Source organism: Halosimplex halobium, from assembly GCF_051414055.1.
Classification (GTDB): Archaea; Halobacteriota; Halobacteria; order Halobacteriales; family Haloarculaceae; genus Halosimplex; species Halosimplex halobium.
The window spans coordinates 55,811-112,177 of the sequence record NZ_JBLKNX010000018.1; the positions used below are offsets into that span (position 1 = coordinate 55,811).

Annotated in this window: 52 protein-coding genes and 1 pseudogene (2 of these 53 only partly in view); 25 read left to right on the forward strand and 28 right to left on the reverse strand. The window is 69.1% G+C overall.

From position 1 onward, the window contains the following. Window positions 1-229, forward strand: the 3' end of a protein-coding gene (gene serB / locus ACMGFG_RS18375; protein ID WP_436931769.1) for a phosphoserine phosphatase SerB. 410 nt of this gene lie to the left of the window's left edge; only the last 229 of its 639 coding nucleotides appear in the window; the start codon falls outside the window, past its left edge; it ends in the stop codon at window positions 227-229. A gap of 32 nt (window positions 230-261) precedes the next feature. Here the strand turns inward: serB and ACMGFG_RS18380 are convergent, their stop codons facing one another. Then, on the reverse strand, window positions 262-1,554 hold the full coding sequence (locus ACMGFG_RS18380) for an O-acetylhomoserine aminocarboxypropyltransferase/cysteine synthase family protein (RefSeq protein ID WP_436931770.1): 1,293 nt from the start codon (window positions 1,552-1,554) through the stop codon (window positions 262-264). Between the two features lie 231 nt (window positions 1,555-1,785). Here ACMGFG_RS18380 and ACMGFG_RS18385 point away from each other — a divergent pair, with 231 nt between their 5' ends. Both ACMGFG_RS18385 and ACMGFG_RS18390 read left to right on the forward strand, forming a co-directional pair. Continuing rightward, window positions 1,786-2,082: a hypothetical protein gene (locus ACMGFG_RS18385; protein WP_436931771.1), complete on the forward strand. Its 297-nt coding sequence runs from the start codon at window positions 1,786-1,788 to the stop codon at window positions 2,080-2,082. Window positions 2,083-2,144: 62 nt separating this feature from the next. Continuing rightward, window positions 2,145-2,441: a hypothetical protein gene (locus ACMGFG_RS18390; protein ID WP_436931772.1), complete on the forward strand. Its 297-nt coding sequence runs from the start codon at window positions 2,145-2,147 to the stop codon at window positions 2,439-2,441. Between the two features lie 41 nt (window positions 2,442-2,482). Here the strand turns inward: ACMGFG_RS18390 and ACMGFG_RS18395 are convergent, their stop codons facing one another. Beyond that, the gene (locus tag ACMGFG_RS18395) at window positions 2,483-4,234 is read right to left on the reverse strand and encodes a DNA-directed DNA polymerase II small subunit (RefSeq protein WP_436931773.1); all 1,752 of its coding nucleotides are present in this window, start codon (window positions 4,232-4,234) and stop codon (window positions 2,483-2,485) included. Window positions 4,235-4,340: 106 nt separating this feature from the next. On the opposite strand from ACMGFG_RS18395, the gene ACMGFG_RS18400 reads away from it, so the two are divergent. After that, entirely contained in the window at window positions 4,341-5,633 is a 1,293-nt protein-coding gene (locus tag ACMGFG_RS18400) for a S26 family signal peptidase (RefSeq protein ID WP_436931774.1), read from the forward strand. A 50-nt stretch (window positions 5,634-5,683) separates the two neighbouring features. Here ACMGFG_RS18400 and ACMGFG_RS18405 read toward each other — a convergent pair whose 3' ends face one another. Further along, window positions 5,684-7,471, reverse strand: coding sequence for a Cdc6/Cdc18 family protein (locus tag ACMGFG_RS18405; RefSeq protein ID WP_436931775.1), 1,788 nt, complete (start codon window positions 7,469-7,471; stop codon window positions 5,684-5,686). 1,062 nt (window positions 7,472-8,533) lie between these two features. Between ACMGFG_RS18405 and ACMGFG_RS18410 the strand changes: the two genes are divergently transcribed. From ACMGFG_RS18410 to ACMGFG_RS18430, 5 genes are all read left to right on the forward strand, one after another. Next, entirely contained in the window at window positions 8,534-9,175 is a 642-nt protein-coding gene (locus ACMGFG_RS18410; RefSeq protein WP_006882467.1) for an Era-like GTP-binding protein, read from the forward strand. Between the two features lie 5 nt (window positions 9,176-9,180). Continuing rightward, window positions 9,181-9,570 (forward strand): DUF2073 domain-containing protein, encoded by a 390-nt coding sequence (locus ACMGFG_RS18415; RefSeq protein WP_123535269.1) that lies wholly within the window; start codon window positions 9,181-9,183, stop codon window positions 9,568-9,570. A gap of 7 nt (window positions 9,571-9,577) precedes the next feature. Continuing rightward, entirely contained in the window at window positions 9,578-10,471 is an 894-nt protein-coding gene (locus ACMGFG_RS18420; RefSeq protein WP_436931776.1) for a Zn-ribbon domain-containing protein, read from the forward strand. A 133-nt stretch (window positions 10,472-10,604) separates the two neighbouring features. After that, window positions 10,605-12,125 (forward strand): aldehyde dehydrogenase family protein, encoded by a 1,521-nt coding sequence (locus ACMGFG_RS18425; protein ID WP_436931777.1) that lies wholly within the window; start codon window positions 10,605-10,607, stop codon window positions 12,123-12,125. Between the two features lie 230 nt (window positions 12,126-12,355). Further along, window positions 12,356-12,484: a hypothetical protein gene (locus tag ACMGFG_RS18430; protein ID WP_436931778.1), complete on the forward strand. Its 129-nt coding sequence runs from the start codon at window positions 12,356-12,358 to the stop codon at window positions 12,482-12,484. A 96-nt stretch (window positions 12,485-12,580) separates the two neighbouring features. On the opposite strand, the gene mdh is transcribed toward ACMGFG_RS18430, so the two are convergent. Beyond that, window positions 12,581-13,504, reverse strand: a complete 924-nt coding sequence (mdh, locus tag ACMGFG_RS18435) for a malate dehydrogenase (protein WP_436931779.1) — start codon at window positions 13,502-13,504, stop codon at window positions 12,581-12,583. Between the two features lie 173 nt (window positions 13,505-13,677). Here mdh and ACMGFG_RS18440 point away from each other — a divergent pair, with 173 nt between their 5' ends. Continuing rightward, complete coding sequence (locus tag ACMGFG_RS18440) at window positions 13,678-14,541, forward strand: Sjogren's syndrome/scleroderma autoantigen 1 family protein (RefSeq protein ID WP_436931780.1); 864 nt, start codon at window positions 13,678-13,680, stop codon at window positions 14,539-14,541. Between the two features lie 95 nt (window positions 14,542-14,636). On the opposite strand, the gene ACMGFG_RS18445 is transcribed toward ACMGFG_RS18440, so the two are convergent. The 17 genes and pseudogenes from ACMGFG_RS18445 to hemB form a co-directional block, all read right to left on the reverse strand. After that, window positions 14,637-15,179, reverse strand: a complete 543-nt coding sequence (locus ACMGFG_RS18445; RefSeq protein ID WP_436931781.1) for a redoxin domain-containing protein — start codon at window positions 15,177-15,179, stop codon at window positions 14,637-14,639. 132 nt (window positions 15,180-15,311) lie between these two features. Further along, entirely contained in the window at window positions 15,312-17,900 is a 2,589-nt protein-coding gene (locus ACMGFG_RS18450; RefSeq protein WP_436931782.1) for a DEAD/DEAH box helicase, read from the reverse strand. 87 nt (window positions 17,901-17,987) lie between these two features. Further along, complete coding sequence (locus tag ACMGFG_RS18455; protein ID WP_436931783.1) at window positions 17,988-18,317, reverse strand: DUF8593 domain-containing protein; 330 nt, start codon at window positions 18,315-18,317, stop codon at window positions 17,988-17,990. Window positions 18,318-18,457: 140 nt separating this feature from the next. After that, window positions 18,458-19,039 carry a dolichol kinase gene (locus ACMGFG_RS18460; protein WP_436931784.1) on the reverse strand — a complete coding sequence of 194 codons (582 nt, stop codon included), beginning with the start codon at window positions 19,037-19,039 and terminating at the stop codon, window positions 18,458-18,460. Between the two features lie 34 nt (window positions 19,040-19,073). Next, window positions 19,074-20,906, reverse strand: coding sequence for a glycine--tRNA ligase (gene glyS, locus ACMGFG_RS18465; RefSeq protein ID WP_436931785.1), 1,833 nt, complete (start codon window positions 20,904-20,906; stop codon window positions 19,074-19,076). Beyond that, window positions 20,903-21,751, reverse strand: coding sequence for a CBS domain-containing protein (locus ACMGFG_RS18470; RefSeq protein ID WP_436931786.1), 849 nt, complete (start codon window positions 21,749-21,751; stop codon window positions 20,903-20,905). Before ACMGFG_RS18470 ends, glyS begins: the two co-directional genes overlap by 4 nt. A gap of 168 nt (window positions 21,752-21,919) precedes the next feature. Then, complete coding sequence (locus tag ACMGFG_RS18475) at window positions 21,920-22,378, reverse strand: winged helix-turn-helix transcriptional regulator (protein ID WP_436931787.1); 459 nt, start codon at window positions 22,376-22,378, stop codon at window positions 21,920-21,922. 13 nt (window positions 22,379-22,391) lie between these two features. Next, window positions 22,392-22,826: pseudogene (locus tag ACMGFG_RS18480) on the reverse strand (P-II family nitrogen regulator); the annotation flags it as partial. Between the two features lie 78 nt (window positions 22,827-22,904). Next, a complete protein-coding gene (locus ACMGFG_RS18485) occupies window positions 22,905-24,326 on the reverse strand; it encodes an ammonium transporter (protein ID WP_436931788.1) in 1,422 nt (473 codons plus the stop codon). Window positions 24,327-24,703: 377 nt separating this feature from the next. Further along, a complete protein-coding gene (locus ACMGFG_RS18490; RefSeq protein WP_436931789.1) occupies window positions 24,704-25,168 on the reverse strand; it encodes an Lrp/AsnC ligand binding domain-containing protein in 465 nt (154 codons plus the stop codon). Between the two features lie 6 nt (window positions 25,169-25,174). Continuing rightward, window positions 25,175-25,528: a nitrogen regulatory protein GlnK1 gene (gene glnK1 / locus ACMGFG_RS18495; protein WP_436931790.1), complete on the reverse strand. Its 354-nt coding sequence runs from the start codon at window positions 25,526-25,528 to the stop codon at window positions 25,175-25,177. Next, window positions 25,521-26,942 (reverse strand): ammonium transporter, encoded by a 1,422-nt coding sequence (locus ACMGFG_RS18500; protein WP_436931791.1) that lies wholly within the window; start codon window positions 26,940-26,942, stop codon window positions 25,521-25,523. Before ACMGFG_RS18500 ends, glnK1 begins: the two co-directional genes overlap by 8 nt. 339 nt (window positions 26,943-27,281) lie before the next feature. After that, window positions 27,282-27,767 carry a DUF7519 family protein gene (locus tag ACMGFG_RS18505; protein ID WP_436931792.1) on the reverse strand — a complete coding sequence of 162 codons (486 nt, stop codon included), beginning with the start codon at window positions 27,765-27,767 and terminating at the stop codon, window positions 27,282-27,284. Further along, the gene (locus ACMGFG_RS18510; RefSeq protein ID WP_436931793.1) at window positions 27,764-29,041 is read right to left on the reverse strand and encodes a DUF58 domain-containing protein; all 1,278 of its coding nucleotides are present in this window, start codon (window positions 29,039-29,041) and stop codon (window positions 27,764-27,766) included. The genes ACMGFG_RS18505 and ACMGFG_RS18510 overlap by 4 nt, the downstream gene beginning before the upstream one ends. After that, complete coding sequence (locus ACMGFG_RS18515) at window positions 29,038-29,571, reverse strand: DUF7269 family protein (RefSeq protein WP_436931794.1); 534 nt, start codon at window positions 29,569-29,571, stop codon at window positions 29,038-29,040. The genes ACMGFG_RS18510 and ACMGFG_RS18515 overlap by 4 nt, the downstream gene beginning before the upstream one ends. Then, window positions 29,571-30,281 carry a DUF4129 domain-containing protein gene (locus ACMGFG_RS18520; RefSeq protein ID WP_436931795.1) on the reverse strand — a complete coding sequence of 237 codons (711 nt, stop codon included), beginning with the start codon at window positions 30,279-30,281 and terminating at the stop codon, window positions 29,571-29,573. The genes ACMGFG_RS18515 and ACMGFG_RS18520 overlap by 1 nt, the downstream gene beginning before the upstream one ends. A gap of 126 nt (window positions 30,282-30,407) precedes the next feature. After that, the gene (gene hemB / locus ACMGFG_RS18525) at window positions 30,408-31,388 is read right to left on the reverse strand and encodes a porphobilinogen synthase (protein ID WP_436931796.1); all 981 of its coding nucleotides are present in this window, start codon (window positions 31,386-31,388) and stop codon (window positions 30,408-30,410) included. A 158-nt stretch (window positions 31,389-31,546) separates the two neighbouring features. On the opposite strand from hemB, the gene ACMGFG_RS18530 reads away from it, so the two are divergent. The 3 genes from ACMGFG_RS18530 to ACMGFG_RS18540 are packed head-to-tail and all read left to right on the forward strand — an operon-like array spanning window position 31,547 to window position 33,425. Then, complete coding sequence (locus tag ACMGFG_RS18530) at window positions 31,547-32,194, forward strand: DedA family protein (RefSeq protein WP_436931797.1); 648 nt, start codon at window positions 31,547-31,549, stop codon at window positions 32,192-32,194. Window positions 32,195-32,253: 59 nt separating this feature from the next. Further along, window positions 32,254-32,820 (forward strand): GNAT family N-acetyltransferase, encoded by a 567-nt coding sequence (locus ACMGFG_RS18535; RefSeq protein WP_436931798.1) that lies wholly within the window; start codon window positions 32,254-32,256, stop codon window positions 32,818-32,820. Beyond that, window positions 32,820-33,425: a GNAT family N-acetyltransferase gene (locus ACMGFG_RS18540; RefSeq protein WP_436931799.1), complete on the forward strand. Its 606-nt coding sequence runs from the start codon at window positions 32,820-32,822 to the stop codon at window positions 33,423-33,425. Before ACMGFG_RS18535 ends, ACMGFG_RS18540 begins: the two co-directional genes overlap by 1 nt. 43 nt (window positions 33,426-33,468) lie before the next feature. Here ACMGFG_RS18540 and ACMGFG_RS18545 read toward each other — a convergent pair whose 3' ends face one another. After that, window positions 33,469-34,221 (reverse strand): competence/damage-inducible protein A, encoded by a 753-nt coding sequence (locus ACMGFG_RS18545; protein WP_436931800.1) that lies wholly within the window; start codon window positions 34,219-34,221, stop codon window positions 33,469-33,471. Between the two features lie 105 nt (window positions 34,222-34,326). After that, window positions 34,327-34,743 (reverse strand): DUF5802 family protein, encoded by a 417-nt coding sequence (locus ACMGFG_RS18550; RefSeq protein ID WP_436931801.1) that lies wholly within the window; start codon window positions 34,741-34,743, stop codon window positions 34,327-34,329. Window positions 34,744-34,917: 174 nt separating this feature from the next. On the opposite strand from ACMGFG_RS18550, the gene ACMGFG_RS18555 reads away from it, so the two are divergent. Both ACMGFG_RS18555 and ACMGFG_RS18560 read left to right on the forward strand, forming a co-directional pair. After that, window positions 34,918-35,649 (forward strand): DUF1405 domain-containing protein, encoded by a 732-nt coding sequence (locus ACMGFG_RS18555; protein ID WP_436931802.1) that lies wholly within the window; start codon window positions 34,918-34,920, stop codon window positions 35,647-35,649. Window positions 35,650-35,730: 81 nt separating this feature from the next. Next, complete coding sequence (locus tag ACMGFG_RS18560; protein WP_436931803.1) at window positions 35,731-36,378, forward strand: ArsR/SmtB family transcription factor; 648 nt, start codon at window positions 35,731-35,733, stop codon at window positions 36,376-36,378. A gap of 30 nt (window positions 36,379-36,408) precedes the next feature. Here ACMGFG_RS18560 and ACMGFG_RS18565 read toward each other — a convergent pair whose 3' ends face one another. Both ACMGFG_RS18565 and ACMGFG_RS18570 read right to left on the reverse strand, forming a co-directional pair. Beyond that, a complete protein-coding gene (locus tag ACMGFG_RS18565; protein WP_436931804.1) occupies window positions 36,409-36,777 on the reverse strand; it encodes a hypothetical protein in 369 nt (122 codons plus the stop codon). 25 nt (window positions 36,778-36,802) lie between these two features. Next, window positions 36,803-37,411, reverse strand: coding sequence for a DUF8526 domain-containing protein (locus tag ACMGFG_RS18570; protein WP_436931805.1), 609 nt, complete (start codon window positions 37,409-37,411; stop codon window positions 36,803-36,805). Between the two features lie 141 nt (window positions 37,412-37,552). Here ACMGFG_RS18570 and ACMGFG_RS18575 point away from each other — a divergent pair, with 141 nt between their 5' ends. From ACMGFG_RS18575 to ACMGFG_RS18585, 3 genes are all read left to right on the forward strand, one after another. After that, on the forward strand, window positions 37,553-38,401 hold the full coding sequence (locus tag ACMGFG_RS18575) for an alpha/beta fold hydrolase (RefSeq protein WP_436931806.1): 849 nt from the start codon (window positions 37,553-37,555) through the stop codon (window positions 38,399-38,401). A 600-nt stretch (window positions 38,402-39,001) separates the two neighbouring features. Beyond that, window positions 39,002-39,826 carry an MBL fold metallo-hydrolase gene (locus ACMGFG_RS18580; RefSeq protein WP_436931807.1) on the forward strand — a complete coding sequence of 275 codons (825 nt, stop codon included), beginning with the start codon at window positions 39,002-39,004 and terminating at the stop codon, window positions 39,824-39,826. 68 nt (window positions 39,827-39,894) lie between these two features. Continuing rightward, the gene (locus ACMGFG_RS18585; protein ID WP_436931808.1) at window positions 39,895-40,260 is read left to right on the forward strand and encodes a DUF7968 family protein; all 366 of its coding nucleotides are present in this window, start codon (window positions 39,895-39,897) and stop codon (window positions 40,258-40,260) included. Between the two features lie 46 nt (window positions 40,261-40,306). On the opposite strand, the gene ACMGFG_RS18590 is transcribed toward ACMGFG_RS18585, so the two are convergent. Next, entirely contained in the window at window positions 40,307-43,396 is a 3,090-nt protein-coding gene (locus ACMGFG_RS18590) for an outer membrane protein assembly factor BamB family protein (RefSeq protein WP_436931809.1), read from the reverse strand. A 4-nt stretch (window positions 43,397-43,400) separates the two neighbouring features. Next, window positions 43,401-45,245: a hypothetical protein gene (locus ACMGFG_RS18595; protein ID WP_436931810.1), complete on the reverse strand. Its 1,845-nt coding sequence runs from the start codon at window positions 45,243-45,245 to the stop codon at window positions 43,401-43,403. A gap of 325 nt (window positions 45,246-45,570) precedes the next feature. Between ACMGFG_RS18595 and ACMGFG_RS18600 the strand changes: the two genes are divergently transcribed. The 4 genes from ACMGFG_RS18600 to ACMGFG_RS18615 all read left to right on the forward strand — a co-directional run bounded on the left by ACMGFG_RS18600 (window position 45,571) and on the right by ACMGFG_RS18615 (window position 54,111). After that, window positions 45,571-48,951: a tubulin-like doman-containing protein gene (locus tag ACMGFG_RS18600; RefSeq protein WP_436931811.1), complete on the forward strand. Its 3,381-nt coding sequence runs from the start codon at window positions 45,571-45,573 to the stop codon at window positions 48,949-48,951. 11 nt (window positions 48,952-48,962) lie between these two features. Next, window positions 48,963-50,408, forward strand: a complete 1,446-nt coding sequence (locus ACMGFG_RS18605; protein WP_436931812.1) for a hypothetical protein — start codon at window positions 48,963-48,965, stop codon at window positions 50,406-50,408. A 101-nt stretch (window positions 50,409-50,509) separates the two neighbouring features. Then, window positions 50,510-52,561, forward strand: coding sequence for a DEAD/DEAH box helicase (locus tag ACMGFG_RS18610; RefSeq protein ID WP_436931813.1), 2,052 nt, complete (start codon window positions 50,510-50,512; stop codon window positions 52,559-52,561). 293 nt (window positions 52,562-52,854) lie between these two features. Further along, window positions 52,855-54,111, forward strand: coding sequence for an RNA-guided endonuclease InsQ/TnpB family protein (locus ACMGFG_RS18615; RefSeq protein ID WP_436931814.1), 1,257 nt, complete (start codon window positions 52,855-52,857; stop codon window positions 54,109-54,111). Window positions 54,112-54,437: 326 nt separating this feature from the next. Here the strand turns inward: ACMGFG_RS18615 and ACMGFG_RS18620 are convergent, their stop codons facing one another. Continuing rightward, window positions 54,438-54,860 (reverse strand): hypothetical protein, encoded by a 423-nt coding sequence (locus ACMGFG_RS18620; protein WP_436931815.1) that lies wholly within the window; start codon window positions 54,858-54,860, stop codon window positions 54,438-54,440. A gap of 12 nt (window positions 54,861-54,872) precedes the next feature. Between ACMGFG_RS18620 and ACMGFG_RS18625 the strand changes: the two genes are divergently transcribed. The 3 genes from ACMGFG_RS18625 to ACMGFG_RS18635 all read left to right on the forward strand — a co-directional run. Continuing rightward, window positions 54,873-55,022 carry a hypothetical protein gene (locus ACMGFG_RS18625; protein ID WP_436931816.1) on the forward strand — a complete coding sequence of 50 codons (150 nt, stop codon included), beginning with the start codon at window positions 54,873-54,875 and terminating at the stop codon, window positions 55,020-55,022. 109 nt (window positions 55,023-55,131) lie between these two features. Continuing rightward, on the forward strand, window positions 55,132-56,001 hold the full coding sequence (locus tag ACMGFG_RS18630; RefSeq protein WP_436931817.1) for a CehA/McbA family metallohydrolase: 870 nt from the start codon (window positions 55,132-55,134) through the stop codon (window positions 55,999-56,001). A gap of 141 nt (window positions 56,002-56,142) precedes the next feature. Next, window positions 56,143-56,367: the 5' end (the start) of an SLC13 family permease gene (locus tag ACMGFG_RS18635; RefSeq protein WP_436931818.1), read on the forward strand. The gene runs 1,650 nt beyond the window's last position; 225 of the gene's 1,875 nt are visible here — the first part of the coding sequence; the start codon lies at window positions 56,143-56,145; its stop codon lies beyond the right edge, outside the window.

The window sequence follows — 56,367 nt, forward strand, 5'->3', positions numbered from 1 at the left end:
CGAGGGGACGAAAGACGACGCGCTGGAGGTGCTGACCGCGGTGGTCGGCGCCGACCGGGGCGACACCATCGCCGTCGGCGACGGCGCCAACGACCTCCCGATGCTGCAGGTCGCGGGGCTGGCCGTCGGCTTCGACCCGAAACCCGCCGTCGCGCCCGCCTGCGACACCATCGTCGAGACGATGGCCGAACTGCAGGACGTGCTCGAAGGCGAGGACGTGCTGGACTGACCCCGGTCGAAACGGGACCGCGACTCCCCTTCTCAGTTCGTCGCGGCGTCGATGGCCTGGTCGAGGTCGGCGACGATGTCGTCGACGGATTCTAGACCCACCGAGAGGCGAACCATGTCGTCGGTGACGCCGGCGGCCTGTTTCTCCTCGTCGCTCAGTTGCTGGTGGGTCGTCGAGGCGGGGTGGATGATCAGCGTCTTCGCGTCGCCGACGTTCGCCAGCAGCGAGGCGATCTCCGTCGACTCGACCGTGGTCCGGGCGGCGTCGTACCCTTCCTCCAGGCCGAAGGTGATCATGCCGCCGTAGCCGCCATCGAGGTACTCGCTGGCTTCCCCGTGGGTCTCGTGGTCGTCGAGACCGGGGTAGGTGACCCAGGAGACCTCGGGGTGGTCCGCGAGGTGCTCGGCGACGGCCATCGCGTTCTCGCAGTGGCGGTCCATCCGCATCGGGAGCGACTCCAGCCCCTGCATCGTGGTCCACGAGTCGAACGGCGACTGCTGACAGCCCAGATCGCGCAGCCCGCGGGCGACCGCGGCGTAGGTGAACGCGGCGTCGCCGAACCGTTCGCGGAAGTTGACGCCGTGGTAGGCGGGGTTCGGCTCGGCGATCTCCGGGAACCTCTCGGCGTGCTCGTCCCAGGGGAAGGAGCCGCCGTCCACCAGGATGCCGCCGACGGTCGTGCCGTGGCCGTGGATCCACTTCGTGGTGGAGTTCCAGACGAGGTCGGCGCCGTGGTCGATCGGCTGGCAGAGATGCGGCGTCGCGAAGGTGTTGTCGACGAACAGCGGGACGCCGTGGTCGTGGGCGATGTCGGCGATCCGCTCGATGTCGGGCGTGACCAGCGCGGGGTTGCCGATGGTTTCGAGGTGGACGTAGGCGGTGTCGTCGTCGATGGCCTCCTCGTAGGCCTCGTAGTCGAGCGTGTCGACGAACCGCGCCTCGACGCCCATCCGCGGCGCCGTGTGCGTGTAGTAGGTGTAGGTGCCGCCGTACAGCGACGACGCGGTGACGACGTTGTCGCCCACGTCCGCGAGCATGAAGGTGGCGAGGTTCAAGGCGGCCATCCCGGAGGCGGTGGCGACCGCGGCGGCGCCGTTCTCCAGGGAGGCGAGCCGCTCCTCGAGCATCGCGTTCGTCGGGTTCATCAGCCGCGAGTAGATGTGGCCCGGCTTCTCCAGCGCGAACTGCTGGGCGGCGTCGTCGGCGTCCTCGAAGACGTAACTCGTGGTCTGGTAGATCGGCGGCGCGCGCGCGCCGGTCGCCGCGTCGGGTTCCTCCTGGCCAACGTGCAGTGCCTTCGTCGCCGGGTCCCAGTCGTCGGACATGGGATCGACTGACGGCCGCCGCTCACATAAGTCCCCTCGGCCCGGCGAGACCCGCCCGCTGTCGCCGCTTCCGGCAGGATTTCGGCCCGGCCGAACTCGTTCGCTCCCGACCGCCGCTCCCGCCGACCCGGTCCGGGGGGATTCCGATCCGGAGGGTGTCGACCGGACCGGGGGCGCCCCCTGTCGTATCTAACGCGCAGTTAAGTTCCTGGAAGCCGTACGTATCCGGCAATGAGTTCCTCCGGTCTCTGGTCGCGGCTGGTAACGACGGTTAGCGCGCACGTGCTGCGGGTCGTCGGGTCGCTCATGATCGTCCTGTCGATCGGAGTCGCCGCGGTCAGCGTCTCCACGGGAAGCGCCTCGGGCAGCGGGGAGACGGCCGGCGGAACCGCCGCCTTCCTCGCCGACGCGGGCGCGGTCGCCGCCCTCGTCGAGTTCGGCGCCGCCCACCCCGCCTACCCGGCCGCGGTGGTGGTCGGGCTCGTCCTCGTCGCCGCCGGCGATGAGACGCCGCTGATCGGGGGCTGAGACGGTCGCAGCGATAGGCGTCTGACGTAGATTTATCCGGTCGTGACGCCTGCCCACGTTCGATGGCGCGACTCGGCGGGAACCCCGGAACCGGAACGGTCCTCGACGGACAGACCCTGCGGATCGCCGGGCTGGTGACGCTCGTCTGTACGGCGGCCGTCACCGCCGCGAGTCTCGGCACGCCCCAGGGGCTCTCGGTCCCCGGCCAGTCCGGGTCGAACGCCGCGACGACCCTCGCCGACAGCGGCGCCGCTGCGGCGCTCGTCGAGTTCGCCGCCGCTCACCCCGCCTACCCGGTGCTCGCGCTCGTCGGACTGATCCTGGTCGTCGCCGGCGAGGAGACGCCGCTGCTCGGGTGAGCGGGTAGTTCCACCCGAAGTGAGGGGGTGCGCGCGCCGGCCTACTCGAAGTCGTGGATCCGCAGGTCGAGCGTGTCCAGCGAGACGATAGGGGCGAAGGCCACGTCGGGGTCGATGTTGACGCTCTTCTGGAAGTCCGTCTGGGCCTGCCAGCAGCCGGAGTTGATGGTGAGGACGTTGTGGTACTTGCCGTACCCCAGCTTGTGGACGTGGCCGGAGTGGAAGATATCGGGGACCGTCTCCATGACGAGGTGGTCCTCCTCTTCGGGGGCCAGGCGGGTCTGCCCCCCGAACTGCGGGGCGACGTGGCGTTTCTTCAGCAGCTGGTACATCGGCTTGTGCGGCTCGTCGTAGCTGGCCTTCTCGTCGGGTAGCTCGGCGATCACCTCGTCCAGCGAGACGCCGTGGTACATCAGCACGTCGACGCCCTCGACGGTCACGGTCGAGGGGTTGCCCGAGATACGGGCGTCGTGGGCGCTCATGATCGACCGGAGCTCCTCGTCGAAGGCGGGCTGGGGTTCGGCCAGCCGGACCGCGTCGTGGTTGCCCGGGATCATGACGATCTCCACGTCCCCGGGCACCTCCTTGAGGTACTCGCTGAACCGCTCGTACTGCTCGTAGATGTCGACGATGTCGAGCTCCTCGTCCTGGTCCGGGTAGACGCCGACGCCCTCGACCATGTCGCCGGCGATGAGGAGGTACTCGACCCGGTCGGCGTCGGCGGTGTGCAGCCAGTCGGTGAAGCGGTGCCACGCGTCGGCTTCGAACTCCTGGCTGCCGACGTGCACGTCGCTGATGAGCGCCGCCTCGACCTCGCGGTCGGCGGTCGACGGTTCGTAGGTGCGCGGGATCTCGGGGAAGTACAGCGAGTCGACGAAGAGGATGCCGCCGTCGTCGGCGAGCGTGCCGTCCACGGCGATCACCTCGTCGAGCAGGAGTTCGTTCACCAGGTCGGCGATGTCGCGGTCTTTCATCACCAGACAGGGGAAGGTGCCGTTGGTGTCCTCCAGCTCGACCAGCCAGTGGCCGCTCGCGGTCGAGCGGATGTCCGAGACCATGCCGACCAGCGCCGCCTCGCTGCCGCCCGGCATCGACTCGATGGCGTCGGTTGGCCGGTGGTTGACCCGCCCGCGCAGCTGCTTCGAGAGCGTCTCGTAGCGGTCGCGGAACACCGCGACGAAATCGGAGTACTCGCCGGTCCCCGTGCTCTGGAAGTCGCCCTCGATCGCGACCGACTGCTCGTCGGGGTCGGCCGGCGTCCGACCGCCCCCCGCGCCCGTCCTGTCCGTCGGGCCCGGATCGGCTGTCGCATCCGTCCGGTCCGGATCGGTTCCCCCGCCGGACCCGGATCCCGACGGAACCCCGGAGCCGGCCGGTGACGCCCCGTCCGGATCCGCCGGTGACTGTCCCTGTTCGTCGGTCGCGGCGCCGTCCTCGCCCGTGGCGGACCCCTTCGTTTCGACTGCAGGGTCCCCGCCCCCGTCCGCCGGTTCGGGGGCGTCGTCTCCAGTTGAAACAGAGGGGTCTTCCGTCGGCGGTTCGGCGGCACTTTCAGCGGTCGGGTCCGGTTCGGTTCCGCTGGCCGGATCGCTGGACCGCGAGCGGGTATCGACGACCTCCTTGACGTGGTCGGCGGTGAGCTTGACCGCGTCGTCGGGGACGGTTTCGAGTGTACGGTCGAGGGCGCCGGCGGGGTCGGGGGTCCCGGCGAGGAGGGTGACCGCCTCGGGTTCGGCGTTGTACCCCCGCCTGGCGAGCTCGTTGGCGACGTGAACCGGCGTCTCGAGCGGCACAGTCGGTGATCGGCGGCAGTCCGCAAAAGCGTAGCGGACCGCGGGGCCGCGGCCGGTCGGGGGCGGGTCAGAACATTCAAACCGCCACTGACCCAACGGGCCGGCAATGAGTCCGCCCCGCGACGACGAACCGCCGTCCGAGGATCCCGACCGGCCCGTCGACGGCGGTGACCGACCGGGTGGGGACGACGGGACCGGCCCCGGCGAGACCGACGACGGAAGCGGACCGGCGGAGGCCGGCCCGGATCCCGGGGGTGTCGACGACGCACCGTCCGATCGAGACGCGACCGCCGAGGAGGAACCGGACGCCGAAACCGACGACGGGCGGGGTCGGGCGGGGTCGGGCGGAGTCCCCGAATCAGGGGAGAACCGGGCGTCCGAAACGGAGGGGGGTCGGGCGTCCGAAACGGAGGGGGGTCGGGCGTCCGAAACGGAGGGGGGTCGGGCGTCCGAAACGGAGGGGGGTCGGGCGTCCAAAACAGAGGAGAGTCGGGCGTCCGAAACGGAGGGGAACCGGGGCGATCCCCCGGGAACCCGGGCCAGCGACGGGACCTCGGGTGTCGCCGTCAACCGCGGCGAGGCGGCGGCCGACGCCCCCGCCCCACACCGGTCGAGTGCCGGCGAGGAGACGGCCGGGGGGAGCGGGCTGCGGACCTTCGTGGTCGACGTGGTGTCGAGCGCGCTGGCCGTGTTGCTGGTCGGCGCCCTGCTGTTCGCGGTCAGCGGCGTCTGGCCGCCGATGGTCGCGATCGAGAGCGGGAGCATGGAACCGCACATGAGCACCGGCGACCTGGTGTTCGTGATGGAAGAGGAGCGGTTCCCGGGCGACGGCGCGGTCGACGGGACCGGCGTCGTCACGCTGCAGTCGGGCCAGGACAGCGACTACCGGAAGTTCCAGCGAGCCGGGGACGTGATCGTCTACAAACCGGACGGGAGCGCGAGCGCCACGCCGATCATCCACCGGGCGATGTTCTACGTCGAGGAAGGCGAGAACTGGTACGACGAGGCCGACCGGCAGTCGATCGGCCGCTACAGCGAGTGCGGCGAGACGGCCGACGAGGCGCTGCCGACCTGCCCGGCGCCCCACGCCGGGTTCATCACGAAGGGCGACGCGAACGGCGCCTACGACCAGGCGCAGGCCGACCCGCTCAGCGGCCCGGTCAAGCCCGGGTGGATCGTCGGGACCGCGGAGGTCCGGATCCCGAAGCTCGGCTGCATCCGGCTGCGCAACGAGCGGTGCGCCGACGGGTTCCGCGCCGCACCGACCGGCGCGACCGCCGCGGTACCGGACGGGACGGGCGACCCGGTACCGGACGGGGCGGCTGACCCGGTACCGGACGGGACGGCCGACCCGGCGCTGGCGGCCGGGTCGGGGAACCGCAGCGCCGTCGCTCCGTAGTCGGTCCGCAGGTAGGGGCGAAATCCCCGGTGAGAGGTCTCGGTGTCCGCTCAGTTGTCGCTGTCGAACCGGGTCTGGACGAACGGCTGCGTGTCCTCGATGTCCGAGAGCCGCGAGTCCGACAGGAGCACGGCCTCGGTCTCCTCGATGGGGACCGACAGGGAGATCTCCTTGGTGCGGCCGTAGCGGCCCTTGCTGACGACGACGGCGTTGACGATACCGAGCATATCGAGTTCGGAGATGAGGTCGGTGACCCGCCGCTGGGTGAGCGTGTCGACGTCGATCTCCTCGCAGAGGCGCTGGTAGACGTTGTACACCTCGCCGGTGTTGATGTTGTGGACGCCGTTCTTCTCCAGCATGATGATCGCGAACAGGACGAGCTTCGACTGGGTGGGGAGGGTGCGGACCACCTCGACCACCCGGTCGAGCTCGATCTTCTCCTGGGCCTTGCGGACGTGGTCCTCGTTGACGTCGTCGGTCTGGTCGCGCTCGGCGAGTTCGCCCGCGGTCCGGAGCAGATCGAGCGCTCGGCGGGCGTCACCGTGTTCCTGGGCGGCGAAGGCCGCACACAGGGGGATCACGTCGTCGGTGAGCGCGTCACCCTCGAAGGCGACCTCGGCGCGGTGTTCGAGGATGTCCCGCAGCTGGTTGGCGTCGTAGGGCGGGAAGACGATCTCCTCCTCGCCGAGGCTGGACTTGACGCGGGGGTCGAGGAAGTCGGTGAACTTCAGGTCGTTGGAGATGCCCATGATCGAGACCCGCGACCGCTCCAGCTCGGAGTTCATCCGCGAGAGGTTGTAGAGGGTGTCGTCGCCCGATTTCTCGACGAGCTTGTCGATCTCGTCGAGCATGATGACGACCACCCGCTCGTGGTAGTCGACGGCGTCGAAGAAGGTGCTGTAGACCCTGTCCGTGGGCCAGCCGGTCATCGGGACCTGCTCGAAGGAGTCGCGGTCGTCCTCCAGCTGCTCGATGCGGTCCTCGACGGCGGCGGCCGAGTCGTACTCGGTGTCCGCCAGGGCCGTCGGATCGTCCCGTGCGCGCTCGCGCAGGTCCGCGAGCTCGTCGAGCTCCTCGTCGATGACCGCCTCGTTTTTCTCGATGAACTTGTTGGCCAGCTGGGCGAGCACGCGGTACTGCGTGTCCGTGACCTCGCAGTTGATGTACTCGACCTCGCAGGGGACCTCGTACTTCTGGGAGGTAGATTCCAGTTCCGTGCTGACGAACTTCGCGCTGGCGGTCTTGCCCGTCCCCGTCTTCCCGTAGATGAGGATGTTCGACGGGGAGTCTCCCCGGAGCGCGGTCACGAGGATGGTCGCCATGTTGTTGATCTGCTCCTCGCGGTGGGGAAGCTTGCGCGGCGTGTAGGACGGTCGGAGGACCTCCTTGTTCTCGAAGATGGGGTCGCCGGCCAGCAGGTCGTCGAACAGCCCCTGGGAGGCCTCCTCGGTGTCCTCCGAGCCCACGTCGTCGAGCATCACGTCGTCGAGCACCGACGAGTCGACCCCATCGCCCCCGGCGTCGAGGTCGACGTCGGCGGACCCGACGCTCCCCCGGACGCTACTCGACGGGTCGCCCCCTTCGGGGGACGCCGGGTCAGCGTCCGACGAGTCGTCGCCGGGTGAATCGTCCCCCGGCGAGTCGTCTCCCTGGGAGTCGCCGTTCCCCGAGTCGCCGTCCGTCGAACTCCCCCCGTCGTCTGTCTGTCGGTCGCCGTCGCGCCCGGTCGATTCTTCCCCGTCCGCCGTCGGGGGTGCCTGTTCGCCGTCCTCGCCCGCTCCATCCACGAACCGCTGTGAATCGAGCGTCGTGTCCTGGTCTGTGTCGTCCCCGTTCATCGTAGTCGTTGTAGTACCGCGTATCCGAACCCCTCCGTTTCGCCTGGAAGTGTCGCCGCGCACCCGCAGAGCGCGACTCCAGTCGATGATATCGCCGTGTTCAGTCGATCTCGAAGATTACGGCGAGTCCAGTTGAACCACAAGAACCCGTGGTTGATACGATATTAAATATTTCGGTGACCGTCGCAGGGGTGATCGGAGTCCAGCCGCGATCGTCCAGCGAACGGACGTTAGCGCGTATATTCGGGCGATTTCGTCGGTCGAACCGACAACCGGAGTGACCGGGAGATCGGACGGCGGTCCAGCCGCCGCGATCTGTGACTGGTATCGAACACGAACCGGCGGAACACCCCCACCCCTTCGTTTCGGGTGGAACGCGACAAGAGGGGGTGGGGGGTCCCAGCGGGATCACCCGAGCCTGCTAGAGAGAAAGATTTACTATCTAGACCGTAAAACCAAACCCGCACCAGAGAGAAAACAATATTTCGTCTACGTTCGTGTCTAGTTGTAGAGGATCTATACCCTCTAGTTATCCTGAAATCACCACAGGTTATTCTAGACAAATCTAGAATGACCGACACGCATCCGATTCCGACCCCGAAGTAGCAACGGGTTCGACCGCTCCTCGAACCACCCCCACGGGCGGCCCCCGTTCCAGTTGAAACGAAGGGGTGGGGGTCGGGTTTCCGCCCGTCGAATCGTCCGATCCCAGCTCGTTCGGTCACCGGAGCGGTCGGTCAACCATCCGAACCGGTCTCGGCAACCGTTCGACCCGTTCTCGCCCAACCGTCGGACCCGTTCTCAGTCGACATTCCGGACCGCTCCTCGGCGGGCGGTCCCTTCTGGTCTCCGTCCGATACCCAGACTGGTGGCTTCCTGCTGTAGTCGCGGTTGACCCGGAAAGAGCGGCAGTCGCGGCCGACTCCGTAAATCAGCGGAAGGGACCGTAAATCGAGCGAATCCCTCCGTTCTATCCGGATATTTATATATGTCTGACGTAGGCTTAAGTGAGTCGGAGCGGCTTATTCGCTCAGATGCGCCGCCGCGGCGCAGGAGGATAGGATGGGACTGTTCACAGAGCTCAAAGACAGCATTTCGAGGGCGGCGTCGACGCTGTTCTCGGAGGAGGACCCGAAACGTATCGGCATCTACGGCCCGCCGAACGCGGGGAAGACGACGCTGGCCAACCGCATCGCCCGGGACTGGACCGGCGACGCGGTCGGCCCGGAGAGTCACGTTCCCCACGAGACGCGCCGGGCTCGCAGGAAGGAAGACGTCGAGATCGAGCGCGACGGCAAGACGGTCAACATCGACATCGTCGACACGCCTGGCGTGACGACGAAGGTCGACTACACGGAGTTTCTCGAACACGACATGGAGAAAGACGACGCGGTCCGCCGCTCGCGGGAGGCGACGGAGGGCGTCGCGGAGGCGATGCACTGGCTCCGGGAGGACGTCGACGGGGTCATCTACGTGCTCGACTCCACGGAGGACCCGTTCACCCAGGTCAACACGATGCTCATCGGGATCATCGAGAGCCAGGACCTGCCCGTGCTGATCCTGGCGAACAAGATCGACCTGGAGGAGTCGTCGGTCCAGCGGATCCGCAACGCGTTCCCGCAACACGAGACGACGGAGCTGTCGGCCCTCGAAGGTGACAACATGGACGAAGTGTACGACCAGATCGCGGAGTACTTCGGGTGACAACCATGGCCGAAGCCAAACACCCCGAAGACGAAGACGGAGTGCAGATCGACCTGATCAGCGCCGAGCGCATGGACGGCAAGACGACGATGGAGAAGATCCGGATGATCCTCGACGGCGTCCGGGACAACAACATCGTCATCCTCGAGGCCGGCCTCACGCCCGACGAGGAGTCGCGGCTCATCGAGGTCACCATGACCGAGATCAGCCCCGACGAGTTCAACGGCATCGAGATCGAGACCTACCCCAAGTCCCAGGCCGACGACTCGAGCCTGCTCGGCCGCCTCATGGGCAAGGAGGAGACCAAGAAGCTCACGGTGATCGGGCCGGCCAACCAGATCGAGACGCTCCACAAGGACGAAACTCTCATCAGCGCGCTCGTCTCGCGGAAATAGCCAAGGTATGCCCCACCAGTGTACGAACTGCGACCGGACGTTCGCCGACGGCTCCAAGGAGATGCTGTCGGGGTGTCCGGAGTGTGGCGGCACGAAGTTCCAGTTCCGCCCCGACGGCTTCGACGACTCGCCCGGCGACGACGCGAGCAGTTCGACTGGTCCGGACGACGGCGGGGCTCCCGGTTCGACGCCGGACTCGCCGCCGGAGCCGACGGATCGGCCGGGCGACTCCGTGAGCCGGACGGTCGGCAACGCCGCCGCGACGGTCCGGGACCTGGTCGGCGGTTCGGCCGGCAGCGACGCCACCGAGGCGCGCCCCCCGGCGGAGTCCGGGGCGGCCGAGACGAGTTCGGCGGCGACTGCCGATACCTCCGACCCCGCGAACGCGCCCGACCCGGCAGATGCCCCTGACCCCGCGGACGGACTGGCGGGCGGGGACGACGATATCATCGTCGCGGAGTCCGACCCCGGGACCGAGGACACCGCCCAGGCCGACGCGCGCAGCCAGCTGGTCGACCCCGACGAGATGCCCGATAGCGAGGGGTTCGAGGCGGCGGACAGCGACGACGCGACCGCCGAGACCAGCGAGGTCGACACCCCGATAGCGAACGGAGACGCGGCGGCCGGCGAACCCGCCGACGGGCAGGACGCCGAGCGCGCCGAGGAACCCGACCGCCCGGTCGCCGAACAGCCGGACGCCGAACGGGCCGACCGGCCGGACCTCGCCGAACTCCGCGAGGAACTCAACGACCAGTTCGAGAGCATCCGCGTCGTCGAGCCCGGTCAGTACGAACTCAACCTGATGGAGCTGTACGACCGCGAGGAGTACATCATCGCGCTCCAGGAAGACGGGCGCTACAGCATCCAGGTGCCCGAGACCTGGCGCCAGGCCGACGCCTGAGCCCCCTCCTGCGCCGCACCCCCGCTTTCGACTCGACTGTCCTCTCCCGACTATCGGTCCCGGCCGCGATATCACCTGCCGAAACCGCGTAACCATCACGATCTTTTTGCCTGCTTACCGAGTACGCTAGCGCATGGCACACCAGGAGACAGACCCGTCGGAGGGGTCGCTCTCCATCGAGAGCGACTGGGGAGTCCAGTACGTCGACGGCGAGTGGCTCGACCGGGGTGACCGCGACGGTATCGAGGTCGTCGACCCGTCGACCCGGGAGCCGGCCGCGACGGTCCCCGCGGGCACCTCCGACGACATCGACCGGGCGTTCGAAGCGGCCGCCGCCGCTCAGCCCGAGTGGGCCGACACGCCGCCCCACCGGCGGGCGTCGGTACTCCGGGGATTCGTCGACGCCGTCGACGACTACTTCGAGGATTTCGTGGCGCTTCTGACCGCCGAGTCGGGGAGCACCGCGACGAAGGCGAAGTTCGAGGTGATGACGGCGAAGGGGATGGCACAGGAGGCCGCGAGTCTTCCCACCCGCCTCTCCGGGGAGTACCGCGACTCGCTGATCGCGGGGAAGGACAACCAGGTCAAGCGGGTCCCCGCGGGGGTCGTCGCGGTCATCACGCCGTGGAACTTCCCGCTGAGTCTCGCGGTCCGCGCGGTCGCGCCGGCGCTCGCGCTCGGCAACGCCGTCGTCCTCAAACCCGCACCGGCCACGCCGGTCTCCGGCGGGCTCGCCCTCGCCCGGCTGTTCGAGGAGTCGGGACTCGACCCGGGGCTGCTCAACGTCGTCACTGGCCGGGACGACGAGATCGGGGATCCCGTGTCGGGTCACGCCGAGGCCGACGTGGTCGCGTTCACCGGCTCCACCGAGGTGGGCACCCGCGTCGGCAAGCGGGCGGTCGACTCGATGGCGCTCCCCGCGCTCGAACTCGGGGGCAACGCGCCGTTCGTCGTCCTCGCCGACGCAGACCTCGACCGGGCGGTCGACGCGGCCGTCTACGGCACCGTCTACCACAGCGGCCAGGCCTGCATCTCGATCAACCGCCACCTCGTCCACGAGTCGCTGGTCGACGAGTACGTCGACCGGCTGACCGACCGCCTCGAAGCGCTTCCGGCCGGGAGCGCCCACGACGAGGACACCGTCGTCGGCCCGCTCGTCGACGAGCGCCAGCGCGACAGCGTCCTCGGATTCGTCGAGGATACCGTCGACGCCGGCGCCGCACTCGAAACGGGGGGCGAACCCGTTGCGACCGAGGACCTCGACGCGGACGAGTCGCTCGTGGTCGCCCCGACCGTCCTCTCGGGAGTGACCAACGACATGCCCGCGGCGTGTGACGAGCACTTCGGCCCGGTCGCGCCCGTGATCGCGTTCGCGGACGACGACGAGGCCGTCGAACTGGCCAACGACACCGAGTACGGCCTCGCGGCCGCGGTCTTCGGCGGCGACCTCGGCCGCGCGGAGGGGGTCGCCGACCGGGTCGACGCCGGGATGGTCCACGTCAACGACCAGCCGATCAACGAGGAACCGCACGTCCCGTTCGGCGGGACGAAGGCCTCGGGGATCGGCCGCTACAACGGCGAGGCGGCGCTCCGGGAGTTCACCGAGCCCAAGTGGGTATCCGTCCAGCGCGAACCGCGCCGGTACCCGTTCTGAGCGCGGTGGACGAACACGCTCCGGGAGCAGGGTCGAACACGCTTTGGGAGCAGGGTCGAACACGGTTCGAGAGCAGGGCCGTGACGCTTCGGGAGCAGGGGCGGACCCCGTCCAGCGAACAGATTCGGGACGGGGATCAACCGCCGACCCGCTGCCGTCCGGCGGTCACGCGTGCAGGCACAATCGTTATACTCTCGGCCGTCGATACTCGTCCCAACGGAGGGGTACCCGTGACTCGCCAGCGATCGCACCTCGAGGAGTGGGCCTCACTGCTCGACGAGCGAGTGTCCGACGACGCACTCGACGAGGGGCGCCGCGAGCGCCGAACCGACCGGCCGGATCCCCAGCGGGGCGGTTGACCCCGGTGCCCGGCCGAATCCCGGTGTTCGGCCGGCCGGGATTCGGCCGTCAGGTTCGCCCCGATCCGACCCGCCTCGCCCGCCGGAGTCCGCCGGTCACTCCTCGCTCGTCATCCGCCCGTACTGGTCGGAGAGCTTCTCGGCCGCGTCGTCCATCAGGTCGCGTTCGTACTCGGAGAGTTCCCACTCGACGACCTCCTCGACGCCGTCGGACCCGAGCTTGACTGGGACGCCGAAGGCCGTGTCGTCGTAGCCGAACTCGCCGTCGAGGGCGACCGAGCAGGGGAGCACCTCGCCGGTGTCCCGGAGGATGGCCTCGACGGTGTGGGCGACGCCCGTCGCGGGGCCCCACTGGGTCGCGCCCTTCCGCTCGATGACGTCCATCGCCGACTCCTGGAGGTCTTCGAGGATCTCCTCGCGCTCGTCGGCGGAAAAGTCGGGGTCGCGGCCGTCGACGCGGACCTTCGAGAAGACGGGGACCTGCGCGTCGCCGTGCTCGCCGAGGATCGTCGCCTCGACGTTGCCGACCTGCGTGTCGAACCGCTCGGAGAGGACGTAGCGAAAGCGCGCGGAGTCGAGCCGGCCGCCGAAGCCGACCACCTTCTCGCGAGCCCGGTCGCCCGTCTCGTAGAGGTGGCGGTTGAGCAGGTCGACGGGGTTCGAGGTCGTCACCGTCACGAAGTCGTCGTTGTGCTCGGCCAGCGAGGAGCCGATGTCCTCCATGATCGGCGCGTTGTCGCCCGCCAGGTCGATGCGGGTCTGGCCGGGCGACCGCGGGATGCCGGCCGTGATGACCACCACGTCCGAGCCGGCGGTGTCCTCGTAGGTGCCCTGCCGGACGGTCGTGTTCGAGTCGTAGGCGACGCCGTGGTTGGTGTCGGCCGCCTGGCCTACCGTCTCGTCTTCCTTGTCCGGGATGTCCACGAACACCAGCTCGTCGACGATGTCCCGGAGCGCAAGGTTGTACCCCGCTGCCGCCCCGACGGTGCCTGCCGCACCGACGATGCTGACTTTCGTCATATCACGTGATCTGTTCCCACGTTCCGGGGGTAAAAGTATCGAAACCCGTCCGCTGGGGCCGTCGTTCGTCCATTCTGTGTTCGACAGGTGTCGATAACGACGGCGAACGGTCGGGCCGTCGCTCGGGCGGCCGTGGCGACGGCCTTTTTGGGAGCGGCCGGTATCCTACGGGTATGAGCGACTTCGACAAGGAGGCCGAACGGGAGCGGCTCCGCGAAAAGTACGAACAGGACAAACAGAAGCGGGAGGCCAGCGAGCGGATGAGCGATCTGTTGCTGAAGGGCGCGACGATGACCAACGCCCACTGCAACGACTGCGGCGACCCCATCTTCCGCTACGACGGCGACGAGTTCTGCCCCACCTGCCAGCGCGTGGTCACGAACGACGAGGCCGTCGAGGAGGCCGCCGAGGACGACGGACAGGTCGACGAGCCCGTCCAGACACCCGACGAGGGCGCCACGGCCGACACAGGGGGGGCCGACCAGGGCGCCGCCGACGCGGGCGACACGAGCGCCGATCGACCTGCGGAGGCCCAGAACGGCGACACGCCCGGTCACATCGAGATCAAACAGCCCGACGGGCCCGCGGTCCGGACCGGCGCCGACGACTCCGGGAGCGACCAGTCGCGCGCCCAGGAGTCGAACGCGGACGCCGGTCAGCGGAACGCGGACACCGGTCAGCCGACGGACACCGGCCAGTCCGCGAACGCCGACCGGCCGACGGGCACGGAACAGCCGAACCAGCGCCGGCAGAGCCAGCACCAGCAGGACCAGCGACAGCCGCCCCAGTCGGGAGGTCGGGCCGGTCAGTCGCAGGAGCGTCGGTCCCGGACCCCGTCGCCGTCCGAACCGGCGGACGCTCCGGTCGCCGGCGAGTCGGACGACGAGTTCGGTGCAGCCCGCGCGTCGCTGGTCCGGACGCTCCGCAAGCAGGCCGAGCGCGCGGAGAACTGCGAGGACCCCCGTCGCGCCCGCGACCACCTCGCGGCCGCGCGCGAGGCGGCCGAGGCCCTCGGCGCGCTCTCGGGGTCGTACTGAGACGCGCCGTCACACCGCGAAGAATTTCCCCACCACGAACGACCGTCCGGAGAACCTCTCCACCGCGGGTTCCCCCTTCCCGCGGATCTCCGTCCTCACGTCCCGAGCGCGTCCCGGGCGGCGTCGAGCGCTTCCTCTGGGCCCGGACACTCCTGGAGGGTCTCGCCGCCCTCGGTGTGGACGAGTCGCGGGAACTGCTGGCGGGTGTCGAGGACGCCGATCCCCGGCAGCGTGTCGACGCCGACTTCGATGTCCGCGAAGGCGTCGAACCGCGGCGTCCCGTCGGTCATCGCCGTCGCCGCCCCGGCGTCGGCGCCGGCGCCGGCGTCGGCGGCCGGGCCCTCCGAGGAGTCGGCGAGGACGGGATAGGTCAGGTCGTAGCGGCGCCGCCAGTAGCCGGCCCGCTCGGCGGTGTCCGGGAGCGCGCCGACGACGGCCACGTCCTCGGCGGCGAACTCGTCGAACGCCTCGCTGTAGGCCGTGGCGCGCTCGCGGGATACCTGACAGTAGTGGTCTCGCAACAGGAGCACGACCACGGCGTCGAACTCGGCCGCGAGGTCCTCGCTCGCGACCGTATCCGGCCCTGGTCCCCCGTTCGGCAACTCGAACCTGACGATCCATTGCATGCCGTCGCTCATCTGTAGCCCCCTGCTGTCGTCGGCTTCGAACCCAGGGGTAATCGTTGTTCGGATTGTTCAAAATCTCGACTCGAAACGAAGGGGTGCTCGGACCGGGATACCGCAGTCGGGTCCGGCGGTCGACCGCCGGGATCAGCCGTCGTAGTCGCTTCCCACCACTTCGCGGATACGTTCGGCGGTGACCTCGCCGACGCCGTCGGCCGCCGTGAGCTCGTCGGCGTCGGCGGTCATCACCGCCTCGACGCTGCCGAACTCCGCGAGCAGGGACTCGGCGGTCACCGGTCCCACCTCGGCGACGCTGCCGACGACGTACTCCTGCTGTTCGGCCAGCGTCTTCGAGCTCTTCTCGCCGTGGACGCTGACGGTCCGGTCCTCCTCTTCCTGCTCGCGGCTCGCGACGGTCGCCAGCAGGTCCCTCGTCTCCCCCTCGTCGCTCGTCCGGAGGACGCTCGCGCCGAAGTCGACGGCGATGGAGGCCAGCGCCCCGTGGATCGCGTTGGGGTGGACGTTGCGCTCGCCGTAGAGGTCCTCGCCCTCGATGACGACGACCGGCCGGGCGTAGTAGCGGGCGGCGTCGGTGAGCTGCTCGAACAGCGAGCGCTCGTCGCCGCCGGTCAGCGTGTCGAGGAAGTCCGCGACGGTCTTGCGCTCGACGACCACCCGGTCGGAGAGCACGTAGTCGCCGACCGCCAGCGTCTCCAGACGCGTCTCCACCCCGTCCTGCCGCGAGAGGTCCTTCGCGATCGACGCGTCGAGTTCCCGCTGGTCGACGACGACCTCGACGGTCTCGTCGTCCGCGCTCGCGGTCGCCACTTCCCCGTCGGGCTCGTCGCGGTCGGCGGAGTCGTCGCCGCTCTCGTCCGGGTCCGCTTCCCCCGCGAACGCGTCGAGTCCCGCCTGGCCATCGTCGTCACCGCCGGTATTGTCGCCATCGGTGTCGCCGCCGGCGCCCTCACCGCCGCCGACGGACGGCTGCGAGGCGGTTGCGGACTCCTCCGGTTCGGCTTCGGCTCCCTCCGCCTCGGTTGCGTCGTCCTCCGACCCGGTTGCGACCTCCTCACCGTCGCTCGCCGCTTCGCCCCCCGTTTCGTGTGGAGCCGGCTGATCGCCGGGTATCTCCTCCGCGCCGGCCGCGGCGAACTCGTCCATCCCGGTCTGGGTGAGTTCGCTCTCGATCTCGCCGGCCATCGACTTCAGCGAGCGCAGCTCCTCCTCCATGCGCTTCTGGTCGTTGCGCGCCTTCCAGAAGTACGCCTCGTCGCGGGTGTCCTCCGCGAGCAGCACCGACACCGCGCCCTCGGTCTGGCGGCCGGTCCGCCCTTTCCGCTGGATCGCGCGGATGGCGGTCGGGACGGGCTCGTAGAACAGCACCAGGTCGACCTCCGGCACGTCCAGCCCCTCCTCGGCGACGGACGTGGAGACGAGCACCTCGAACTCCCCGGCGCGGAACTCGTCTAGCGTCTCCTGCTGTTCGTTCTGGGTCATCCCGTCGCTGCCCTCGGTGTCGGACTGGCCGACGAACTTGCGGGTCTGGAAGTGCTCGCCGAGGAAATCCGTCAGCGTCTCCGCGGTGTCGCGCGATTCGGTGAAGACGATGACCCGCTCGCCGTCCTCGATGCCGAGCGTCTGGGCGATCAGCATCCGCGTCCGCCGGAACTTCGGGTGCAGGTCGTCGTACTCCTCCGCGCGGCGGATCGCCTCCCGGACCTTGGGCTCGGAGACCATCCGCTGGTCGGCCTTCGACGCGCCCGACGAACGGGCGGCCTGCTTCTGCCGCTCGAAGTACCGCCGGAGGCTCTCGACGCTCTGTGTCTCGGCGTACGTGACGGCGGTCCGGAGTTTTCGCACCTCCGCGAGGAGGCTCATCCCCTCGTAGCCCTCCGACTGGTCGTTGTTCATCAGGTCCCGGAGCTTGCCCTGGATCTTCTGGATCTCGCGCTCGGACACGTCGGGCTTGCTCGTGTTCGTGACGCCCAACTCGCGCAGTTTCGAGAGCCGGTCCTCGATGACGTCGTTGATCGCGTCGCGGATCTCGATCACCGTCTCCGGGAGCTCGACGCGCTCCCAGTCGACGGTGGTCTCGTGGGTGTAGGCGGCCACGTCGGCGTCGTCCTCGGTCATCACCTCGACCTGGGCGAGCCCGAGGTTGCCGCAGACCTCGAGGATGGCCTCCTCGTCGTCGCCGGGGGAGGCGCTCATCCCGGTCGCCAGCGGGTCGCGGGCCTCGTCGTGGTAGCGCTCGGCGATGTAGTTGTACGCGTAGTCGCCGGTCGCGCGGTGGCACTCGTCGAAGGTGCAGTGGACCACGTCGGTCAGGTCGACCCGGTTCCCGACGAGGTCGTTCTCGACGACCTCGGGGGTCGCGACGACGACCCGGGCGCCCGACCACAGGTCCGCGCGGTCGTCGGGCCGGGTGTCGCCGGTGTAGACGACGATCTCGTCGTCGGGTACCTCCAGCGCCTCGCGGTAGAACTCGGCGTGCTGGGTGACCAGCGGCTTGGTCGGCGCGAGCAGCAGGGACTTGTTGACGGCGTCGCCGGCCAGCCGCTCGGCGGTGACCAGCAGGCTCACCGTCGTCTTGCCGAGGCCGGTCGGGAGACAGACCAGGGTGTGGGTCTCCAGGGCCGCGTCGGCCAGCTTTCGCTGGTAGGTCCGGTCCTCGAGGAAGCCGTCCACGAGGAGCGGCCCCGACACCCCCTCGGCCTCGTCGGTCGTCGCCATTTGTCCGTGGTTGGCCCCGCCGCCCGATAAGGCTTCAGGTACCGCGGCGGAACTGAAACGTGGGTGTTCGCCGTCTCACGTCCCGATTCACGTCGCGCTGACCAGCCGCAGTTCCTCGCCGTCCTCGCTCTCTTCGAGCCGGGCGTTCGGGAGGGTACAGGGCCACTCGTCGTAGGCGACGGGGAGGTCGCTGTCGCCCGCCCGCCACCGGTCGTAGTCCACGTCCTCCCAGTTGCGGTCGTAGTCGGCGCGGTCGCCCCAGCCCAGCCCGTCCCAGGTGTTCCGGTCGATCTCCGGCGAGGGTTCGAGGTAGAACTCCCCGCGCTCGGCGTCGAAGTCGACGACGGTCCCGATCGGCTTCCCGCGGTCGCGGACGACCGTCCCGAGGTAGTCCTGCCAGTCCGGGTCGTCGAGCATACCCGGGCTTGCCGGGCGCGACCGATGAACGGCGGGCCTGCCGTGGCAAGCCTCGCAGTCGCGTGACGGATCACCCGCGGTCGATCCGCTCGGACTGCTCGTGGTCGCGCCCGACGGACACGCCGACCGCGACCGGCCACTCAGAGCGGGCTGGCGGGGAGGAACTCGACGGCGAGGGCCATCGCGACGGCGCTGGCGACGGGGATCGAGAGGTTGTCGTCGATGACGTAGCCGCGGATCACGGGCTTGATGCCGTCGGCGACAGTGGCGGCGGCGCCCCCGAGGACGGCCGCCAGGGGCGTGACGAACGGGACCGCCAGCAGCGTCGCGACGGCGAAGGTGACCAGCAGGACGGTCACCTCCTTGGCGGCGCGCAACTCGCCCGAGCCCAGCAGCCCCGAAACGGGGTCGGCGACGGTCAGCATCAGGATGGCGGGCACGGCGATGGTCGGCTCGAACGCGAGCGCCACCGCCGCCATACTGAACACTGCCAGGAAGTAGCCGGCGAGGTTGTCCTGCTCGTACTCGCGGGTGAGCTTCTCGTAGACCCACCAGTCCAGCCCGACGACCAGCCGGACGACCTCCAGGACCAGCGCGACGAGCAGGCCGCCGATCAGCAGCCCCTGGACGTGGATCCACTCGATCCCCGGCACGAACAGGTACGCGAGCGGCACCGCTGTCCCGCTCGCGTGGACCAGCCGCCGGAGTATCTCGTCGCGCATGGGTGTCGGTCCGCGGCGTCCGCCGCGGCTGGAGCTACAGGTCCGCGAACGCGAGGTCGCCGTCGCGCAGCGCTTCGAGCGTGTCGGCCAGGTCCTCGATCGGGATCCGCCGCTGGGCGGTGGTGTCCCGTTCGCGGACCGTCACGGTGCCGGGCTCGCCCTCGTCGTCGTCGCGGGCCTCGCCGATGGTCGCGTAGTCGACGGTGACGCAGAAGGGGGTGCCGACCTCGTCCTGGCGGCGGTAGCGCCGGCCGATGGCGCCCGAGTCGTCGTAGGCGACCGACAGGCCCCGCTCGCGCAGGTCCGCGGCGACCTCGCGGGCGCGCTCGCCCAGCCCGTCGCGGTCCATCAGCGGGAAGACGCCGACGGTCGTCGGCGCCACCTCCGCGGGGAGTTCGAGGAACGTCCGCTCCTCGCCGTCGACCTCGTCCTCGCGGTAGCAGTGGTCCAGCACCGTGTACAGCGCGCGGTCGATACCCAGCGACGGCTCGACGACGTGGGGCAGGAAGTGCTCGCCCGACTCGGTGACCTCCTCGACGGCGAAGCCGGTCTGGCTCACCGGCACCTCGTACGAGTCGCCGTCGACCTCGACGGTGACGGTGCCCTCGCCGTCGGCGTCTTCCTCGGCCTCGCGGAAGGCGTCGGGGTCTTCGTCGGCGAGGTCCGCCAGCGCGTCGGCCACGTCGCCGGCGGCGCCGCCGAACTCGGGGCCGAGGTAGCTCATGTCGGGGTCGACGGTGGGTCGCTCGACGGTGACCGGCTCGTCGTACTGCCGGAAGACGGTGAAGTCGTCGTCGGAGTACTCGTCGTGTTTCGACAGGTCGTAGTCCGAGCGGTAGGCGAAGCCAGCGAGTTCGATCCAGTCGCCGTCGACCTCGGCCTCGGCGTCCCAGCAGTCCGCGGCGTAGTGGGCCCGCTCGCCGGAGAGGTGCTGGCGGAAGCGGAACCGGTCCATGTCGACGCCGATGGACTCGTACCACTCGGCGGCGACGCCCAGGTAGTAGGCGATCCACGGGTCGGCGACCAGCCCGCGGTCGTGGGCCTCGCGGACGGTGATCTCGAGGGGGTCGCCGTCGTCGTTCTCCTGCTGGTCGATCCCGTAGAAGGGCGCGACCACGTCTTCGACGGACTCCAGATCCGGCCCCTCGTCGCTCTCGGGGTCGACGAACAGCTCGAGTTCGGCCTGGGTGAACTCCCGGACGCGAAGCAGCGACTTCCGGGGGCTGATCTCGTTGCGGTAGGCGCGGCCGATCTGGGTGACGCCGAACGGCAGCTGGTTGCGGGCGTACTCCTTCAGCTGGGGGAACTCGACGAAGATGCCCTGGGCGGTCTCGGGCCGCAGGTAGCCCGGCGAGGAGGAGCCGGGACCAATCGTCGTCTCGAACATGAGGTTGAAGTCCTCGATGGCCTGGCCGGCCAGGGCCGTCCCGCAGGTCGGGCAGACGAGCTCGTACTCGGCGATGATCTCGCCGACCCGGTCGGGGCCGAGGCCCTCCGCTTCCTCGTAGTCGGTGTTGTCCTCGACGACGTGGTCGGCGCGGTGGGACTCGCCGCAGTCGGGACACTCGACGAGCATGTCGTCGAAGCCGTCGAGGTGGCCCGACGCCTCGAAGACGGGTTCGGGCATGACGGTGGGGGCGTCGATCTCCATGTTGCCCTCCCGGACCGTGAACCGGCCGCGCCAGGAGTCCTCGACGTTGTCCTTGAGGCTCGCGCCGTTGGGACCGAACGTGTAGAAGCCGGAGACGCCGCCGTAGGCGCCGGCGCTCTGCAGGAAGAACCCCCGCCGCTTGGCGAGCTCGGTGAGATCGCCGCTCCGGTCGTCGCTCGCGCCGTCCGCGCCGCTCCGCTGCTCGCCCTCGCTCATCGAAGCGCCTCCAGCAGGTCCATGTCCCGGACGACGCCGGTCAGGTCGTCGCCGGAGACCAGCGGGATCTGCTCGATGTCGTGTTCGATCATCAGCTGGGCGGCGTCCTGTGCGGTGCGGCGGCCGCTGATGGTGACCAGGTCGGCGGTCATGAACTCAGAGACGGGACCGGCCGGGATCTCGACGTTGCGGGTGGGCATGTAGCGGGAGCCGACGGCCTTGACGCTCTCCCACTTCCAGTCGTCGTCGTCGGCGGCGAGGCTGTCGCCGGTCTCCTCCTCCCCCTCGACGACGCGGGCCACGTCGATGATGTCGACCTCGGTGATCATCCCGCTGGTCTCGCCGGCGTCGTCGAGCGCGACGCCGTAGGGGGCGTCGGCGTGGGACAGCTCCCGCTCGGCGACGGGCAGGGGCGCCCCCTCGTAGACGCAGTTGACCTCCGACTGGGCGAGCCCCTCGACGGTCACCTCGCCGTCCACGTCGCCGGTGGCGATGGCGCGGACCACGTCGGTGATGGTGACGATGCCCTCCAGCCGCCCGTCGACGACGGGAACCCGCCGGGCGCCCTCGGCGAGCATGAGCTCGGCCAGCTCCGTGAGGCTCGCGTCGGCGCCGGTGGTGGGGACCTCCTCGACGAGCATGGCGAGCTGGTCCTCGTCGGGCTGGTCGATCAGGGCGTCGCGGGAGACGAGGCCGCGGAACTGTTCGCCGTCGTCGCCCTCGGTGACGACCGGGACCGACGAGAACGCCCGCTCCTGGAGGTACTCGAGGACGTCGTCGCGGGTACCGGGCAACTCGACCGTGACGAGGTCCTCGCGGGGCGTCATTACGTCTGCGACGTTCATAGTACAGCGTACTCCCAGCCCCAAATACTAAGACCTTACACTTCACCCCTCGCGGGCTGTCGCCCGCCGGCGAGGCGTCGCCGGGGCTGCAGGTCGGCTCGACGGCGCGACCCGGCGGACCGGAAAACGGCGTCGCCCCGGGCGATCCGGCGGTCGCCCGGTCCCCGCTCAGTCCCCGGCGAGCGGGAGCGGGTCGTTCTCGGCGACGACCTCCAGCACGACGTTCGTGGTGACCGATTCGACCTCCTCGCGGACGAGCAGCTCCTTGATCCGGGCGTTCAGCGACGCCGTGTCGGTGAACTTGCCGACGGCCACCACGTCCTGGCTCCCGGTGACCTCGTAGACGCCGACCATGTTGCGCGCGCCGGCCAGGTCGGCGACGACCGCCTCGATCCCGGAGCCGACCACGTCGAGGTTGAAGACGGCGGTCACCTCGAAGCCGAAGGCGCCGTAGTCGACCTCGGGGCGATAGCCGTCGATGACGCCCGCGTCCTCGAGGGCCTGGACGCGCTTGGTCGCGGTCGCGGTGGCGATCCCGACCCGGTCGGCGAGCTCGTTCGCGCTCGCGCGGCCGTCGGCCAGCAGCGCGTCGACCAGCCGCCTGTCCGTCTCGTCGATGTCGACCATGGCTCTCCGGGCCTCAGACCGCGTCCCGGCCGGTCTTGCCCGTGCGGATCTGCGTGGCGCTCTCGACGGGGAGGACGAACACCTTGCCGTCGCCCTTCTCGCCGGTGTTGGCGCCCTCGACGATGGCGTCGACCACGTCGTCGGCGGGGATGTCCGCGACGACGCACTCGACTTTCACCTTCTGGTGGAGGTCGACGACGTACTCCTCGCCGCGCCACTGGCCCTTCTTCGCCGGCTGGGAGCCGCGGCCGGAGACGTTGGTCACCGTCAGCGACGGGGCGCCGATCTCCGCCAGCGCCTGCTTCACGTCGCCCAGCTTGTCGGGCCGCACCATCGCGACCACCATCTTGATCTCCCCGTCGTTCGGTTCCTCCTCGCCGCCGTCAGAGCGGAGCTCTGACGAGGTCTGATTCTCTTCGCTCTCCAGACCGCCGTCCGTGCGAATCTCGTTGTCGGTCATCGTTGAGTCCGTGTTCGCGTGGTCGTCCGCGTCGATACCGTCGGTGTGCGTGTCGTCGGTCATCGGTCAGTCACTCCGTTCCTCGGCGGTGCGTTCGGCGGGGACGGGGTTCTCTTCGCTCACGAACCCGCCGTCGGAGCGGAGCTCCGACGAGGTTTCGTTCGAATCACTCACGAAACCGCCGTCGGCGACCGCCGCGCCCTCGTCGCCGAACTCGGGGTAGGTCTCGACGCCGTGTTCGCTCACGTCGAGGCCCTCCTGCTCGTGTTCGCGGCTGACGCGGGCCTGGCCGAGCGCCTTGAACGCGCCCCAGATGAGGCCGGTGGTGCCGACGGTCCAGACCGTGATGATCGCGACGCCCGCGACCTGGGCGACGAAGCCCTCGATCATGAACCCGACGTTCGGCGTGAAGCCGTTCCACGCCTCGACCGCGACGAACGAGTACATGAGCGTTCCGATGACGCCCGCGCTCCCGTGGACGGGGAAGACCGCGCAGACGTCGTCGATGTTCATGCGCTTCTCGACGAAGCTGAAGACGATGGGCAGCTGCACGCCGGAGACGCCGCCGACGAGGAACGCGCCCCACCACGTCGTCGTGTGGGGGATCGCGGTGATGCCGACGAGACCGGCCAGCAGCCCGTTGGCGACGTAGAGGGTGTCGACCTTGCCCGTCTTGAGGCCGGCAGCGGCGCCGGCGCCCATCGCGCCGCAGGCCATCGCGATCGTGGTGGTCAGGGCGACGCGACCGAGCTGGTCGACGACGAAGACGTTGTCGCTGTTGAACACCGCCGAGGTGCCGACGTTGAAGCCGTACCAGCCGAACGCGAGCATCAGCGTGCCCAGCACGGCGAAGGTCATCGAGTGACCGGGGATGACGTTCGCCGAGCCGTCGTCGTTGAACCGGCCGATGCGCGGGCCGAGCACCCACGCGGCCGTGAGCCCGGCGATGCCGCCCATCGCGTGGACGACCGTCCCGCCCGCGAAGTCGGTAAAGGCCGCGCCGACGGCCGAGCCGACGGCGCCGTCGGCGCCGAGCAGGCCCGTCGCGTACCAGGCCATGCCGGAGACGACCGGGTAGATGACCGCCGCCAGCAGGAACGTGTAGCCGACGTAGGCGCGCAGTTTCGCGCGGCCGGCCACGGCGCCGGAGACGATGGTCGCCGCCGTCATCGCGAAGACGGCGCCGTAGAGCCAGCCGATCCAGTCGCCCGCGGACCCGGCGGCGAACGCCGGCGAGAAGCTCCCCGTCCCGACGAGGCTGTCGACGCCGGCGCCTATCAGGAAGAAGACGGTGACGCCGACGCTCCAGGTCAGCAGGTTCTTCGTCAGCTGGTTCGAGACGTTCTTCGAGCGTACCTGCCCCGCCTCCAGCATGGCGAAGCCGGCGTGCATGAAGAAGATCAGGAACGTCACGACCAGTATCCACACGTTGTTTATCGCGTCGATCAGCGTCTGGGTCTCGGTCTGTAGCGGCGTGAGTTCGAGCATGTGTCGTGTTTCGGTGTAGTGCCCGACTGGTTCCGGATCGTTCAGCCGAGCGCGTTTTTGGTCTCCGAATGTTTCGGAGAGTACGGGAGAACTGTGCGGAATCACACTGTATAAGGGTTGGCTTTACAATGACGAAACTTTCAGGGATTCCGTAGACGCTCGTCAAAATTATGGTAGAATATTATCCCTTTAAGGTTGTATTCCGTCCAGAAACGGCAGGTCGACGCGCGTCGGATCTGGACGCTCGTCAACCGGGGATGGCGGCAAAAACGGCCGATCCGGGGGGTAGACGCTCTCGCGCGCTCGACGTGACGATCGGAACCGCGGAGGGCGAGAAAGTGATCGAGCGTCGGAGTTGAAATCTCCCGGGGCGACCGCTACTCGTCGGCGTCGACGGGGAGGCGGTCGTACTCGCAGACGGTGTCGAGGACGATGCTCGTCCGGGCCGAGCGCACCTCGGGGTGGGTGAGCACCGACTTGATCCGGGCGTTCAGGGCTTCCGTGTCCTGGAACTTCCCGATGGCGACCACGTCGTCACTCCCGGTGACCTCGTAGACGCCGATCATGTTGCCGGCGTCGCGGAGGTCGGCGACGACCGTCTCCAGCCCGGCGCCGTCCACGTCCAGGCGGAAGACCGCCGTCACCTCGTAGCCGAAGGCACCGTAGTCGACCTCGGGCTGGAACCCGTCGATGACGCCGTCCTCCTCGAGGCGCTGGAGCCGTTTCGTGGCGGTCGCGGTGGCGACCTCCGCCCGTTCGGCGAGTTCGCTGGCGCTCGCGCGCCCGCTGTCGAGCAGGGCGTCGACGATCCGCCGGTCGGTGTCGTCCAGGTCGACCGACATCGAATCTCAGACGGCCTCTGGTCCCGACTCGCCGGTCCGGACCTGGACGGCGTCCTCCACGGGGAGGACGAAGATCTTGCCGTCGCCGGGCTCGCCCGTCTGGGCGGCGTCGGCGATGGCGTCGACCACGTCCTGGGCGGGGATCTCCGAGACGACGCACTCGATTTTCACCTTCTGGTGGAGGTCGACGACGTACTCCTCGCCGCGCCACTGGCCCGTCTTGGCGGGCTGGGAGCCGCGACCGGAGACGTTCGTGACCGTCAGTGAGGGGGCTCCGGCCTCGGCCAGCGCCTGCTTCACGTCGCCGAGCTTGTCCGGGCGGACGACCGCGACGACCATCTTGATCTCCTCGTCACTCATCGGAGACACCCCCCTGGGCCCCGCCGTCGGTGCGGAGCTCCGAGCCGCCGTCCGCGCTCACGGCGGGGCTGTCGCGGCTGCCGCCGGCGGTGAACTCGGGGTAGACCGAGACGCCGTGTTCGCTCTCGTCGAGTCCGGCCTCTTCCTCCGCCTCCGAGACGCGCAGGCCGAAGAGGAGGTCGGCGACCTTGAACGCGACGCCGGCGGCGAGGACCGTCCAGACGCCGACGACGAGGACGCCGGCGACCTGCATGACCAGCTGGTTCACGCCGAGGAACGTGTAGCCCCCGGAGGCGGTGACGCCGAACAGCGGGATCAGGACCGTGCCGACCGCGCCGGCCATTCCGTGGACGGCGAAGACGCCGCAGACGTCGTCGATCTTCAGCGAGTCGACGACCCAGCGGAAGGTCGGCAGCACGAGCGCGCCGGCGAGAGCGCCGAGGACGGCGCCGCCCCACCACGTGACGTGGGGGACCGCACCGGTGACGGCGACGAGGCCGGCGAGCAGCCCGTTGGCCGCCCACAGCGGGTCGGGCTTGCCCTGCCAGACCGAGGAGACGACCATGGCCGCGACGCCGCCGGCGCCCATGCCGAGCGTCGTGTTCAGGACGACCTGGCCGAGCGCGGCGCCCTGGAAGGCGACCCCCGACTCGGTGGCCGAGAGGACGGTCGCCTGCGTGCCGACGTTGAACCCGTACCAGCCGAACGCGAGGAACAGCGTGCCCAGGACGGCCAGCAGCATCGAGTGACCGGGGATGGGCTGGCTGTTCCCGCTCGAGTCGTAGCGGCCCGAGCGGGGGCCGACCATCTTCGCGCCCACGAGCCCGGCGAGGCCGCCGCACATGTGGACGATGGTCGCGCCCGCGAAGTCGAGGTAGCCGGCGCCGATCGCCTGGCCGAGGTACCCGTCGGCGGAGAGCAGCCCGGTGCCGCCCCAGGCGATGCCCGGCATCGCCGGGTAGACCACCGCCGTCATCGCCGCGGCGACGAAGACGTACGCGCGGAAGTTCATCCGCTCGGCCACGGCCCCGGAGACGATGGTCGCCGCGGTCATCGCGAACACTGCGCCGAAGAACCACCCGATGTACTGGGTCGGGTCGTTGACGTACCCCCACGCGCCGGCGAGGTCGAAGGCCACGCCGGGCGTCGTCAGTTGCCCGACGAGCGCGCTGAACGCCGACCCGACGACGAAAAACACCAGCACGCCCAGCACCCAGTCGGTCATGTTCTTCATCAGGACGTTCCCGACGTTCTTCGCCCGGACCTGGCCGCTCTCCAGCAGCGCGAACCCGGGCTGCATGAAGAAGATCAGGAAACAGACCACGAGGATCCAGACGTTGTTCACCCCGTCGGCGACCGTCCCCGGGTCCAGCTGCAGGATCGCGTCCGCCGCCGGCGCCAACAGCGCCGACATCAGGCCGCCACCTCCGTTCCACGACGACGCAAGATTCCTTGGTATTCGTCTACCTTCTCACCCGTTATCGCCACGTTCGTAGTGTACATCTCGGTTCAGCCTCATGGAATCCTACTACATAAGGGTATGCTTGAAAATATCCCAATCTCCGTGGTATAATGAGACGCGCGTCAGAAGTATACCAGGATATTATCGATATAAGGTTGTCGTTCGTCCAGATAGGTGGACGATTCGCCAGGGATTATTTGACGTTCGTCGACCGGGATCGGCCCGATCCGGGCTCGATCCGGCCCGATCCGCTTGCGCGCGGCGGGCGGTGTGGGTAGTCGGGCGGGCGGGTCAGCGCCGGAGCGCGGCTGTCAGGCCGATGGCACCGAAGAGGACGGCCAGCGCCACCGCCGGCGGGAGGTCGCCGAGACTGACGCCGAAGGTCAGGACGGCGGCGACGGCGGCGACGAGCGCGATCCCGGTGGTTCCGGCGAGATGTGCCAGTTCCAGGTCGCCGCTCGGTGCCGTCCCCAGCGTCGCCCGCAGGTCGACGGCGCTGTGGGCGAACGTCCAGGCGAGGACGAGCGCGACGGCGGCGGCCAGCGCCGTCGTCGGGCCGAGCCCGCCGACCGTCGCGACGACCAGCTGGACGAACAGCGCGGCCGCGCCGGCGTCGGCCAGCCGCCGGGAGCGGCGGACGTGGCCCGCCGCCAGCGCGAGGACGCCGACCGATCCCGCGGCGACGGTGGGCGTCCCGACCGCCGCGAGCGCGAACGCGACCAGGCCACAGCCGACGCCGACGCTCCCGGTGAGCAGCCCGGCGGGCCGCCCGCTCATCGGCGCACCTCCCGCCGCTCGGCCAGGAGCGCGTGCAGCGGCGTCCCAGCGGCCCAGTCGTAGGTGGCCACGCCGGCGTCGCGCAGGCGGGCGAGCCGCTCCCGGCGCTCGGTCGCGACCAGGCGGTGGCCCGGCGTGTCGGCGACCGTCGGGTCCGGACTCAGGACCGTCGTCGGGTTGCCGCGGGCGGCCAGCCGGCGGGCCAGCCGGAACCCTCCGTCGTCACACAGCGGCGTCAGGAAGACGACGTGGGTCGACGTGGACAGTTCGGTCAGCAGCCGGTCGCCCGGCGACTCCCCGGCGCTGGCGGGCGCGCCGCTCGCCGCGAACGCGTCGTCCTCGGCGAGCAGGCGCTGTGCCCGCTCGCGGTGGGTCCGGCCGCCCGCGGGCGGGAGCCAGCAGGCCGTCGCCGGCAGCGCCGCCACCCCGACCTGATGGCCGCTGTCGTGGAGTCCCTCGACCAGCGCCGCGGCTGCGCTCGTCGCCCGCTCGATGGCGGTGTCGGCCGATTCGGACGGCGCGAGTGCGGCCTCGTAGCGGGTGTCGACCACGACGACGACGGCGGCGGCCTCGCGCCGGCGGTACCGGACGGTCGCGAACTCGCCGGTACGTGCGAACCGGCGCCAGTCGACGCGGCCCAGCGGATCACCCCGTCGGTGTTCCCGCACGGAGTGGAAGGCGACGCCGGCCCCGCCCTCGTCGGCCGGCGTCCGCCCGGGGTACCCGGTCTGTGGCTCGACCGGGAGGTCGGCCGCCGGCAGGTCCTCGGTCCAGGTGACGGTGTCCGTCGCGGGGTCGGCCTCGACCCGGCGCTCGGCGAGGCCGGCGGCGTCGCGCAGCGCGACGGTCACCGACTCGAAGCGGTGGACGCCGGCGCTCGCGCTCGCCTCGTAGACGAGCGTCCGCGAGGCGCCCGGCCGGAGCGCGACTCCCGCCCGCGCCTCGCCGTCGACGACCCGCATCGTCGGCGGGAGGCCGTCGACCACGCGCACGTCCGGCAGCGTCCGCTCGCCCTCGTTGCGCACCGTCAGCGACACCGTGACTGGCTCCCCGGCGCCGGGGTCGGTCGGCACGATGTCACGCTCGACGGCCAGTGTGGGCGCCGGCGGCGCCACGAGGCGAGCGTACGCCAGCAGCGCCGTCCCGAACGCCGCGAGCAGGAGGAGCGTCGGCGTCCGGGTGAGCGCACCCGCGGCGGTCGCGACGAGCACGCCGCCCGCCAGCCCGGTCCAGCGGTTCGTCGGCCGCTCGTCGAGTTCGACTACGTCGGTCATCGGTACCGCTCCCACAGCGCCGCGGTGGCCCGCGCGAACCGCTGTCTGAACGTCGACTCGCCGCCGAGGAACACGCGTACGCGGTCGCGCAGCGAGGGGCGGGACCGCCGGTCGGCGAACAGCGCCGCCGCGACCGCGTCGTCGGGCCACTCGCCGCGCCGCAGCAGGTCCCGGGCGGCCGCGCGGTCACGGTCCGAGTGGCGGACGAGCGCGTCGACGGCTCCCTCCTCGGCGCGCTCGCGGAGGTCGTCCCGCGCCAGCGTCTCGCCGCGTTCGGCGGCCGCGAGTTTCCGGTCGAGTCGGTCGCCGGGCCGCCTGACGCCGGGCCGTTCGGGCGGTCGCCCGAGCGACGTGGTCTCGGGGCCTTCGACCGAGCGGACGAGCAGCGCGAGGAGCGCGCCGACGCCCGCGGCCAGCGCCGCGAGGACGAACCCGACGCGCGTGACCAGCCCGCCGGCGGCCCCGGTCGCCGCCAGCGCCAGGCCGGCGACCAGGCTCGCGACTCCCAGGGCGAGCGCGAGCGGACGCATCAGCGGTCGCCTCCCGCGTCGCCGTCCGGCCCCCGGTCTGGCCCGTCGCGGGCTGTCCCGCCGCGCCCGTCGCCCCGCCGCTCCAGCGCGTCCCGCGCCTCCCTGGCGCGCCGCTCCAGGTCGTCGGTCGGTTGCTCGCCGCCGTAGCGCACCCGCCGGAACAGCGCCGTCAGCGTCCCGACGGCGTCGGCGTCGAGGCCTCGCTCCCGGGCGGCGGCGGCGTGCTCGGCGGGCGTCCGCGCCTGGTCGGGGCCGACGCGCTCTGCCAGGTCGCGCCAGGCGCGGTACACCTCGTTCGAGGGCGGCGGCGCGGGCGGTTCGACCGGGGACTCGACCGGCGGCCCGCGGGGGGTGATGTCGACCGACTGCTCGTCCCCGCTGGAGTCGGCGCCGAGCGTCTCGTCGCCGCCGCCGGCGCTCAGATAGGCGCCGCCGACTGCGAGCGCGGCGAACGCGGCGAGGCCGGCGAGCACGACCGGCGGCAGCCTGTCGGCGGCGCTCGCGACTACGGGGCGGGTGTCGACCTCGCAGGGGTCACACGCGGGGAACTCCCACAGTTCCGGGAGGTCCCGGATCGACTCCTCGTCGCCGGTCTCCTCGGGCGTCTGTCCGACTTCCGGGGGATCCGTGCCGAGTCCGTCCGCCGCGACACCGAACGAGAGGAGGGCGGCCGCGGCGACGGCGATCACGAGGACCTGCTGGCGGTGCACACACGCGAGCGGTCGGTCCCCACCGACGAATGTGTTACGGAGCGACAGCTCCGCGCGGGTGCGGGACGCTCGACCCGCGGCGCGTCGAGCGACGCTCTCGGAACGTCCGCACCGAGTGGCGGTCGCCTACAGCCGCTCGGCCACGTCCTCGGCGAAGTAGGTGAGGATCAGGTCCGCGCCCGCACGCTTGATCGACAGCAGCGACTCGTGGGCGACCGCCTCCAGGTCGAGCCACCCCTTCTCGGCGGCGGCGTGGAGCATCGCGTACTCCCCGGAGACATTATACGCGGCGACTGGGTGGTCGAAGCTCTCGCGCACGTCCGCGACCACGTCCAGATACGGCAGCGCCGGTTTGACCATCAGCACGTCGGCGCCCTCCTCGACGTCGAGCCGGACCTCGCGGGCCGCCTCGCGGCGATTGGCGGGGTCCATCTGGTAGTGGCGGCGGTCGCCGAAGGCGGGCGCGCCGTCGGCGGCGTCGCGGAAGGGCCCGTAGAAGGCCGACTCGTACTTCGCCGCGTAGCTCATGACCGGCAGCGACTCGAAGCCCCGCTCGTCCAGTTCCGCGCGGATGGCCCCGACCATCCCGTCGGTCATGCTGGAGGGCGCGACCATGTCCGCCCCCGCCTCGGCGTGGGAGGCGGCGGTCTCGGCCAGCAGTTCGAGCGTGCGGTCGTTGTCGACGGTCATGTGCGGGTCATCGCGCGCCCCCTCCTCCAGCACGCCGCAGTGGCCGTGTTCCGTGTACTCGCAGAGGCACACGTCGGTGATCACGTAGGCGTCGGTCTCCTCGGTGATCCGCCCGACCGCGCGCTGGACGACGCCGTCGTCGGCCCAGGCGCGCGAGCCCTCGGCGTCTTTCGACTCCGGAATTCCGAACACCATGACGGCCTCGACGCCCGTCTCGCGCACCTCGCGGACGCGCTCGACCGCCTGGTCGACGGGCACGCGCGTGTGCCCGGGCATCGACCCGATCGGGCGGCGTTCGTCGGTCGTCGCGTCGACGAACACGGGCGCGATCAGGTCCGACGCCGAGAGGTCCGTCTCCCGCACCAGAGGTCGGACGCCGTCGCTCCGGAGTCGCCGGGGTCGGCGTGGCAGGTCCATACCCGCATTCGTCGTCTCGGGGTTATCAGCGTAGCGGCCGGGCGCCGCCGCTCGCGGGCGGAGACACCGCCCGGTGGAGGGCGGGCGCGGTTCCGCGGGCGGTCGCCTCGCCCCCGAGCGGAAGACATTTGCCCGATACGCCCCGACCGTTCCGGTGAATGGGATCACTGGACTCGACCCGTCGGGCCCGGCTGCGCGGGTTCGCCGAGGACTACGGGTTGATCGTCGTCGCCGGCGTCTTCTTCCTGCTCGCGGGCGCGGGCGCCGTCCTGTTCGTCTTCGGCGACGAGCAGTTCGCCCAGCGGATCATCGACACCTACGGCCTGCCCGCCTTGCTCCCCATCTTCGTCCTCGAGGGCGCGATGCTCCTCTATTTCGCCCCCAGCGAGGCGCTCGTCCCCGGGGCCATCGAGTTCCTCGCCACGGAGCCGTCGGGCTACGAGTGGGCGACCATCGCGCTCATCTTCCTCGTCGCGACCGTCGGCGCGACGCTGGGGCAGGTCTGCCTGTTCCTGCTCGCCAAGCGCGGCGGCCGCGAGTGGCTGCTGCAGAAGCCGTGGTTCCGCATCGACGAGTCCAGACTCGACCGCTTCGACCGGTGGTTCGACCGCTGGGGCAAGTGGGCCGTCCCCGTCAGCAACGCCCTCCTCTTTACCCGCGGCATGTTGACCGTCCCCGCCGGCGTCGCCGAGATCGACACCCGCGAGTTCGCGTTCCTCTCGGCGGCCGGCACCATCGTCTTCGAGGCCTGGCTCGCGCTCGCCTACCACTACGCCGTCTCGCTCGGTCTGCTGGACTTCTTCTGAGCGGCACGCGGTCCCACGCCACCGCAACGCTTTCGCCCCGGCCGCGCGACCCGCCGCGTATGCCCGGTCCCGTCTTCCGCCGCGGCGACTGCGTCGCGCTCTGTCCGGTCGAGGAGAGCGACCACGACTTCCTCAAGCGAAACCTGAACCGCCCCGAGATCAGAGCCGGCTTCGGGGCGGCGACGGCCCTCGACGACGACGGCGTCGCCGGGTACGTCGAGGAGTTCACCGATGCAGACGACAGGGAGATCTTCCTCGTCCGTGCCGACGGCGACCGCGTCGGCGAGGCGTTCCTGTTCGACCTCGAACCGCAGCGCGGGAACGTCGAGATCGGCTACTGGATCGCGCCCGCCCACCAGGGGAACGGCTACGCGACCGCCGCGGCCGAACTGCTCGTCGACTACTGCTTCGCCGAGCGGCGCCTCCACAAGGTCGACGCCCGCGTGCTGGCGTTCAACGACGGGTCGCGAGCGGTCCTGGAGACGGTCGGCTTCGAGCGCGAGGGCCGCCGCCGGGACACCTTCTACGTCGACGGGGAGTACGTCGACGCCGTCCTCTACGGCCTCGTCGCCGACGAGTGGGAGCGCCCGGCGCACCTCGTCGACCGGAGCGGGGACGGGGACTGATGCCCGGACCGGTCTTCCTGCGGGGCGACCGCGTCGCGCTCCGACCGCCCGAGGACGAGGATCTCGAGTTCCTCCAGCGCAACCACAACGACCCCGCAGTCCGGCGGTCGATGCCGCGCGTCCACCCCCAGAACCGCGGGGCGACCCGCGAGGAGTACGTCGAGAGCGACACGAGCGTCACCCTCCTGATCTGCGACGACGGCGGGAACGCCGACGGGGACGACTCCGCCCGCCTGGGCTTCTGCGCGCTGTTCGACGTCGACACGGACTCGGGGCGCGCGGAGGTCGGCGCGTGGCTCGCTCCCGACGCGGAGGGCGAGGGGTACGCGACCGAGGGGCTGTCGCTGCTGGTCGGCCACGCCTTCGACGAGCGGCGGCTCGACCGGCTGAACGCCGGGCGGCTGGCGACCAACGACCGGTCGGCGGCGCTGCTCGACCGGCTCGGCTTCGTCGAGGAGGGGCGCCGCCGCGGGTACTACTTCGTCGGCACCGTTGCGTCAGAGACGCAACGAGCAGACGGAAGCGCCGCCGGCGCTTCCGTCGACGGCGAGCGCGTCGACCGCGTCGAGTACGGCCTGCTCGCCGACGAGTGGGACGGCGCATAGCGCCCTTCCACCTTTCCTCGCTCGTCACCTTCGCTCGTCTCTCTCACTCGTCGGATTCCGGGTCGGACCCGGGGTCGGCGACCTGCTCGTCGACCCACTCGATGGCTCGCTCGACCTCGCCGGGGTCGGTGCCGGTCACCTTCACCCGGCCGGGCTTCCCGCGGCGGGCGGGGTAGCTGCCGACGGCCACGTCGAACCGGTCGCGGACGCCGTCGAGGACGTGCCGCAGCGCGCCCTCCGGGGTCGAGGTGGCGACCGACGCGGAGACGGCGTCGCCGCCGAACTCGTCGGCGACTGTGTCGAACATCACCTTCAGCTCTCCCGGGAACCCGGGGAAGACGTAGACGTTCTCGACGACACAGCCCGGATTAAAACTCTCCGCGGTCTGGATCGGGCGGGCGCCCGCCGGCAGCGCCGCCGTCTCGTCGAAGTCCAGGTCGAAATCGTGCTCCTCGTAGTACTCGGGGTTCTCCTCGCGGTAGCGGCGGGCCTTCTCGGCGACGCGGTCGCGCACCTCGGGCTGGACGTCCAGGTCGCGACCGAAGGCGTCGGCGACGGCCTCGACCGTCACGTCGTCGGGCGTGTCGCCCAGCCCGCCGGTAACGACCACGGCGTCGAACTCCTCGGAGAAGTCGCCGACCCAGCGGGCGATCACCGCGCGGTCGTCCGGGATCGTGAGCATCCGCGCGACAGTCGCGCCCCGCTCGGTGAGCTGGCGGGCCAGCCACGTCGCGTTCGTGTTCTCCGTGTCCCCCGCGAGCAGTTCGTCCCCGACCGTGACGAGCGCGACTTCCATGGGCGTCTGCTGGGTACAGAGCCGGTAAACGGTGTCGGGTCGTGACCGTCCCCGGTACGAACGCGCACTCCGGTGCGGGTCAGCCCTACCGCTCCCGCTCGCCGTTCAGATCCCGGTGGGACCGCCGAACTCGCCGTCGAAGGGGTGGTCCGGGACGGCTTCCTCGATGGCCGCCTCGCTGGTCGGGGTGCCGGCGGCGACCGCGAGGAGCTGTTTGGCGCGTTCGGCCTTGGCGAGGAACACCTCGCGCAGCGAGGGCGGGTTGCGGACGTTCGTCTCCGCGACGAGCGACTCCGGGACCGCGATGGTGTCCGCCGGGACGCTCTCGTCGCCGTAGACGGTGAAGTGTGTGTTCTCCAGTTTCATGACCAGGGGGAGGTCCGTCCGCGAGATCCCCTCGTCCGCGTACAGCTGCTCGTTGACCCGCTCGTGCTGGGCGGCGGCGATGGCCGCCGCGTCGCCGTCGCTGGGCTCGACGTAGAGCCGACCCAGGTAGTAGCCGCTGGAGAACTGTTCGAACATTGCCGTGCGAGTGGATAACAACCATGGTAACGCATAAGTCTTCCCCGGTAGCCTTATCACGGCGCGCTTTCAGACCGCACGACCCGACCGCAGTCAGGTGGTTCCGGTGGGGACCGACTCCCCCGCGCCCGCGGCTTCGGTACCGCTTTGTGGCCGGGGGACTCCGGGTCGACCATGGACGAGTCGCCGGCCGACGACGGGCGAGCGGACGACGAGCGGGCGGGCGGCGAGCGGTCAGGCGGGGAAGCGACCGGCCGTCACGCCGTCATCCCGCGGCGGTGGGCGCGCTACTACCTGGAGAACGCGCCCAGCCTCGTGTGGCTGATATTCGCCAACGTCGCGGGCGTGTTCGTCGGCTTCTTCTTCTATCTCAGCGTCGAGGAGCCCGCGCTGGCGAGCGTCGACACGCTGGCGTGGCCGGTGTACATGGACTCGCCGGTCGCGACGCTGCTGATGGCGCTGGCGCTGGCGACGCTGCTCCCCAATCTCGGCCGCCGGCTGGACGCCGCGCCCGCCAACCTCGTGCTCGCCTACCTCTACACCGTCACGTTCGTCTGGCTCGTCGAGACGGGGCTGTGGACGGCGCTGGCGCTGAACCTCCACTTCGGGCTCTACTACCCCGACATCTGGCGGTACTTCGGCGTGCTGGTCACGCACCTCCTGTTCGTCCCGGAGGCGTACCTCCTGCCGCACTTCGGGCGGACGACGCCGGGCGCGCTCGGCCTCGCGCTCGCGCTCGCGCTGGGCAACGACCTGGTCGACTACGGCTTCGGCCTCCACCCGCCGCTGCGCTACGAGCCCGGGCTCGTCCTCGTCGCCGGGAGCGTCGCCACGTCCGTCCTCGCCGTGGCCCTCGCCGCTCGCGCGTTCCCGCGACTGGGGACCGATGCCGGTCCGACCCCGTAACCGGAACCAGGCCGGTGGCCCCCGGACGGCGTCGGGACGGCGGGGACACGCTTTTAGGGCTCGACCGCGAACCTCAGGTGAATGGACTCCGCCGAACTGCTCGACCTGCTGGGCAACGCCAACCGTCGGCGGATCCTCCGGTTGCTCGCGCACAAGCCCTGTTACGTCACGGAGATCAGCGAGTATATCGGCGTGAGCCCGAAGGCGGTCATCGACCACCTCGAACGGCTCGACGAGGCGGGCCTCGTCGAGAGCAGCGTCGACGACCAGCGCCGCAAGTACTTCCGCATCGCCCGGAATCTCCGGCTGGAGGTGACCGTCTCGCCCTACACGTTCGGCACCAAGAGCGGCTACCCCGGCAGCTCAATCGACGTGACCACCTGCCGGCACGTCTCCATCGACGCCGAGGTCGAGGCCGGTTCCGACGCCGGCGATCTGGCCGCGGAACTGGACCGCCTGCAGGACCTGGACCGGGAGCTGTCGCTGGCCCAGCGGTGGGTCCACGGCCGCCTCTCGGAGGTGATGGAGCAGCTGACCGACCAGTTCGAGGGCGAGGACGCGCGCCTGCTCGGCGACGTGGTCTCGGCGCTCGCCACTCGGTCGGGCACCGTCGAGGAGGTGAGCCGCCGCGTCGAGGCGCCCCCGGAGGTCGTCGAGGAGGCGCTCGAACGGCTCGCCGACGAGGGCGTCGCCGAGCGCGAGGGCGACGAGTGGACGCTGCCGGACTGAACGGGCGCGAGCCGGGCCGGCGGCGGCCGCTCAGCCGTCTTCGAGGTCGTAGGCCCGCTCGGCGTCGCGTCTGAACTGGTTGCGCTCGACGAGCTCCGGGACCGCCTCGTCGGCGTCGTCTTTCGAAACGTGCACGACAGCGACAAACAACAGGCCAGCGACCGTTACCGCCACCGACTCCATGATCGCGCCGGTAACCACGACCGCGACCACGACACTTCCGGTGGCCAGCAGGCGACCGACCCGGCGCTTGCGCAGTTCCCGCTCGTGAGCCGCGACGATCGCCTCGCCGTCGCCGGCCGGCGCCGCGCGATAGACCGGCCCCTCCTCGGTCTCGTAGCGGAGCACGTCGACGGGGCCGTCGCCGTCGGTCGTCCCGGCGGCGTCGTCTGTCGACATCGAGCGGACCTGTCGGCCCGGGGAGTTAAATCTCGCGGGTCAGCCCGTCGCGCAGGTCCCGGCCGAAGTAGTGGCCGAGGACGGCCACGACGACCCCGGTGGTCGCGCCGAGCGCGGCGGTCGGCGCCAGGCCGACGCTCTCGACGAACGTCAGCGTCAGCACCCCCTGCATCATCGTCGCGAAGACGGCGGCGGCCGCGCCGGCGACCGCCACGGGGACGTACCGCCGGGTGCCGCTGGCGGCGCCCAGCAGGAACGCGCCGAGGAAGAGGCCGATAAGGCCCGTGACCGACCCGATCAGCGGGACGGCGCTGCCGGCGAACATCCCGCCGACCACGACCACCGCGGCGAGCAGGAACGAGCGGGCCGACGGGACGTTGATCCCGAGGCTCGGCCGGTCGATGGAGGGCGTCAGCCGCGAGCGCAGGCTCGGCCCCGAGTCGGCCTCGGACCCTGCGCTCGCTTCGCTCCCGGCGTCGGCGGTCGCGGTCGAGCCGCCCCCGCCGTCGAGGTCGCCGGTCAGCGCGTCCACGTCGACCCCGAGTTCGTCGTCGCTGAACCCCACGTCGCCGTCGTCGGGGTCGCCGAGGTCGCCGTCGAGGTCCTCGACCCGCTCGTCCGTCCGCTCTGACATACCCACCACTCCGGACCGAGGGCCCATGTGCCTTTTCCTCGCGTCGCCCCCGCGGCGACAGAACGAGCGCGGTCCACAGGACCACCGGTCCGCGGTTCCGGTGTCCGCACGTATTTGGGGCCGATCCGCGTAGGTGGGTCCATGCCGGTCGAGACGCGCCCGCCGGCCGACTGGACGGCGGGCCACGTGGCGGTCGCCGAGGGAGTCAGACTGCACTACGACCGCAGCGGCGGCGACGGGCCGCCGCTGGTGGTCGCCCACGGCGTCTTCGACGACGGACGCTGTCGACTCCCGCTCGCCCGCGACCTGGCCGACGACTACGACGTGATCGTCTACGACGCCCGCGGCCACGGCCAGTCGTCGGCGCCCGAATCGGGCTACGACGCCGACACGCGGGCGGCCGACCTGATCGGCCTGCTCGAAGGGCTCGGCGTCGCCGACCCGATCCTCTTCGGCCACTCGATGGGCGGCGACACCGTGCTCGCGGCCGCCGCCAACCACCCCGGCTGGCCGCGGGCCGTCGTCGCGGTCGACCCCGCGTGTCTGCTGGGCCACAACGCCGAGAATCGCGGCGACGAGCGCATGGACGAGGCGGAGGTCGAGGGGATCCGCCAGCGGGTCCTGTGGTGGCAGGACCACACCAAGGCCGAACTGCTGGAGGCCGACGACGAACTCGCCGGCCACGTCGCCGACGGCGACGAGGAACTGGCGAGCCTGCTCGCCGACGCCCGCCTGCGAGTCAGCCCGAACATCACCGAGGTGTTCACCAGCGGCTGGGTCGACCCCGAGGACGCCTTCCCCGACATCGAGGCACCGACGCTGGTCGTCCGCGCCGACGTGGACGAGGCGGCTCGCGAGCGCGACCGCGAGGCCGTCGACCTGCTCCCCGACGGGCGCCTGCTGCACGTCGACGACGCCGGCCACTGCGTCTTCCGCGACCGCCGCGCGTTCGCGACCGAACGGCTCCGGAGCTTCCTCGACGACGTCTGACCGGCGGAGCGCGGTACCACCGGCGACGGCCGACGGGACCGCCGCTGGCGACCGACTGTATGCGGTCAGGAAGCGTGTCGCGCCGCGTCCGCGGCGCGACCGGGGAGGAGTGGCGGCACACTCGCGAGCGCGCTCCGTCGCGCTCGCTACCGGCGGTCGCCGTGCTGTCCTGGTGGACTGAAAGGGCGAGGCGCGCTCGCGCCGATAGTCGCCTGAGCGGGCCACTATCCGCGCGGTGCGAGGCGCTGTGCGCCTCGAAGCGAACGGCTGTGCCGTGAGCGGGCGGTGTGGAGAGCGCGGATATCCCGCTTGGTTCGAGAGAGCGAAGCTCTCTCGTCACTGAGCGAATCGAAGATTCGCGAGGTCTGCGAGAGCTGTGCTCTCGCCCGATCCCGAAAATCTCCGATTTTCGGAGACAGCGACCGCGAGCGCGGCGAGGGCTTTCAGCGCTTGCCGTCCTCTGCGGCCACCGATACAGCTAGCGAGCGCGGCGAGGGCTTTGGGCACTCATCGCCGGTAGCTCCTCTCACCGCTAGAACGAACCGACGACAATCGCCGGCGCCCACGGCCTTTAGAGGCGGGGCGTCCTTTGGTCGGGCGATGGAAGTTACCCTCCTCGGGACCGGCGACACGACGGGGACGCCGACGCCCGGTTGCGACTGCGAGACCTGCCGGCGGGCGGTCGACCGCGGCGTCGAGCGCTCGCGGTTCTCCGTGCACGTCCGCAACGAGCGCACCGGCGAGTCGCTGCTGGTCGACACGAGCCCGGACTTCCGCCACCAGTTCCTCGGCCACGACGTGGGGCTGCCCGACGCCGCCGTGATCACCCACATCCACTTCGACCACCTCGACGGCCTCGGCCACGCCTACCGGCTGTTCGACCGCCTGCCCGTCCACGCCGCCGACGAGCGCGACCCCGAGACCGGCGAGAGCGTCGCCGAGACGGTCCGGCGGCGCTACGACTACCTCGACCAGGTCGAAGTCCTCGCCGAGACGCCGTTCGAACCGTTCGAGACCTGCGGGTTCGAGGTGACGCTCGTCCCCGTCGACCACCCGCCGCTGGTCTGCTACGGCCTCGCTATCGAGGACCCCGAGACCGGCGCGAAACTCTCGATCTCCGGCGATACGACCTACGGGGTCGGCGCGGACGCCAGGGCGGTCCTCGACGACCCGGACCTGCTACTCGCCGACGGCATCGTGACCGCCGACCTGTGCGAGCACCACCCGGCGGGCGGCAACCACTTCGACGACGAGGGCCGCGCCCGCACGTTCGGGACGAAACACATGACCGTCGAGGGCGCCGTCGCACTTGGCGAGGATCTCGACGCCGCGGAGACGCGGGTGGTCCACGTCTCCCATTTCCTCGACGCCGACCGGGCGTTCGAGGAGCCGCTGGCCGTCGACGGCGAGACGTACAGCCTCTGATCCGGGTTGGCCCGCCGGCGACGCACGCCCCCGGAAACTCCATACCGCTCGCGCTCGAACCGGGACCTATGAGCAGCCAGGCCCCCGACGAGGCGTCCGGGCCACTCGCCACCCGGGTGGTGGTGTCGTTCCCGGCCGACATCGGCCAGCACGGCCGAAACCGGATCCGCTCCGACTATTACAGGAACTACCTCACCAAGGTCCACGACGCGGCCGCCGAGGGCGACGAGTGGGACGAGTTCACCGACGTGGGCTGCTGTGGCAGCCAGATGGACGTGCCCCTCGTGGTCGAGGCGGTCGAGGGCGGCTCGCGGGTCGACGCGGACACCGAGATCGAGTACACCGAGCGCGAGGCCTGCGGGATCAACCAGGGCTGGTCCGTCCAGCACGACGAACCCGAGGCGCTGGACGGGAGTAGCGCGGACTCGGTCTGAGATGCCGTCGGTACGGCGATCCCGTTGCGCGAACCGCGGCGGACCGTCACCCCTCTTCGAGGACGTAGAGTCGTCCGTCGGCATCCGCGACGAGCAATCGCTCGCCGACAACTGTCGGACTGTGAGCCACACCGTTGGGCCGTGCCCATACGTCTAACTGGTTGCCATCGGGCGAGAAGATGCGGATAGCGCCGTTTTCCTCGGCGACGTAGAGGCGCCCGTCCCACGTCAGAGTCGGAGACCCGGCGATCGAGTAGTCGAGACTCACCGACCAGAGATGGTCCGACTTGGTGGTGTAAACCTCGATCTCGCCTTTGTGGTAACAGAGAGCAATCCGTTCGGGGGAGACGATCGGCGGAACGGTGTGCGATCGCCTGGCCTCGTCCTCGAAGGTCCCATCTCGTGAATCACTGCTGGTCGGGTCGCTGTGGAGAACGTCCATGATACCGTTGGCAGCGGCGATAAAGACCCTCTTGTTCCGGAGGACTGGCTCCGAAACCGGTGGATGGATCTGTGGCCAGTTTGTCTGCAACGGTCGTCCGCTCGACGCCGCGACCGCGAGCAGATTGGCGTCCGCGAAATAGATCTTGTCTTCGTAGACGACTGGGCGTCCGGGTCGCATGTCGTTGAACCTTTTGGTGAACTCCGATCGGTCCAACCCGAGGGACGCGGCGTACAGCCGACCGCTCCGATCGGTGAGGTAAATGTACTCTCCGGTGGGAACAGGCGACGAGACGATCCGCCCCGACACCGTTAACTGTCCCTGTCTGGTCCCGCTCCGAAGGTCGTAGGCCACGAGTCGTGGGTCTGTCTTCGCTCCCTTCCCGACAGGGACGTACACGTTCCCGTCGTGGAGACAGGGCGACGCGGTGACCGAGGAGAACTGCGTCTCCCAGTCCTTCTCGTGGGTTTCGATGTCATAGACGTAGAGACCACCGTCTCTGTCGGCAACACAGGCGAACTTGCCGTCGGAAACCGGTGGGCCGACGAACTCCGAATCGCAGAGGTCCACGCGGTGGCGTCGCTTGAGATTGGCCGGTCCAGGGTCGGACGTCGATCCCGTGTTCTGCGCGTCGTACCGGACCATCGGTGCGGACCCGGACGATCCCGAGGGCGCAGGCGTGGTCGACTTGTCGGCCACTCCACCCGATGCCGTCGCGGCGACCGACCCGTCGGACGTCGACTCCGTCCGCTGGCTCGACTGTGCCTGCGAGGACCGCCCCTCGGTCACGGGGTCCAGTTCCGACGCCGGCTCCGGGGCGTTCCCCGACGCGTTCGAACCGGCCGGTTTCCCGCCGGAGTCTTCCCTGGACTCGGTCGGCGACCGCTCGTCGTTCGGGGACCGGTTCGATTGGGAGGTATCCGGGTCGGCGCGAGTGCTCCGCTGGTCCCGTTGTTGGTTCCTGTTCCGGAGGATCTGCTTGTACTTCTGGCGCTGGGGTTTGTCGAACACGCCCTCGGACGACTCGTCGTCGAGTTTCTTCGCGGCTTCCGCGGCGACCTCCCGAATCTCCGCGTCCTCGTCGTCGATGTACTTCCAGACCTGTTCCCGAGAGGGAGTATCTTTCGTCTGGTGGATCGTGTTCGAGTACAACCGCTTGATCTCCTCGAGGCGCACATCGCGGTCGGCCTGCTGGCCCTTCGAGCCGCCGGTCGACGACGGGGGCGTAAAGAGGCGAAGCGGAAGCCGCAGGACCGAGCTCGAAGGCCAGAGTCGGCCGGCGAGAGTCCCGACCCCGTAGGCGACGTGGCCGAGGACCCACACCGCGGTGACCACGACGAGTCCATCGACGACGGGATTCCAGTTGTCGACGACCAGTTCCGTGATCGCCGACGCGGTGGCGAACAGGACGGCCGCGACGGCGGTGCCAGCGACGACTCCCAGAAGCGTCGCCGAGTGCTTCGAGACCCAGGACCGGTCCGTCGTCGACACTTCGACCCGCTGGTCGGCGAAGCCGTCGGAGAGCCGGTCGACGAGTTCGTCGGTCGACCGGGCCAGCGACTCCAGGGACTCGGCGTCGCTGACCACCTGTTCGGCCCGGCGGTCAAGTTCCTCCGGGAACGGCGACGGGCTGAGCAGCGACCGGAGCCGCGAGAACGCGCGCCGAAGGGGGACTCTCACCCGCCGCTTGAGCACGACGGTAACCAGCAGGAACGCCAGCAGCGGTCCGACGAGTTGCCAGTTGGCCGCCGTGAACTCGACCGTGGGAACGGCCGGCGGGAGGTGGGGCGGGAACGTGTACGTGATCGAGTCGGTCGCGAGCGACGCCAGCTCGGTGAACGAACCGCGCCACGTGGCGTAGCCGAGACCGGCGACGAGCGCGACGGCGAACGCGAGCAGCCCCGTCTTGGCGACGCCCTCCCAGTTCACGCCCTGGTCGACTTTCTGGCGGACGGTCACCGGGAACGCCTCGTCGAACCCCTGGCGTTCGAGGGCCGCCACGACTCCGGCGGCCGATCGGTGCCCGGACAGTTTCTCGCCGGCCGCCGAGACGAGCGCGTCGACCGACTTCGACAGCTCGTCCGTCGCATCGGCCACCTTCCAGTCCCGCCTGGCGTCCGCCGCCTGTCCGGTCAGCCGGATGCCGTCGAACTGGTCGTTGGGCTCGATGTAGATGTCCGCGTCGGTGTCGAACTGCGACGGCGGCTGCCGACAGATCGCGTAGCTCCGGTCGTCCCCGTAGCGGTCGTAGAAGTATCGGAACAGACGGACCGCCGTCAGCTCGTCCGGGGCGGCGAAGCTGAGGGTCCCGCAGTGGTCGAGCAGGTCGTCGGCCAGGTCGTCGGATATCGGTGGACCGGTCGGGTCCGCGGACGTGAGGTTGTCGAAGACGACCTGGCCGCCGCTGGTGCCCTCTCTGATGGACCAGTCCCGGCCTTCGACGGCCTCGCGCACTCGTTGCTGGAATTCGTCGAGGCCTGTCGACCCATCGGTCTCGTACGTGGCGATGAACTGTTCGGGATCGGACCGGTATACGTTGACGAACGACCAGACATACCCCGAAGACGGGTCGTACTCCAGCAGCAGTCCCGCATTGAAGTCGTCGACGACGGAGGTATCGATCTGTTCGGTTGTTCGCTGACCGGTCGTGTGAACAACCTCGCCGGTAGGGCCGGGATGGAGTTTCAGCGGCATCGGATCACCCGTGGATCCGTCTGAGTAGCTGGATCGACCCCTGGAAGATCGTCTTCGGCACGTTGCGCGTCTTGATCAGCAGTTCGCCCGCGTCGTTGCGGTGTTCGGTCTCGATGAAGTACCACGTCGGACAGACGGCCCCGTCGTTTTCCGTGTGATCGAGTAAGTCGTTGACGACGTCAGCGTCGGCTTCCAGTACCTCTTGGGTGATGTGTGCCGCGAAGGGGGCGTACTCGTCGTCGACCGCGATGGGGAAGCTCTGGTCCTCCTCGACGCTCGCCTCCTGGTAGTCATTCCAGACGTAGTCCGCCTTCGTCGCAACCACGAAACACTGCTTGTCGCTGTAGGTGCGAGCCAGGTCGCGGTAGTACTGCAGATATCCTTTGTCTTCGCTCCGGTGGGACGGTGGGTACTCCGGATACATTCGGCCGCTCCGTTCCCACCGGAGCCAGCCCGTCTCGGCCCCTGACGGAATGCACTCGATCTCGTTTCGCACCTCGTCGTCAATATTCGAGATGGCAACGACGTTAGGGACGCTTTCGCTGAATCGCTCGTCCGGCCGATCAGTCTGAGGAGCGATGTACTCGAGGTCGAGGTACTCGCGATGATTCCCCCGTTCCACGACCGGCGCGAGGAAGTCGTCCATCGGGACCGTGAACAGGAGCGTGTCGGACTGTTCGATCTGGTCTTCGACCCGCTCGGCGAGCCCGTCCCCCGAGGTGCCCCGAATCGCCCCGCCGTCCGTCACCGCTTCGTCGGCATTCGCCTCCGGGGTGTCTTCGGAGTCATCATCGTCCGAATCGGTATCCCGAACGGATATCGAGTCGGTATCCCGTCGGGCCCCGTCAGTCCCGTCGGCCGACTCCTCGTCTCTGAGGAGGTGCTGACAGATGTCGTTCAACCGCTCACCGGGGTAGTCGTACGTCTCGAACTCGAATTGCTTCGGGAACAGGCCCGGAGCGTACTTGTACGCGAATCGCAATTTATCGTCATCCCCCTTCTCATTCGGGTCCGGCCAGCGGCCGTCCTTGATGCTGTCACGCGCCCGGTTGATCGGCGACACGGTCGTTCCGGCGTTCTCGTTCATCGCCGCGCTGTCGATGACGTCCTCGACGGCGGCCTTCGTGCCGCCGAACGCGGCCGTCTTTCCGCTCCGTGCCGGGCCCATCATCATCACCTTCTGGTTGGCCTGGAAGTTCGCGAACTGCTTGAGCGAGAAGAGCAACACGCCGATGACGGCGATGTCCTGCAGGATCGCCGCGAGGTCGAACCCGTAGAAGTACACCTGCCGGGCGACGAACCCGCCGTCGACGACCTGGATGGGGCTCCGGTAGCGGAGGTGCGCTTCCACGAACACGACGGCCAGCACGGCCGCGACCGCCCACCAGACGCGGTTGACGGCGTCGTCGAGGACGACCCGGTTGCCCTCGAACAGGTCGGTCCACTCCTCGCTTCGCATTCCGCCGTACCACAGGCCGGCGGCCACGGAGGCGACGAGACCGAGGAAGGCGAGTACGTTCGCCTGGGAGGCGACCATATCGAGGAAGACACCGTTGACGGCGAGAAAGACCGCCGCGGGGAAGAACCCGAACAGGAAGACGAGCACGCCCTTCCCGCGACGGTACGAGTCGAAGAGGAACGTCCCGAACAGCCCGACGAAAAAGCCCGCGAGCACGACGTAGACGACGACCGCGGGAACGCCGAACTCGGGAAAGACACCGGCGATAATTCCCTTCGTGACACCGCCTTTGTTCCACCAGCGGATGAACATCCTCGATACGAACACGGCGGAAGCGAGGAAAGCGAGGAAGTAGCCGATGAGTTCCACCCAGTCCCATAACACGAACACGCTCCTATCTCGCAAGGAAGAGACCCGATCTTGGACGCCCATAGGACCATTAATGGTCGATTCCGTGTAATTACGGTTACGATTACAGTCCATGTTGCCGACGGATCGGGTGATCTCACCGGATCCTGAACAGTCGTCGACTCCGGACAGTCCGGGCGTCCGGAGGGATCGAACGGCGAGGCCCGTGCGATCCGGGAACCTGAGGTGTCTCCCCGACCGGCGGGCTGTACCGACCGTTCGTCCGGAGGAACGGCGCCGCCGTCTGTCCGCAATCGGTGAGTACACCACAATTGATTTATAAGATAATTACAAGTGTTAGTGCCATATGGCGGCACAAGAAGCCGACAGTCGGGTGACGGTCCCGGACACGATTATCGGGATCGGGAACGCCGGGAAACAGGTGGTCTACACGCTCCTCGAACAGGACTGGGTGCTCGAGGACGCGCTGAAGCCGCGAGAGGCCGACAGCAACCCGAGTATCGACCCCGTGGTGATCGATACGGTGACCGGGGCCGAGCAGGACGACGACGTCGAACGTATCAGCTCGATAAACGACGAGATCGAAAAGAAACTCGGCGAGTACGGAAACAACGCGACGACGGAACTCGAATACATCAACCCGATCGAGGAGACCGACCAGCGGTACACGAGCGCGCACGGCCTGACGTTCCCGGGGACGGTGGCGGACATCGCGACCGAGGCCAACCTCAAGGCGTGGTGGTTCGACCAGAACCCGGAGCTGCTCGACGAGAACGAGAACTACAGCGAGGGCGTCATCAGGCGGCGGGCGCTGAGCAAGGCGCTGTACCACGCGAGTCAGGCGGGGACGGGGACGGACCCGCTCTCGAGGGTCGTCAACAAGGCGGGGAACTCGAACAAGGTGTACATCGTCGTCGGGCTCGGCGGCGGAACGGGATCGGGGATGTTCCTCGACCTCGCCAAGCGCATCAACGAGACCCACGGTGCCACGGACGTCGAGCTGTTCGGCGTGCTCCCGGGGCCGCGCGAGGAGAACGACACGCGGGCCAACGCCCACGCGGCGCTCTCGGAGATCGAGTACGTGAGCCTCACCCAGAGCGACCCGTTCCAGAACGTCGTCTTGGTGCCCTACGGGCCGTCGAGCGACGACGACCTGTTCGAGGAGGCGGTGGGGTACGCGATGATCGCTCACCGAAATCTCGAATCGAACCACCGAAACAAGCTCAACAACAACAACGACAACCGCGGCCCGGCGAGCTACGCGCCGTTCACGGTGTGTTCACCTCGGATCCTCCGGTACAACGCGAAGGGCGTCACCGAGGCCAAGGAGGCCGTCGAGGAGTTCCGCAAGGAGAAACAGGCCGCCCTCGAGACGGAACTGGACCTCTACGACGCCGCCATCGAGTCCATCACCGACAACTTCGACACCGCCGGCGAACAGCTCGAGGCCGGCCTCGCTCAGGACGGCCACGCGACACACGACCTCTACAACCTCGACGGTGAGGAGGCACGCCGGGCGCGGGACCGACTGGACGAGTTCGAGCAGCTGCTCGAAGACCAGGCGTTCGACGACCTCGACTACCAGGCGCACGAGGACCTCCTGTCCGACCTCCGGGACGCGATCGACAACGCCGAGAACGGGCTCACCGACGATATGTCCGCCCGGGAACAGCGCGAGGAAGTCGTCGAGACGGCGGCGAGCAGCGTCGACCTGCTCGACCCGGTCGAGGAGCTGTACGCCGGCGAGGAGAAAGACCGGGAGCTCGCGAGAGTGCTCCGCGACGAGCTCCGGGCGATCAAGCGGCGCACGGAGATCCTGAAGGCCCTCCACGTGATCGAGTCCGAGCCGATACGCGAGGGGTTCCGGATCGCGCTCGACGCGGATCAGGGGTTCGCCGCCGCGGGCGACCTCAACAGCGAGTGGCAGAGCGTCGTCGAGGACATCGACCGGCTCGAGGAGGAGATGGCGGACCTGGAGGAACTGCGCGAGGCGCTGGCAGACGAGCGCGACGAAGCGATCGAGGGCTGGCGGGCGTCGGTCGAGGACGACATCTCGTATCTGATCGACGTCGACACGCGCCGTCAGCGTCTCGAAGACCGACTGTCGGATCTGAACGACAAGATCATCGACGCCACGGACACGATCGACAACGCGCACAACCCGAAACAGGTCCCCGACGACCCGCTCGATTTCTCCGGGTTCGACGCGATCAATCAGGACTTCGAGGCGCTCGGTCTCGAGAACAGAACGGTCGACGAGGACACCATCACCGCGTCCCTGCAGGGGCTCGCGGAGATGAAACGCGTCTGGTTGATGGCCGACGAGGAGGGCGGCTTCCTCGACGCGCTCGGTGACATCTTCGGCCCCGACGCCGAGGAAGAGCTCGAGGACAGGTTCTACGCGGCCCGCCAGAACGTCGACCAGAACCTGTTCCGGGTTCCGTCGGAGTTCGACTCGCTGTCGTTCGACTGCGAGTTCCTCGACGAGGACAACATCAAAAACCGGGCCAGCGCGCTCACCAAGGAACGCCGCCAGCGGGTCGACGACATCGTCAACGAACTCGACCGGGGGGTCAAACGGCCGAACTTCGACCTCGAAGGGCTGGTGGCGGCCGACTCGTCGGTCGTCGAGTCGGTGGAGGTCCCCGGGGTCGGCCGGTCCGAGGACTTCTACGCCGACCAGCTCCGCAAGGAGCTCTCCGACGACCTCTCCGAGGCCCACCCCGCCTCCATCCTCGACGAGCTCTGCCGGGACGGCGGGCGACCCGACGTGAGCTCGAGCGGGATCGTCTTCCAGGCGTTCGACACCTCGTTCGTCGCGCCCGTCGAAACGGAGATCGAGCGCCGGACGGAACGGCTGGAAGAGCTGGAGAGCGAGGAACAGCAGTACCAGCGCGTCCGGGGTCTCATCCGCAACGAGGGGTCGGACTTCACCGAGGACGGGACCGGCCCCGACGACATCGAGATGTCGTTCGACGGCGCCGACGAGGCGTCCTACGCGTACCACCGGATACTCGACCCGGAGGAGAAAGGACGGCTTCTCACGTCGGACGACATCGTCGAAGCGAACCTCTACGAGAGGGAGAACAAAAAGATCGAGACCAACCTGGTCGAGCAGGCCGAGGAGGTCGGGAACCTCGGCGGGTCGCTTCCCCTCAACGTCGGGCAGATCGAAAACGAAGGTGAGACGAACGAGGCGTCACGGGACGACGACGGGGTGTACATGAACCATCGGGTCTATCCCGTGTACCTGAGTCGTGCGCTCGAAAAAGACGAGAGCGGCGATCCGTACTTCGAGGATGTCCACGAGAGCCTCGTCGAGAACGGCGTCTACGTCGAGGGGAACAGAGAGGGCTACCACCCCAGCAAGGTCGGCAACGCCAATCCGTGGGACTTCGCGATGGTCCCGTTCGTCGGCGGCGTCTTCCTCGACAACCTGAGCCTCGTCTCCCAGCCGGGTAACGGCTACCTGAGCACCTACGAGACGGAGCGGTCCGACAAGCGCGACAACATCCGCATCAGGCACACGCACGCGCTCGACGGACTGGACGACTACCACGACTGGAGCGCCAGCGGCCGCGGCGGGTACGTCGTCCGTGACGAGGTCGTGAACATGGGGACGCCGGAACACGACATGTTCGTCACCGAGGACGAGGCGACGGTCATCGACGAACTGATCGCGCGACACCGGTTCACCGAGTTCGACAGTACCGTGGACCTGGAGTGACCAGCGAGGACATGGGAGACACTGCAGAGACGTCGCTCCGTCGACGGCGGGACGGCATCGACGCGGTGCTGCTCGCCGTCTCGGCACTGCTCGTCGGGGTCACGAGCGCGGTCCTGGCGCGGATGCTGGTCGATGCCTGGGACAGCGGCGGCATCGTCTACGGTGCGGTGACCGGAACCCTCGGCGCGCTGGGCCTCTCGAAGGCCGCGGCCGTCGCGACCGTCGTCGGGTTCGTCGTCACGCTGTTCCTGTTTTTCCTGCTGGACTCGTCGAAGCAGATGCAGGCGCTGACGCTCGTGCCGCTGTTCCCCGTCTTCTACGTCGCGGTGACGGGAGAGGGCAGGTGGTACGCGATCCAGTGGGGGGCCCAGGTTCCGTTTCTCGCGGCCGGTCTGCTCGTCGGGGCGGCGGTCGCGCTCGCCGGACGGAACGTCTCCGGCAACGTCAGGGAGTTCCCCGCCGCGGCGAACGGACTCCACGTCGTGCTCGCGGGCGTCGCGGCGGTCGGGTTTCTCGAGTACCACCTGGCGTCGGGCGCGGCGGTCGTCGAGACACGGTACCTGTGGCGCGACCTCGGAGCGGTCCTGGTCGTGGCAGTCCTCCTCGGCTCGTTCACACGGTACCGGAATCCCGTCACGATGGTCATCGTCTCGGCTGACAGCGATGGGATCACGGAGGCCAACGTCACCGGCGGGCTGTACCAGACGGTGCGACGGATCTACGGCGACGCCGCCGTGACGACCGAGAGTCACGAGTGGCTGCTGCGGGCGTCCAATGTCAGTTCCAGGGAGGACCTGCCGGATGTCGTGAACCCGGGTGACCGGAACGATCGCGAGGACGGTACCAGGCGGGGATTCCAGTTCCGGCCGGACGGCTGGTTCAGTCAGACGGTCGCCGTCGGGGCTCGGGCACTCCCCGCGGCCCGGTTCACGGAGTACCACTTCAACGCGATCGACGATGCGGTTGCCGCTCGCAACCGAACGAGAAATCGCCTCGTCGACCGGACGAAACGATACCTGCGGCTGGCTGTTCCGAAAGCGACCCCGGACGGGACCGGCACCGATCGTCGGATACACAACGCCGTCCTCGGGGCGGATGTCGTGGTGTGTGCGGTCCACTACCCGGACATCGCGACGAACGACGGTGCCGTCGAGACGTTCGCGCGACTGTACCGGAGCTTCGAGGACGACTCCCGGACACGGCTGCTCTTCGTCGTGACCGGCGGGAGCACGGCCATGGACAAGTACACAGCCGAGGAGGGGGGTCCCCGGGTACCGCTCTACGACACCGAATTCAGGTCGTTCGTCCGGGACGCTCTCCTGGAGGGGTCCGACGCGTGGAGGGGAAAGCGGCCCGACGACGAGGACATCGTGGTTGTCGACCGCGAAGAGAGCGACGACGCGGAGACCGCCTCACGGCTCAAAGGGTCCAAGCGCGTCCTCAAAACACTGTTCTGAGTGCTCCGCGGTCGGCGAAGGGGAACGGCCCCGCCGTCCGGCCGGCACGCCGCTCGCTGCAGTCCGAACGGCTCAAATACCTGCCGAACCGACGGAGGACCGTGTCACAGCAGGTCGGCGAGGTCGGGACGCTGTTCCTCCACGAGTACGGCGACGACGTTCGCGTCGCCGTCGTCAGGGATGGACAGCGGCGGCTCCACGCGATACTGGAACTCAAGGAGACCGGCGCCGGGCCGCGACCCGCCCGGCTCCGCGTGAAGCAGGGGACCGACGAGGAGCCCCGCCCGCCGGATCTCTTCGTCGAACTCGCCCGCTCGGCCTCGCGCATCCGCATCTCCGAGCAGACCTCTCCCGAGGTTCGCCGCCGGCTGCAGGAACTGCTCGACGCCTACCAGCTGGAGGCGAAGGCCGTCCGCACCTGCCGCTACTGCGCCAGCGAGGGCCACTACTCCCCCATCACCTCGGAGACGGCCATCGAGGCCGACGGCGAGTACATCTGCCCCGACTGCGCGAAGGCGGAACTCGACCGCGAGCTCGCCTACAAGGGCGAGATCACCAGCGGCGCCCGCGACCGGCTCTACGACCTCCTCACCGAGGTCCAGGACCTCGACCGCGTATCCAATCTCCTGAAGGGCGACCTGGACCCCGACCTCACCAAGTTCGACGAGATCTCCGCGACCGTCGACGAGGTCGACCCCGTCCCCGTGGACTCGCTGGATCTCCACCCGGGCATCCAGGACCACCTCGAATCGCGGTTCGACACGCTCCTGCCGGTCCAGAGCCTCGCCGTCGAGAACGGCGCCACCGAAGGCCAGGACCAGCTGGTCGTCAGCGCGACCGCGACCGGGAAGACGCTCATCGGCGAGATGGCCGGTCTCGACCGCGTGCTCAACGGGGAAGGGAAGATGCTCTTCCTCGTCCCGCTCGTGGCGCTGGCCAACCAGAAACACGAGTCCTTCGAGGAACGGTACGGCGACATGGTCGACGTGTCCCTCCGAGTCGGTGCCAGCCGCATCAACGACGGCGGCGGCCGCTTCGACCCCGGCGCCGACGTGATCGTCGGTACCTACGAGGGCATCGACCACGCGCTGCGGACCGGCAAGGACCTGGGCAACATCGGGACCGTGGTCATCGACGAGGTTCACACCCTCGGCGAGGACGAGCGGGGCCACCGCCTCGACGGCCTGATCTCGCGGCTCAAGTACTACTGCGGGGAGCTGTCGGACAACGCCAGCACCGACGGCACCCAGTGGATCTACCTCTCGGCGACCGTCGGCAACCCCGGTGACCTGGCCGAGCAGCTGCGCGCCCAGCTCATCGAGTTCGAGGAGCGGCCCGTCCCCATCGAACGCCACGTCACCTTCGCCGACGGCCGCGAGAAGATGGGGATCGAGAACAAGCTCGTCCGCCGCGCGTTCGACACGAAGTCGTCGAAGGGCTACCGCGGCCAGACGATCATCTTCACGAACTCCCGGCGACGCTGCCACGAAATATCTCGCAAACTGGAGTACGATTCGGCCCCCTACCACGCCGGGCTGGACCACCGCCGGCGCAAGAAGGTCGAGCGACAGTTCGCCGACCAGGACCTCGCCGCGGTCGTGACGACCGCCGCGCTCGCCGCGGGGGTCGACTTCCCGGCCTCGCAGGTGATCTTCGACTCGCTGGCGATGGGCATCGAGTGGCTCACTGTCCAGGAGTTCCACCAGATGCTCGGCCGCGCGGGGCGGCCCGACTACCACGACAAGGGGACCGTCTACGTCCTCGTCGAGCCCGACGGCAACTACCACAACAGCCAGGAGATGAGCGAGGACGAGGTGGCGTTCAAGCTCCTGAAAGGCGAGATGGACCCCGTCATCACCCGCTACGACGAGGGCGCGGCCGTCGAGGAGACGCTCGCCAACGTCACCGTCGGCGGGAAACACGCCAAGCGGCTCAACGACCGGATGATCGGCGAGGTACCCACGAAACACGCGATCGGCAAGCTGCTGGAGTACGAGTTCATCGACGGGCTGGAACCGACGCCGATGGGCCGCGCCGTGACCTCCCACTTCCTCTCGCCCGACGACGCGTTCCTGCTGCTCGACGGCATCCGCAAGGGCGACGATCCGTACGACATCGTCGGCACGATGGAACTGCGCGACGACGAGCGCTGACTGGTACTTTCGTCAGTTGGTATCTGAGGCGTAGCCCGGGCTGATAGACGGGCCCACGCGTATCCAGGGAGCGGCGCTACCCGTGACGACGACCGACCATTACGGTCGTTCGAGCACGCACACCCGGCATTTCGGGGTTTTATAAATAGCAAGGAGAATACCCGCGCCTTGAGGCGCGGGATGAATCCAACACTCTGACCGCCAATCCACCGACGACACTCCAGTCGGATATTCCACGCCCGGTCGTTGATTTTAATACTTATCTTACTATAACACGTTATGAGCACAGTTCGATGCTGGAGACGACCCGCACCTACGTCGCACGCATCACGAACCACAGTCAGGTTCGTGACGACCTCGATCAGTGCGGGTTCTCCGCATCCAAACTGTGGAACGTCGGACGCTACTACATCCAAGGACGGTGGGACGAAGACGGTGAGATCCCCGACGAAGCCGAGTTGAAATCGGAGTTGAAAGACCACGAACGCTATAGTGACCTGCATTCTCAGTCAAGTCAGCGAGTTCTCGAAGAACTTGCTGAGGCGTTCAACGGTTGGTACAACTCCGACGACGGCAACAACCCACCCGGCTATCGGAAACGTGGCGACCGACACCCCCGCTCCACCGTCACGTGGAAGAAACGGGCTATCAAGCACGACGAGAAGCACGGCCAACTCCGGCTCTCGAAAGGGTTTAACCTGAAAGATAGCCGGTCGGACTTCATCCTCGCCGAGTACGAAACCCGTCCCGATGTAGAAGTCGAGAACATCCAGCAGGTGCGTGCCGTCTGGAACGGGGACAAGTGGGAACTCCACCTCGTCTGCAAGAAAGAGATTCCAGTCGAAAACGCGCCGGGGGACAACACGGCGGGTATTGACCTCGGTATCAGCAACTACCTCGCCATCGACTACGAAGACGGGGCGAGCGAGCTGTATCCGGGGAACGTGCTGAAAGAGGACAAGCACTACTTCACCCGCGAGGAGTACCAGACCGAAGGCGAGAACGGCCCGTCGAAGCGAGCGCGGAAGGCTCGCCGGAAACTCTCCCGACGCAAAGACCACTTCCTCCACACACTCTCGAAGCACATCGTTGAGCGGTGTGTCGAAGAGGGCGTGGAGAAGATAGCGGTTGGCGACCTCAGTGACATCCGCGAAGACGAGAACGGCGACTCGCGGAACTGGGGTCGATCGGGGAACAAGAAACTCCACGGCTGGGAGTTCGACCGCTTCGTCCGTCTGCTCGAATACAAGGCCGAGGAACACGGCATCCTCGTTGACCGCGTGGACGAGGAGAACACGTCGAAGACGTGTTCGTGTTGCGGGCAGATCCGGGACAGTAACCGCGTAGAGCGCGGGTTGTATATCTGCTCGTCGTGCGAAACGACGATGAACGCGGACGTAAACGGTGCGGTGAATATCCGACGAAAGATAACTCAGAGTCCCCCGACGGGGGATATGAGTAACGGCTGGTTGGCACAGCCCGGAGTCTTCCTGTTCGACCGCGAGAGCGGACGGTTCACACCGAGAGAACAGGGAGACTGCAAACCCTAATATCCCAACGCTCGGGATTCCTCCGCCTTCAGGCGGAGGAGGATGTCAACTCTGGCGGGGCGAGCTTGTTGCCCTGAAATGAAAGGAATATAGGCGTACAATCCATATTTCTGCCATGACGATCGAAGTCAAGGGGTACGAAGTACTCCTTCTCTACTATTTATTGATAAGTGCTCTCATTGCTTGGTATACGAGAGACTACCATTCCAACGGGACGCTCATTTACATTCTATTAACCATCGGGGCGCTTTCGCTTGTCTATCTCAGACAGAAGGGTCCAAAGTCGGTGCAACGGTTGCTCAGTCTCTCGGACGACCAGTGAGGCTTCACCCGCTTTTCCCATTTGCCGGAGAGACGTGAGACATTCGAGACACTCCTCGACGAACTCCGCCTTCTCGACCATCGCCTCGACGCGCTCGGGGCCGTGCGGGTCCGACATCGGTCACGTCCCGCGCTCGACCGACCCGCGGGTCGGGGTCGTCCACGAGCGAGAGGTCGACGTCGTTGCGGTCGAGCGCCACGGAGAGCTCGGCCAGCAGCGAGGAGCGTCTCGCCGGGGTCGTCGACGGACGCCTCGAACTCCACGGCGAGTCCACGTCGCTGCTGGCGTCCGCGACGCCGGTGACCTGCGAGCCGAACAAAACCGCCAGACGGACGGGATATCGATCGATAACCGTCCGGATCCGGTCGATGTCGACCCCTCGCTTCGACCGCTCCGACAGATCGGTGGGCGACTCCCGCTCGCTCATCGCACCCTCGTGTTGGCCGACGACCGACAAACGTGTTGTGGCGGGCGCGACCGGAGGCGTCGCCCGGCCGACGACGCGTTCCTGCTGCTCGGCGGCATCCGGAGGGGCGAGGATCCGTACGACATCGTCGGGACGATGGAACTGCGCGACGACGAGCGGTGACCGGTGCGAACGAGACGGCGATCGATCGCGGTAAGGCGACGGTACTCCGTGGTAGCCCGGCGCGCGCGAGCGCCCAAGACTTATGCCGGTCGGTAGCCTGAAGTAGGCAATGACTGCCGGAACCGGGCCGGACTCGGCCCGAACTATCACCCTGGACGCCCACGTCCACACCGACGCCTCCTACGACTGCTCGACGACGCCCGAGCGCGTCGTCGACGCGGCGCTGGCCGCCGGCCTCGACGCGGTCGCGATCACCGACCACGACGCCGTCGGCGGCGCCCGGCGCGCGGTCGCCGCCGCCGCGGGGACCGACCTGCTCGTCGTGCCGGGCGTCGAGGTCTCAACGGCCGAGGGCCACCTCCTCGCGCTCGGCGTCGACCGGGCGCCCGCGCCCGACCGGCCGTTCGCCGAGACGGCGACCGCGGTCCGCGAAGCCGGCGGCGTCGCGGTCGTTCCCCATCCGTTCCAGGTCAGCCGCCACGGCGTCCGCCGGTCCGTCCTCGCCGACTGCGAGGTCGACGGGGTGGAGACGCGCAACGCCGTCGCGGTCACCGGGTACGGGAATCGCCGCGCCCGACAGTTCGCGGCCGCGGAAGGGTACCCCACGGTGGGCGGCAGCGACGCCCACCGACCTGGCCTGGTCGGCCGGGCGTTCACCAGCGTCACGCTCCCCGCGGGCGTCGACTGGGCGACGATGACCGTCGCGGACGTGCTGGCGGGGATCCGCGCGGGCACCGCGACCGCGCAGGGGACCGTCACGACGCCCGTCGAGTTCGCGGCGACCTACGCCTGGCACGCCCGCGACACCGCCGCGACGGCGCTCGACTCCGCCCGGTCCGCCGCGGGGACCGGGCGGTCGGCCGCCGGCTCCCACCCCGCCGTCGGCGCCGGCGCGGTGCTCGGTTCGGCCCTGCTCGTGGGGTCGCGCGCCGGGCGCGCCGGCCGTCTCCCCCGGCGGATCGCCGGCCGAGTGCGGTAACGCGGCCAACCGCCGGTCGACCTCCCCATCGAGTCCGGCACGCCGAAGCTCCCCGAGTCCGGCACGCCGACCGCCTCCCGCCGCTCGCGCCCCCACGGGCGATGAGTGGTCTTTTTCCGGCGTCCGCGCGACTGTGCGGACGTGCCATTCGGGATCTCCGCGGGCGCGGTCTTCGTCTTCCTCGTCATCCTCGCCGCGCTGGTCCTGTTCGCCACCGAGCCCGTCCCCGTCGACATCACGGCCATCGGCGTGCTCGTCGCCCTGCTGCTCGTCGAGCCGCTGTCGGCGACCGCCGCCGACCTGGGCCTGCTCGCCGACCCGCTGGTCGTCCTGAGCGACCCCGCCGACGGCCTCTCGGCCACCGAG

Coding starts and splice junctions, on each gene's coding strand:
- ACMGFG_RS18380 (WP_436931770.1), bottom strand. CDS start 1,554: ATGTCCGACGACTGGGACCCGGCGACGAAGGCACTGCACGTTGGCCAG.
- ACMGFG_RS18385 (WP_436931771.1), top strand. CDS start 1,786: ATGAGTTCCTCCGGTCTCTGGTCGCGGCTGGTAACGACGGTTAGCGCG.
- ACMGFG_RS18390 (WP_436931772.1), top strand. CDS start 2,145: ATGGCGCGACTCGGCGGGAACCCCGGAACCGGAACGGTCCTCGACGGA.
- ACMGFG_RS18400 (WP_436931774.1), top strand. CDS start 4,341: ATGAGTCCGCCCCGCGACGACGAACCGCCGTCCGAGGATCCCGACCGG.
- ACMGFG_RS18405 (WP_436931775.1), bottom strand. CDS start 7,471: ATGAACGGGGACGACACAGACCAGGACACGACGCTCGATTCACAGCGG.
- ACMGFG_RS18410 (WP_006882467.1), top strand. CDS start 8,534: ATGGGACTGTTCACAGAGCTCAAAGACAGCATTTCGAGGGCGGCGTCG.
- ACMGFG_RS18415 (WP_123535269.1), top strand. CDS start 9,181: ATGGCCGAAGCCAAACACCCCGAAGACGAAGACGGAGTGCAGATCGAC.
- ACMGFG_RS18420 (WP_436931776.1), top strand. CDS start 9,578: ATGCCCCACCAGTGTACGAACTGCGACCGGACGTTCGCCGACGGCTCC.
- ACMGFG_RS18425 (WP_436931777.1), top strand. CDS start 10,605: ATGGCACACCAGGAGACAGACCCGTCGGAGGGGTCGCTCTCCATCGAG.
- mdh (WP_436931779.1), bottom strand. CDS start 13,504: ATGACGAAAGTCAGCATCGTCGGTGCGGCAGGCACCGTCGGGGCGGCA.
- ACMGFG_RS18440 (WP_436931780.1), top strand. CDS start 13,678: ATGAGCGACTTCGACAAGGAGGCCGAACGGGAGCGGCTCCGCGAAAAG.
- ACMGFG_RS18445 (WP_436931781.1), bottom strand. CDS start 15,179: ATGAGCGACGGCATGCAATGGATCGTCAGGTTCGAGTTGCCGAACGGG.
- ACMGFG_RS18450 (WP_436931782.1), bottom strand. CDS start 17,900: ATGGCGACGACCGACGAGGCCGAGGGGGTGTCGGGGCCGCTCCTCGTG.
- ACMGFG_RS18455 (WP_436931783.1), bottom strand. CDS start 18,317: ATGCTCGACGACCCGGACTGGCAGGACTACCTCGGGACGGTCGTCCGC.
- ACMGFG_RS18460 (WP_436931784.1), bottom strand. CDS start 19,039: ATGCGCGACGAGATACTCCGGCGGCTGGTCCACGCGAGCGGGACAGCG.
- glyS (WP_436931785.1), bottom strand. CDS start 20,906: ATGAGCGAGGGCGAGCAGCGGAGCGGCGCGGACGGCGCGAGCGACGAC.
- ACMGFG_RS18470 (WP_436931786.1), bottom strand. CDS start 21,751: ATGAACGTCGCAGACGTAATGACGCCCCGCGAGGACCTCGTCACGGTC.
- ACMGFG_RS18475 (WP_436931787.1), bottom strand. CDS start 22,378: ATGGTCGACATCGACGAGACGGACAGGCGGCTGGTCGACGCGCTGCTG.
- ACMGFG_RS18485 (WP_436931788.1), bottom strand. CDS start 24,326: ATGCTCGAACTCACGCCGCTACAGACCGAGACCCAGACGCTGATCGAC.
- ACMGFG_RS18490 (WP_436931789.1), bottom strand. CDS start 25,168: ATGTCGGTCGACCTGGACGACACCGACCGGCGGATCGTCGACGCCCTG.
- glnK1 (WP_436931790.1), bottom strand. CDS start 25,528: ATGAGTGACGAGGAGATCAAGATGGTCGTCGCGGTCGTCCGCCCGGAC.
- ACMGFG_RS18500 (WP_436931791.1), bottom strand. CDS start 26,942: ATGTCGGCGCTGTTGGCGCCGGCGGCGGACGCGATCCTGCAGCTGGAC.
- ACMGFG_RS18505 (WP_436931792.1), bottom strand. CDS start 27,767: ATGAGCGGGCGGCCCGCCGGGCTGCTCACCGGGAGCGTCGGCGTCGGC.
- ACMGFG_RS18510 (WP_436931793.1), bottom strand. CDS start 29,041: ATGACCGACGTAGTCGAACTCGACGAGCGGCCGACGAACCGCTGGACC.
- ACMGFG_RS18515 (WP_436931794.1), bottom strand. CDS start 29,571: ATGCGTCCGCTCGCGCTCGCCCTGGGAGTCGCGAGCCTGGTCGCCGGC.
- hemB (WP_436931796.1), bottom strand. CDS start 31,388: ATGGACCTGCCACGCCGACCCCGGCGACTCCGGAGCGACGGCGTCCGA.
- ACMGFG_RS18530 (WP_436931797.1), top strand. CDS start 31,547: ATGGGATCACTGGACTCGACCCGTCGGGCCCGGCTGCGCGGGTTCGCC.
- ACMGFG_RS18535 (WP_436931798.1), top strand. CDS start 32,254: ATGCCCGGTCCCGTCTTCCGCCGCGGCGACTGCGTCGCGCTCTGTCCG.
- ACMGFG_RS18540 (WP_436931799.1), top strand. CDS start 32,820: ATGCCCGGACCGGTCTTCCTGCGGGGCGACCGCGTCGCGCTCCGACCG.
- ACMGFG_RS18545 (WP_436931800.1), bottom strand. CDS start 34,221: ATGGAAGTCGCGCTCGTCACGGTCGGGGACGAACTGCTCGCGGGGGAC.
- ACMGFG_RS18550 (WP_436931801.1), bottom strand. CDS start 34,743: ATGTTCGAACAGTTCTCCAGCGGCTACTACCTGGGTCGGCTCTACGTC.
- ACMGFG_RS18555 (WP_436931802.1), top strand. CDS start 34,918: ATGGACGAGTCGCCGGCCGACGACGGGCGAGCGGACGACGAGCGGGCG.
- ACMGFG_RS18560 (WP_436931803.1), top strand. CDS start 35,731: ATGGACTCCGCCGAACTGCTCGACCTGCTGGGCAACGCCAACCGTCGG.
- ACMGFG_RS18565 (WP_436931804.1), bottom strand. CDS start 36,777: ATGTCGACAGACGACGCCGCCGGGACGACCGACGGCGACGGCCCCGTC.
- ACMGFG_RS18570 (WP_436931805.1), bottom strand. CDS start 37,411: ATGTCAGAGCGGACGGACGAGCGGGTCGAGGACCTCGACGGCGACCTC.
- ACMGFG_RS18575 (WP_436931806.1), top strand. CDS start 37,553: ATGCCGGTCGAGACGCGCCCGCCGGCCGACTGGACGGCGGGCCACGTG.
- ACMGFG_RS18580 (WP_436931807.1), top strand. CDS start 39,002: ATGGAAGTTACCCTCCTCGGGACCGGCGACACGACGGGGACGCCGACG.
- ACMGFG_RS18585 (WP_436931808.1), top strand. CDS start 39,895: ATGAGCAGCCAGGCCCCCGACGAGGCGTCCGGGCCACTCGCCACCCGG.
- ACMGFG_RS18590 (WP_436931809.1), bottom strand. CDS start 43,396: ATGCCGCTGAAACTCCATCCCGGCCCTACCGGCGAGGTTGTTCACACG.
- ACMGFG_RS18600 (WP_436931811.1), top strand. CDS start 45,571: ATGGCGGCACAAGAAGCCGACAGTCGGGTGACGGTCCCGGACACGATT.
- ACMGFG_RS18605 (WP_436931812.1), top strand. CDS start 48,963: ATGGGAGACACTGCAGAGACGTCGCTCCGTCGACGGCGGGACGGCATC.
- ACMGFG_RS18615 (WP_436931814.1), top strand. CDS start 52,855: ATGCTGGAGACGACCCGCACCTACGTCGCACGCATCACGAACCACAGT.
- ACMGFG_RS18620 (WP_436931815.1), bottom strand. CDS start 54,860: ATGAGCGAGCGGGAGTCGCCCACCGATCTGTCGGAGCGGTCGAAGCGA.
- ACMGFG_RS18630 (WP_436931817.1), top strand. CDS start 55,132: ATGACTGCCGGAACCGGGCCGGACTCGGCCCGAACTATCACCCTGGAC.